The 57,055-nt window shown below is 72.3% G+C and carries 46 protein-coding genes (1 of these 46 only partly in view); 14 read left to right on the top strand and 32 right to left on the bottom strand.

The features are described from left to right. The 3 genes from WMF20_RS27710 to WMF20_RS27700 all read right to left on the bottom strand — a co-directional run. A protein-coding gene (locus WMF20_RS27710) for an OPT family oligopeptide transporter (protein WP_437604943.1) crosses the window boundary here: on the bottom strand, positions 1 to 428 show its beginning. It extends 1,627 nt beyond the left edge of the window; the window shows 428 of its 2,055 coding nt (coding positions 1-428); it begins with the start codon at positions 426 to 428; its stop codon lies beyond the left edge, outside the window. Positions 429 to 577: 149 nt separating this feature from the next. Then, on the bottom strand, positions 578 to 1,240 hold the full coding sequence (locus WMF20_RS27705) for a hypothetical protein (protein ID WP_129577271.1): 663 nt from the start codon (positions 1,238 to 1,240) through the stop codon (positions 578 to 580). A gap of 214 nt (positions 1,241 to 1,454) precedes the next feature. Continuing rightward, positions 1,455 to 1,877 carry a hypothetical protein gene (locus WMF20_RS27700; protein ID WP_437604942.1) on the bottom strand — a complete coding sequence of 141 codons (423 nt, stop codon included), beginning with the start codon at positions 1,875 to 1,877 and terminating at the stop codon, positions 1,455 to 1,457. Between the two features lie 182 nt (positions 1,878 to 2,059). Between WMF20_RS27700 and WMF20_RS27695 the strand changes: the two genes are divergently transcribed. Further along, on the top strand, positions 2,060 to 3,514 hold the full coding sequence (locus tag WMF20_RS27695; RefSeq protein WP_437604941.1) for a thioredoxin family protein: 1,455 nt from the start codon (positions 2,060 to 2,062) through the stop codon (positions 3,512 to 3,514). Between the two features lie 76 nt (positions 3,515 to 3,590). Here WMF20_RS27695 and WMF20_RS27690 read toward each other — a convergent pair whose 3' ends face one another. From WMF20_RS27690 to WMF20_RS27640, 11 genes are all read right to left on the bottom strand, one after another. After that, positions 3,591 to 4,109 (bottom strand): hypothetical protein, encoded by a 519-nt coding sequence (locus tag WMF20_RS27690; RefSeq protein ID WP_437604940.1) that lies wholly within the window; start codon positions 4,107 to 4,109, stop codon positions 3,591 to 3,593. A 95-nt stretch (positions 4,110 to 4,204) separates the two neighbouring features. Further along, positions 4,205 to 4,996: a hypothetical protein gene (locus WMF20_RS27685; protein ID WP_437604939.1), complete on the bottom strand. Its 792-nt coding sequence runs from the start codon at positions 4,994 to 4,996 to the stop codon at positions 4,205 to 4,207. 224 nt (positions 4,997 to 5,220) lie between these two features. Then, complete coding sequence (locus WMF20_RS27680) at positions 5,221 to 6,372, bottom strand: hypothetical protein (RefSeq protein WP_437604938.1); 1,152 nt, start codon at positions 6,370 to 6,372, stop codon at positions 5,221 to 5,223. A gap of 288 nt (positions 6,373 to 6,660) precedes the next feature. Beyond that, entirely contained in the window at positions 6,661 to 7,506 is an 846-nt protein-coding gene (locus WMF20_RS27675) for an aldo/keto reductase (RefSeq protein WP_129577231.1), read from the bottom strand. Between the two features lie 248 nt (positions 7,507 to 7,754). Continuing rightward, positions 7,755 to 8,687 (bottom strand): PP2C family protein-serine/threonine phosphatase, encoded by a 933-nt coding sequence (locus WMF20_RS27670; protein WP_437604937.1) that lies wholly within the window; start codon positions 8,685 to 8,687, stop codon positions 7,755 to 7,757. Between the two features lie 259 nt (positions 8,688 to 8,946). Next, entirely contained in the window at positions 8,947 to 9,591 is a 645-nt protein-coding gene (locus WMF20_RS27665; protein WP_437604935.1) for a hypothetical protein, read from the bottom strand. A gap of 312 nt (positions 9,592 to 9,903) precedes the next feature. Then, a complete protein-coding gene (locus WMF20_RS27660; protein WP_437604934.1) occupies positions 9,904 to 10,521 on the bottom strand; it encodes a glutathione S-transferase family protein in 618 nt (205 codons plus the stop codon). Between the two features lie 128 nt (positions 10,522 to 10,649). Further along, entirely contained in the window at positions 10,650 to 11,282 is a 633-nt protein-coding gene (locus WMF20_RS27655) for a YkgJ family cysteine cluster protein (protein ID WP_437604933.1), read from the bottom strand. A 258-nt stretch (positions 11,283 to 11,540) separates the two neighbouring features. Continuing rightward, entirely contained in the window at positions 11,541 to 12,224 is a 684-nt protein-coding gene (ung, locus tag WMF20_RS27650; protein ID WP_437604932.1) for a uracil-DNA glycosylase, read from the bottom strand. 5 nt (positions 12,225 to 12,229) lie between these two features. Continuing rightward, positions 12,230 to 12,862: an endonuclease III gene (nth, locus tag WMF20_RS27645; protein ID WP_437604931.1), complete on the bottom strand. Its 633-nt coding sequence runs from the start codon at positions 12,860 to 12,862 to the stop codon at positions 12,230 to 12,232. 38 nt (positions 12,863 to 12,900) lie between these two features. Continuing rightward, positions 12,901 to 14,043, bottom strand: coding sequence for a penicillin-binding transpeptidase domain-containing protein (locus tag WMF20_RS27640; RefSeq protein WP_437604930.1), 1,143 nt, complete (start codon positions 14,041 to 14,043; stop codon positions 12,901 to 12,903). Positions 14,044 to 14,964: 921 nt separating this feature from the next. Here WMF20_RS27640 and WMF20_RS27635 point away from each other — a divergent pair. Both WMF20_RS27635 and WMF20_RS27630 read left to right on the top strand, forming a co-directional pair. Beyond that, the gene (locus WMF20_RS27635) at positions 14,965 to 17,298 is read left to right on the top strand and encodes an SdrD B-like domain-containing protein (RefSeq protein WP_437604929.1); all 2,334 of its coding nucleotides are present in this window, start codon (positions 14,965 to 14,967) and stop codon (positions 17,296 to 17,298) included. A gap of 239 nt (positions 17,299 to 17,537) precedes the next feature. Further along, the gene (locus tag WMF20_RS27630; protein WP_437604928.1) at positions 17,538 to 18,248 is read left to right on the top strand and encodes a hypothetical protein; all 711 of its coding nucleotides are present in this window, start codon (positions 17,538 to 17,540) and stop codon (positions 18,246 to 18,248) included. A gap of 36 nt (positions 18,249 to 18,284) precedes the next feature. Here WMF20_RS27630 and WMF20_RS27625 read toward each other — a convergent pair whose 3' ends face one another. Beyond that, positions 18,285 to 18,818 (bottom strand): EF-hand domain-containing protein, encoded by a 534-nt coding sequence (locus tag WMF20_RS27625; protein ID WP_437604927.1) that lies wholly within the window; start codon positions 18,816 to 18,818, stop codon positions 18,285 to 18,287. Between the two features lie 105 nt (positions 18,819 to 18,923). Next, a complete protein-coding gene (locus WMF20_RS27620) occupies positions 18,924 to 19,886 on the bottom strand; it encodes an AraC family transcriptional regulator (protein ID WP_437604925.1) in 963 nt (320 codons plus the stop codon). A gap of 241 nt (positions 19,887 to 20,127) precedes the next feature. On the opposite strand from WMF20_RS27620, the gene WMF20_RS27615 reads away from it, so the two are divergent. Continuing rightward, entirely contained in the window at positions 20,128 to 20,862 is a 735-nt protein-coding gene (locus tag WMF20_RS27615) for an SDR family oxidoreductase (RefSeq protein ID WP_129577218.1), read from the top strand. A gap of 10 nt (positions 20,863 to 20,872) precedes the next feature. On the opposite strand, the gene WMF20_RS27610 is transcribed toward WMF20_RS27615, so the two are convergent. Genes WMF20_RS27610 through WMF20_RS27600 form a run of 3 tightly spaced genes read right to left on the bottom strand, consistent with a single transcriptional unit; the run spans position 20,873 to position 24,069 of the window. Then, entirely contained in the window at positions 20,873 to 21,466 is a 594-nt protein-coding gene (locus WMF20_RS27610) for a hypothetical protein (protein ID WP_165374232.1), read from the bottom strand. Between the two features lie 9 nt (positions 21,467 to 21,475). Next, complete coding sequence (locus WMF20_RS27605; RefSeq protein WP_437604924.1) at positions 21,476 to 23,611, bottom strand: molybdopterin cofactor-binding domain-containing protein; 2,136 nt, start codon at positions 23,609 to 23,611, stop codon at positions 21,476 to 21,478. Then, positions 23,608 to 24,069, bottom strand: a complete 462-nt coding sequence (locus tag WMF20_RS27600; protein WP_129577215.1) for a (2Fe-2S)-binding protein — start codon at positions 24,067 to 24,069, stop codon at positions 23,608 to 23,610. Before WMF20_RS27600 ends, WMF20_RS27605 begins: the two co-directional genes overlap by 4 nt. Positions 24,070 to 24,260: 191 nt before the next feature. Between WMF20_RS27600 and WMF20_RS27595 the strand changes: the two genes are divergently transcribed. Both WMF20_RS27595 and WMF20_RS27590 read left to right on the top strand, forming a co-directional pair. Further along, on the top strand, positions 24,261 to 25,931 hold the full coding sequence (locus WMF20_RS27595) for an NTP transferase domain-containing protein (RefSeq protein WP_437604923.1): 1,671 nt from the start codon (positions 24,261 to 24,263) through the stop codon (positions 25,929 to 25,931). A gap of 110 nt (positions 25,932 to 26,041) precedes the next feature. Continuing rightward, the gene (locus WMF20_RS27590; protein ID WP_437604922.1) at positions 26,042 to 27,025 is read left to right on the top strand and encodes an aldo/keto reductase; all 984 of its coding nucleotides are present in this window, start codon (positions 26,042 to 26,044) and stop codon (positions 27,023 to 27,025) included. Positions 27,026 to 27,128: 103 nt separating this feature from the next. Here the strand turns inward: WMF20_RS27590 and WMF20_RS27585 are convergent, their stop codons facing one another. Continuing rightward, entirely contained in the window at positions 27,129 to 27,872 is a 744-nt protein-coding gene (locus tag WMF20_RS27585) for a hypothetical protein (RefSeq protein WP_437604921.1), read from the bottom strand. Positions 27,873 to 28,046: 174 nt separating this feature from the next. Here WMF20_RS27585 and WMF20_RS27580 point away from each other — a divergent pair, with 174 nt between their 5' ends. Genes WMF20_RS27580 through WMF20_RS27570 form a run of 3 tightly spaced genes read left to right on the top strand, consistent with a single transcriptional unit; the run spans position 28,047 to position 29,867 of the window. Further along, positions 28,047 to 28,538, top strand: coding sequence for a hypothetical protein (locus tag WMF20_RS27580; protein ID WP_129577211.1), 492 nt, complete (start codon positions 28,047 to 28,049; stop codon positions 28,536 to 28,538). A 10-nt stretch (positions 28,539 to 28,548) separates the two neighbouring features. Then, complete coding sequence (locus WMF20_RS27575) at positions 28,549 to 29,433, top strand: DUF2391 family protein (protein WP_437604920.1); 885 nt, start codon at positions 28,549 to 28,551, stop codon at positions 29,431 to 29,433. Next, positions 29,430 to 29,867, top strand: coding sequence for a hypothetical protein (locus WMF20_RS27570; RefSeq protein WP_437604919.1), 438 nt, complete (start codon positions 29,430 to 29,432; stop codon positions 29,865 to 29,867). Before WMF20_RS27575 ends, WMF20_RS27570 begins: the two co-directional genes overlap by 4 nt. A 103-nt stretch (positions 29,868 to 29,970) precedes the next feature. Here the strand turns inward: WMF20_RS27570 and WMF20_RS27565 are convergent, their stop codons facing one another. Beyond that, positions 29,971 to 30,693: a dienelactone hydrolase family protein gene (locus WMF20_RS27565; protein WP_437604917.1), complete on the bottom strand. Its 723-nt coding sequence runs from the start codon at positions 30,691 to 30,693 to the stop codon at positions 29,971 to 29,973. 136 nt (positions 30,694 to 30,829) lie between these two features. Continuing rightward, complete coding sequence (locus tag WMF20_RS27560; RefSeq protein ID WP_165374231.1) at positions 30,830 to 31,561, bottom strand: class I SAM-dependent methyltransferase; 732 nt, start codon at positions 31,559 to 31,561, stop codon at positions 30,830 to 30,832. Between the two features lie 418 nt (positions 31,562 to 31,979). Here WMF20_RS27560 and WMF20_RS27555 point away from each other — a divergent pair, with 418 nt between their 5' ends. Then, positions 31,980 to 39,227, top strand: coding sequence for an SDR family NAD(P)-dependent oxidoreductase (locus WMF20_RS27555; protein ID WP_437604916.1), 7,248 nt, complete (start codon positions 31,980 to 31,982; stop codon positions 39,225 to 39,227). Between the two features lie 106 nt (positions 39,228 to 39,333). On the opposite strand, the gene WMF20_RS27550 is transcribed toward WMF20_RS27555, so the two are convergent. From WMF20_RS27550 to WMF20_RS27540, 3 genes are all read right to left on the bottom strand, one after another. Further along, positions 39,334 to 40,623, bottom strand: coding sequence for a glycosyltransferase (locus WMF20_RS27550; protein ID WP_129577205.1), 1,290 nt, complete (start codon positions 40,621 to 40,623; stop codon positions 39,334 to 39,336). 142 nt (positions 40,624 to 40,765) lie between these two features. Continuing rightward, positions 40,766 to 41,056, bottom strand: a complete 291-nt coding sequence (locus WMF20_RS27545) for a hypothetical protein (RefSeq protein WP_129577204.1) — start codon at positions 41,054 to 41,056, stop codon at positions 40,766 to 40,768. A gap of 1 nt (position 41,057) precedes the next feature. Beyond that, the gene (locus WMF20_RS27540) at positions 41,058 to 44,006 is read right to left on the bottom strand and encodes an acyltransferase domain-containing protein (protein WP_437604915.1); all 2,949 of its coding nucleotides are present in this window, start codon (positions 44,004 to 44,006) and stop codon (positions 41,058 to 41,060) included. 552 nt (positions 44,007 to 44,558) lie between these two features. Between WMF20_RS27540 and rfbB the strand changes: the two genes are divergently transcribed. The 4 genes from rfbB (at position 44,559) to WMF20_RS27520 (ending at position 48,113) form a co-directional block, all read left to right on the top strand. Next, positions 44,559 to 45,641, top strand: a complete 1,083-nt coding sequence (rfbB, locus tag WMF20_RS27535) for a dTDP-glucose 4,6-dehydratase (protein WP_437604914.1) — start codon at positions 44,559 to 44,561, stop codon at positions 45,639 to 45,641. Beyond that, positions 45,638 to 46,519 (top strand): glucose-1-phosphate thymidylyltransferase RfbA, encoded by an 882-nt coding sequence (gene rfbA, locus WMF20_RS27530; RefSeq protein ID WP_129577201.1) that lies wholly within the window; start codon positions 45,638 to 45,640, stop codon positions 46,517 to 46,519. The genes rfbB and rfbA overlap by 4 nt, the downstream gene beginning before the upstream one ends. Positions 46,520 to 46,663: 144 nt before the next feature. Next, positions 46,664 to 47,071, top strand: a complete 408-nt coding sequence (locus WMF20_RS27525; RefSeq protein WP_129577200.1) for a sugar 3,4-ketoisomerase — start codon at positions 46,664 to 46,666, stop codon at positions 47,069 to 47,071. Between the two features lie 88 nt (positions 47,072 to 47,159). Then, entirely contained in the window at positions 47,160 to 48,113 is a 954-nt protein-coding gene (locus WMF20_RS27520; RefSeq protein ID WP_437604913.1) for a Gfo/Idh/MocA family protein, read from the top strand. 124 nt (positions 48,114 to 48,237) lie between these two features. Here WMF20_RS27520 and WMF20_RS27515 read toward each other — a convergent pair whose 3' ends face one another. The 7 genes from WMF20_RS27515 to WMF20_RS27485 form a co-directional block, all read right to left on the bottom strand. Next, positions 48,238 to 49,587 (bottom strand): VWA-like domain-containing protein, encoded by a 1,350-nt coding sequence (locus tag WMF20_RS27515; protein WP_437604912.1) that lies wholly within the window; start codon positions 49,585 to 49,587, stop codon positions 48,238 to 48,240. Then, positions 49,584 to 50,942 carry an AAA family ATPase gene (locus WMF20_RS27510; RefSeq protein ID WP_437604911.1) on the bottom strand — a complete coding sequence of 453 codons (1,359 nt, stop codon included), beginning with the start codon at positions 50,940 to 50,942 and terminating at the stop codon, positions 49,584 to 49,586. Before WMF20_RS27510 ends, WMF20_RS27515 begins: the two co-directional genes overlap by 4 nt. 178 nt (positions 50,943 to 51,120) lie before the next feature. Next, complete coding sequence (locus WMF20_RS27505; RefSeq protein WP_437604909.1) at positions 51,121 to 51,708, bottom strand: hypothetical protein; 588 nt, start codon at positions 51,706 to 51,708, stop codon at positions 51,121 to 51,123. Positions 51,709 to 51,955: 247 nt separating this feature from the next. Beyond that, positions 51,956 to 52,951 (bottom strand): hypothetical protein, encoded by a 996-nt coding sequence (locus WMF20_RS27500; RefSeq protein ID WP_129577196.1) that lies wholly within the window; start codon positions 52,949 to 52,951, stop codon positions 51,956 to 51,958. Between the two features lie 149 nt (positions 52,952 to 53,100). Continuing rightward, the gene (locus WMF20_RS27495) at positions 53,101 to 54,147 is read right to left on the bottom strand and encodes a hypothetical protein (RefSeq protein WP_437604908.1); all 1,047 of its coding nucleotides are present in this window, start codon (positions 54,145 to 54,147) and stop codon (positions 53,101 to 53,103) included. Between the two features lie 470 nt (positions 54,148 to 54,617). Next, on the bottom strand, positions 54,618 to 55,334 hold the full coding sequence (locus tag WMF20_RS27490) for a hypothetical protein (RefSeq protein ID WP_437604907.1): 717 nt from the start codon (positions 55,332 to 55,334) through the stop codon (positions 54,618 to 54,620). Between the two features lie 4 nt (positions 55,335 to 55,338). Beyond that, positions 55,339 to 56,544 (bottom strand): epoxide hydrolase family protein, encoded by a 1,206-nt coding sequence (locus WMF20_RS27485; protein WP_437604905.1) that lies wholly within the window; start codon positions 56,542 to 56,544, stop codon positions 55,339 to 55,341. Positions 56,545 to 57,055 lie beyond the last annotated feature (511 nt).

Raw genomic sequence — 57,055 nt, 5'->3', positions numbered from 1 at the left:
AGGATGGCGAGGATGAACATCCAGATCATCGCCCGGCCCATGGGGATGATCGTGGTCGTGACCATCGAATAGGCCGCGAGGCTCGTGAAGAGCGGCGCGTTCATGTAGCCGGCCGAAGTCGCGATGGACTGCATCGCGTTGTTCTCGAGCACGGTCATGTCGCTCGCGAGGCCCAGCTTGGAGAGGACCTTGAAGAGCCCGAAGGCCAGGATCACGCTCGTGATGCCGACGCCGAGAGACCAGCCGGTGCGCGCGCCGATGTACAGGTTCGTGAGCGAGAGGAAGGCGCCGAGCAGCATGCCCGTGATCCCGGAACGCCACGTGAGCTGGGGCATGTCGCCGCGGTAGACGTTCTTCAGCCACCATGTGTCCTTCTCTTCGAGCGACATGGTGTGGACCTGCTCGGGCGTGAGCTGCTTGATGGCCATCCGGCGACCTCCGCGCACCTTGTACCATGGTGAGCGACGCGCCGTGCATGCCTTCGGCGAGCGCCGGCGGCGCCCGCGCGCCTGGCGTCGAGTCAGGGAAACCCCGAGAGCCGCGAAATAACTGGCCTCGTGTCGCGCGGCCCGCCGCTCTAGTCGCTGTCTCGGCCGCTGCCGGCGAATCCGTCTTCTCGGCGGGCGAAGAGCACGTTGAACGTGGTGAGCGTCCCGTAACAGCCGGTGATGTACGCCTGGAGCTGCACCTTCTCGGCGTCGCTCAGCCCCTCGTGCGCGTTGATCTTCTGCTCCAGCACGCGGAGCTTGTCGCGGAGCATGACGATCTTGTGGAAGAACACGTCGAGCGGGATGTGCTTCTCGGCCGTGCCCTCCTTGCCGGGCCGGAGGACGATCTCCCCGCCTTCCCAGCGGCCGCCCATCTCCGCGCGGCCGACGCCGAGCTCCTCGGAAAGCACCTCGCGCAGCACACGACGGAACTCGTCGATATCCATGTCGATGTCGATCTCCCTTGGCAGCGGCGGACGGAAGGGCTGCGGCGCGGCGCCGGCCCGGCGCTCCGGCGGCGGCGCCCCGGTCGGCCGGGACCTGCCGCCCGAGCCGCGCGGCTGGCCCGCGGCCCGCGGGGGTGGGGGCGGCGGCGGCGCGCCCTTGGCGCGGTAGCGGGCGCACGTCGCGGTCGCCTTGATCGGCGGCGGGTACACCTCGAGGGCGCACTCGCCGACGCGACCGCGCGCTGGATCCTCATGCACCCGGGTGTATGCCGCGCAGCTTCCGCACCGGCCCGCGTAATCGTTCACCGCGGCGCCACTCTACCAGCTTTGCCGGAACCCGGGGGGCGCATTGTCGGCGCGCGGCCGCATCGAGGCCGAAAGGGGCGGCGCGGCGACCCGGCCGGAGCGCGCGGGCCGTCCGGGCCGGCCGCCGCGCTCCCGCCGCGGGCCCACCTCGCGCGCCGCCCGCCGGCCCGCCGCGCCGCGCAGCCTCGTCGCCGCTCGGCCATGCCAGGCGAGCTCATCCACGCTCGCCGGCGAGCTGCTCCCGCCGGCGGGCCAGCCACGCGCGCGCCTCCGCCTCGTCCTCGACGAAGTGGACCGCGACGTCGGCCCCGGTCGCGAGCGCATAGCCCCGGATCACCAGCTCGGTCAGGACCCTGCCCGTGAAGGGCGTGCGGTAATAGACCAGCCCTCGGATGGGGGGCACCCTGCCCGATTCCCTCATGACCGTTTTCCGGGACTCGGCGGGCACCCGGCCGAGCTGGGACACGTCGCCAGTGATCAGCATGTAGCGCTGCCCGGCGAAATGGAGTGCCATGAAGTCGAAGAACCGCGCTGCCTCGTCCGGCGAGACGTCGCCCCGCATCGTCAACTCCAGGGTGTCCGCATGCTCGCCGATGCGGGCGGTATGCTCCCCTATCCTCAGCACGCGCTCGAACATGTGGACTCCCCCTGATGTGATGTTCCGGCACCCCGGGAAAGCTGCGCCGCCGCGTCGCGGGTGAGCGCGAAGCCAGCCCAGGATACGGTTCTACGCGCGGCACCGGCGGCGCGTCAACGTGGGGGGACGCCCGTCGCAGGGAGGGCGAGACCGCCGCCATCGGGCTGCTACCATGGTCGCCCGTGCGTCCCCCGGCCTCGCTCCCCGCCCTCGTCGCGCTCGTCTCCCTCGCCGCCTGCGCCGCCGATCCGTCCCCCCCCGCGTCGGCGCCCCCGCTCGCCGCGGCAGCGGCTGGCAGCCCCGCCGCGGCACCTCCGTCCGGCGCCACGGCGGCGCCCGAGGCGGCGCGGCCGCCGCTCGAGTTCATCCGCGACGACGTGCCGCGGGCGCGCGAGAAGGCCCGGGCCGAGGGCAAGGCGCTGTTCGTCGATGCGTGGGCGCCGTGGTGCCACACCTGCCTGAGCATGAAGCATCACGTGCTGACCGATCCGTCGCTGCGCCCGTTCGCGGATCGGGTGGTGTTCGCCGACATCGACACGGATCGACCGGAGAACGCGCCGTTCCTGGAGCGGCACGAGGTGACGGTGTGGCCGACGTTCTTCGTCCTCGAGCCGGCGGACGGCCAGGTGGTCGGGCTCTGGCGGGGCGCCGCCTCGGTGCAGGAGCTGCGCGAGCTGCTCCGCGAGGCGCTGCTCACCATGGATTCGAAGGCGGCCTCGGCGCTGCCTCCGGACGACCCGAACCGCCTGCTGGTCGAGGCGAAGCGGGCCCACAGCGCCGGCGACCACGGCGCGGCGGCGGTCGCGTATCAGCGCGCCCTGGCCCGGGGCGGCGAGGCGTGGCCGCGGCGCAGCGAGGCGCTGCTCGGCCTCGTCTCGGCGCTCCGCCGGAAGGACCCCGCGGGGTGCGCGGAGGCCGGCATGAGGCACGTCGCCGAGGTGAAGGGCGCGGCGCTGCCCGCCGATTTCGCGAGCGTCCTGCTCTCCTGCGCGGCCGCGCTCACCGACGGCAAGGCCCAGCGCGCCGCGCGCGAGGCGGCGGTCGGCCGGCTCCGGTCGATCGTCGCGAGCCCGCCCGCGGACTCGAGCGCGGACGACCGGGCCGACGCGTGGGGCCTGCTCGCCGAGGGGCTCCAGGCGCTCGGCGATGCGGCCGGGGCCCGCGCGGCGAACGAGTCGAAGCTCGCCGTGCTCGAGCGGGCCGCGAAGGAGGCGAAGGCGCCCGAGGCGGCCGCCGCGTACGACTACGGGCGGGCGATGGCGTACCTGGCGCTCTCGCGCGGCGACGAGGCCGTCGCGATGCTGAAGGAGCGCGAGGCGCAGATGCCGGGGTCGTACGAGCCGCCCGCGCGGCTCGCGCAGGTGCTCCACGCGATGGGCCGCGAGGCGGAGGCGCTCGCCGCGGTCGAGCGCGCCATCGGCCGCGCCTACGGCCCGCGGCGGCTGCGTTACCTGAAGCTCCGCGCGGAGATCCATCAGAAGCTCGGGCAGGGCGCGGAGCAGATCGCGACGCTGCGCGAGGAGGTGGCCGGCTACGAGGCGCTCCCGAAGGGCCACGCGAGCCAGGCGGCGCTGGACGACGCGCGTCGGCGGCTCGCCGAGGCCGAGAAGGCGCAGCGCGGGGCGAAGAAGCGCTGACGGGGGCCGCGGGGCAGGTCGCCGCGATAGGGCTTCATCCCCGGGATCTGCGGGGCTCCGCGGCGCCGTCGTCCCGTTACGGGCAGTCGCCGCCGATGCTCAGCCCGGTCGCGAAGAGGCGGTGGGCCTCGGGCTCTCCCCGCGCCGTCGCGGTGACGTCCACGCGGATGTTGCACAGGACGTAGTCGCTCGGACCGGCCTCCCACGAGAGGGTCCCGGTGGCGCCGGTCACGCTCACCTTGCGGCCTCTCGAGCTCCCCGCCGGGCCCTCGCAGTCGGCTGCCCGGTCGGTGATCAGCACGTGGGCGGCGCTCCAGCCCTCCGGGGCCTCGATGTCGAGGCCCGTCTGGACGAGGGGCGGCGTGATCGCGCTGAGCTGCACGCACCGGTCGAGCTCCCGATCGGCCTTGAGCACGAGCAGGTGGTCGGGCCCTGGATAGTACTGCACGCGGTACTCGGCGGCGGGCGGCGTCTCGCCCTGGCTGTCACCGCCGCCCGTATCGCCGCTCCCGGGCGCGGGCACGACGACGTTTCCGCAGGCGGCGAGGGCGAGCCCGAAGGAGAGCGCGAGGGAAAGGGGAGCAGCGCGGTGCATGAGCCGAGGCTGTCATACCCGGTTGCCGGCGAGGAGCGTCCAGCAGCATTCTGCGCGTGAGCCGGTGTGGGCACCCCTCATGTTCGGACACCCGTCTACAGACATCCGTTGTTCACGGCCACGCCTTTGGCGCGGAGGAGCGCGGTGGCGGGCTCCGTCGGGAAGGTGGCGGTGATGTCCACGTCGAGGGTGCACGGCATGGATGTCCCCCCCGAGAGATCCATCGACAGGCTCCCGATGGCGCCCATCGCGCGCACGGCCTCTCCAGCGGGCTTCGACTCCCCGGGCGCGCAGCCGGCCGCCCCGCTGGTCCTCTCGATGCGCGTCACGGCCCAGGTGTCCGGGGTGGCGACGTCGAAGCCCTCCGGCGCGCTCTCGGCCGGCGCGTCGGCGTAGAGCGTCACGCACTGGTCCGTCTCCGGCTCGGCCTTGTAGACGACGAGGTGATCGAGCCCGCCGGCCCAGTAGGTCGCGGCGTAGTCGCCGCCCACGGGCTTGAGGCAGGAGGTGGTCTCCGAGACGTCCACCCCGGCCTGCTGGGCGGAGCACGCATTGCAGTAGAACTGACCGTCGCAGCCGCAGACGCCCGGGCAATCCGCGGGACATACCTCGGGGCGGGCGGCGCAACGGCCCTCGGTGTCGAAGGTCCCGCACGAGTCGTCGGGGAAGTCGCAGAACTCCTCTGCGCTGCAGATCCCGCCGCTGCGCGCGCCGCAGGCGACCGACGCGCCGCCGCTGCCCGAGGTCGCGCTCGTGGCGGCGCCGTCTCCGCCCGCGCCGCCGTCGCCGCCGCCTGCGCCGCCGCTGCCGGGCGGAATGTCGACGGAGCCGCCGCAGGCGGCGAGGAGAGCGATGGAAAGGACCGAGCCCAGGAGCTTATGGTTCATGACCGGAGTATGCCACGGTCAGTCGCCCGCTCGCTCGACGCCCCGAACGCGTGCCGCAGGTGCGGGCCGATGCGCCGGGCGATCACGAGATCGACGAGGGGCGGGGCCTGCCGCAGCAGGCGCGGCGTGGGCCTTCGTCTTCGTCGCGACCAGCGCGGCCAGCGCGACGTCGGCGACCTTGTCCGGCGGCCGAGCGACGCGAAGGCGCGCGACGAGCGCGGAGGCTACGGACGGTCGAAGAAGTCGAAGACGTCGGGCAGCACGAGCGGAACCATTCCCGCATGGTCCGCGTCGACTTCCTTGTACGTGATCGCGTAGCCGCCAGCCATCATCCAGTCGCGCAGCTCCCGGCTGCCGGTCAGGGAAGGCGTGCCGCGGGTCCCCTCCGTCACGAAGATGGGCATGTCGCGCAGCCGGTCCCAAGGATAGCCCGACTCCTGGACGAAGGGTCCGGACATGGGCGCCAGCGCCGTCCAGTAGTCGGCGTATTTGGCGCCGATGTACCAGGTGCCGCCGCTCCCCATCGAGTGTCCGGTGAGGAACATCGCGCTGCGATCGATCGGGTACTCGTTCAGCACCAGCTCCAGGACGTTGATGACGTCCTTCTCGCTGAGCTCCTGATCGCGCACGCGCTCGGGCGTAACCATGGCCAGGAGCTTCTCCGCCTCCTCGGGTTGCCCGAACACGGCCGGCAGCCGCAGGAAGTTACCGTACGCGCCGTTGTAGCCGAGCGGCGAGACCAGCAGCACGCCATGCTGGTCGGCCAGCGTCACCATCTGCTTGTTGTTCTGGTCCAGATACGAGCTCTCGTCGTTCGAAGCGCCGTGCAAGAACATCACGAGGGGCAGCTCCGACGTGCCGTCCCAGCGATTCGGGACGCAGACGCGGTAAGGAACGTCGGCGCCGGCGGCTGGAAAGCGATAGGTCCTGCGCTGGTCGCCTTTGGCGCGCCACTGCGGTGAGCTGGGATCGGCGACGGACCTGGCGAGCGCGCGCGCCTCGAGCACCGTAGCGCGCGGATCGAGCTCGGTCCCGAACGAGATGGTCACCGGCTCGAATTCGTCTTGGCCGCCCGCCCCCGTCGCGCCCCCAGCGCCGGCCTCGCCGCCGGCCGACGTCGTTCCGCCGCTGGGCGCCCCGCCGCCCGTGGCGGCGCCTCCTTCACCTCCCGCGCTGGCCGAAGCGCCTCCCGTGGACGCGCCGGTCGCAGCGCTGCCGCCGCTGCCCGAGACGGCGGCCCCGCCCGTTCCGCCTTGAGGGGTGTTGCCCGACGCGCCCGCGCCGTGACCACCGTCACCACCGCAACCCGAGAGAGCGTAAGAGCCGACCAGCACCGCGAAAAGTGTGATCCGAGCGAACGTGGGTTGGTTGTTCATGTGAATCCCCAGGCGCGATTTCGCCCTCACCGGCAGCGTTCCACGAGGCGCGCCCTCTGCGTGAGGTCGTTTCGTTTTGATTTTCACCGCGCGCACCCGCGCGCGCTCCGCCGCTGGGTGCCGGCGCGCGATGCCGAGCAGGCCGCTCGATGGCCCGAAGATCCGGCGCCGACATGGCCTCGCCTCGCTGGATCTCCGCTCGCCGCGATCGCGGTGAGGTACACATTGTGAGCGTTCACATTTGCGATGTCAACTCTCGCGCGCAGCCGCCGGCGCGGCCTCGAGCCCTCAGAGCGTCGGCAGCACGCCGCGGTCGCGGCCGAGCGGGAACGCCGTCTCCAGGCGGGCGACGTCCTCGCTGGTGAGGCGCAGATCGCCCGCGGCCGCGTTGTCGAGCGCGTGCGCGGCGCTCGCCGCCTTCGGGATCACGAAGACCGGCTGGCGGCGCAGCAAGAAGCGCAGCGCGACCTGCCGCGGGGTCGCGCGGTGGGCGGCGGCGATCGACGCGAGCACCCGGCCCGCCGTGCTGTCCGGCGCCGGGAACCGGCCCGAGCCGAAGGGGCTGTAGGCGACGACCGCGATGCCGTGCCGCTCGCAGAGCGGCAGCACCCGGTGCTCGACCGCCCGCTCGAGCAGGTGATAGAGCACCTGATTGCACGCGATCTCGTTCACTCCGGCGATCGCGATGGCCTTCGAGAGCTCCGCCTGGTCGAAGTTGCTGACGCCGAAATACCGGATCTTGCCCTGGGCCCTCAGGTCCTTGAAGGCGCGGAAGGTCTCCTCGAGCGGGTGCGACCCGGGCCAGTGGAGGAGATAGAGATCGAGCCGGTCGGTGCGGAGCCGCTCCAGGCTGCGCTCGCACGCGGCGATGGTGCCGGAGTAGCTCGCGTTGTTCGGCAGTACCTTGGAGACGAGGAACACCTCGTCGCGGCGCCCCTCGATCGCCTTTCCCACGAGCTCCTCGACCGCGCCAGAGCCGTACATCTCGGCCGTGTCGATGTGCGTCATGCCCGCGTCGAGCCCCCGCCGGATGGCGTCGATGCAGCCCGCCTCGTCCCCCGTCTCCATCTGCCAGGTGCCCTGTCCGACGACCGGAATCTTGACGCCCGTAGAACCGAGTGTGCGCTGCTCCATAGAACGATGATCCTCCCCTCCGTCCCGAAAGACAGCACGCGGCTCCCCCCCTCTCCGAGGCGAGCCCCGTCCGAGTTGGATCGCTGAAATCACCGCGGAAGGCAAGCCCGAGCGCGGCCCGATCGGGCCGAGGTCGGCTGTCGGCGATGTCGCCCGCTGGCGCTCTGTCGTGCAAAATTCCTCGCTCGAGGACGACCCTGACAGGCGATGAGCGGCTGTGCCGATGGCCCGCCGCGCGCCCGTCGCGCTCACGTCCCGCCCGAGGTCGGCGGGCCGTCGTAGCGGCGGGTAGGTCCCTCGGAAAACCGAGCGATTTCAATAACTTCCAGGGAACCATCGCCGTCCGGCGGGGCGAGCCACGGGCCGTCGAACCGCGCGACCAGCGCGGTCACGTTGTCGCGTCCGCCGGCGGCGAGGGCGGCGCCGATCAGGGCGCCTGCGGCCGCTGCCGGATCGGGGTGGGCGTCGAGCGCGGCGGCGATGTGCGGATCGTCGATGAGGTCGCTCAGCCCATCGGTGCAGAGCAGCAGGGTGTCGCCGCGGCGGAGCTCCACGGCGGAGAGCGCGATGCTGAGGCGCTCGCGCAGCCCGAGGGCCTGGAGCATCACGCCGCGGTGCTCGAAGGTGGCGGCCTCCTCGGGGCGGAGCTTGCCGCTCTCGAGCAGCGACTGGACCAGGGTCTGGTCGCGGGTGACCTGCGTGAGGGCGCCGCGGCGGAGGAGGTAGGCGCGGCTGTCGCCGACCTGCGCGAGCAGCAGGCGCTCGTCGCAGAGCGCGGCGACGGTGGCCGTGGTGCCGCTGCTCCGGTGCTGCGGGCTCCTCCGGGCGTTGTCGCGGACGGCGCGCCCTGCCTCGCCGAGCGCCGCGAGCAGGTCGCGCTCGAGCGCGTCGCTCGAGCGCGGCGCGGCTCGGGCGAGGGCGGCGTGGACCGTGCGCGCGGCGAGCCGGCTCGCCGCGTCGGGGGACGACGCGCCGCCCGAGCCGTCGTAGACGCCGAGCGCCAGGGCGAGCGGCGGCTCGGCCGACGCCTGGGCCGCCGCGGGCCCGTGGGCGAGCCCGCGCGCGAGATCGCTGATCAGGAAGGTGTCCTCGTTGTGCTCGCGGCTGAGCCCCACGTCGGTCCGGGCCGCCGCGGCGACCGACGCGGCGTGCTCGATGGCGAACGAGCGGTACACGGGCATGCGCGTAGCGTACTCCGAGGGCGGCGTCCGAGGGAGGGCGCCGGCGCCCGTCGGGATGCTGCGCTGGCGTGGAGCGGCCGCCGGCGAGCCCGCGGCCGGGTTCTACAAACCGTTCGATGAGAGAGGTGAGCGGCGAAGCCGCCCGCGCATCGGGCCGCGATCGGTCCGAACGCGCTGCTCATGAGGGCTTGTATGACGCAACCAGGGCCGCGCGCTCGTCATCACGAGAGGGGGCGAGAGCCCGCCTGGCGCGGGAGGTTCATGGCGCGCCGATCCGGATACCGCCGTCGGGAACGAACAGATAGTGCACGAACTCATAATTTGTATTGGCGGTGCCGTAGTCGTGGTCGGTGCTGGCGAGGTCCGTGATCACCGTGAAGTTGCCGTAGTAATTGCGCACGCCGTGAGGACCCGGCTTGTGTGTCCATAGCCCGGTCTCCGGATCCTGGCGGTACCAGTGGTAGTCCGCGCCGTTCTTCGAGATGTACAGAGCCACGAGGTAATAACCAGGCCACGGCTGAGGTGGATCTCCCTCGTCGCTCCCGATGCCATTTTCCTCGAGATCCGTGGGACGCACCATACCGTCCGCGATGGCTGCAGCCAGCAGCTTGGCGCGGTCGTAGCGGCCGTCCTTCCTGGCGTCGGAGCCGCTCTTCTCACCCGGATCGGGCTTCTTGCTCCCATCCGGAGCCGCGCAATCCGCGGCCCACGCGTAGCAGTTGACGTTGTCTTTGTCGCCCCAGTTGATCTCACCGGCCCGACCCTGCGCGGACGACTGGAGCAGATCCCCGAGGGTGTGAGGAATCCGTGGAGGCGGAGCGTTCGACGGCGAAACGCTCGCAACATGGGTCGTGGGACGAGTTCGACGATTCTGCTTCCCGGAGCGGCTGAACCCTATCCCCATGCGCAGAACCCTCTCCTCTCGGCTCGGCAGCCGGCATCGTACGCCGTGCCGGGCGAGCGCGTCTACCGCCGGAAGCTCTCCTCGCCTGCGCTGTCGCGAGCGCGGCTGCCCGCTGCCGCTCGCTCTCCTGCGCGAAGGAGGGCGCCGACGACGGTCGGAAGGGTGGAGCGCGCAACCGGCCGCCGCGGGCAGCTTCGGGCCCGCTCCGGCGAGCAGCCCGCGCCGGCATTCCCGGCGCGGGCCCACCGCGGCGGGCCGCGCGGCGCGCCGGTGCGGACGGCGGCCCGCCCGTTCAGGGCAGGGCCGCGGCGATCAGGACGAGACCTTCACCCAGGCCGGACGCGTGCTGACGCGCTTCCACCAGGCCGCGACGTTCGGCCGGTCGTTGATGAGGTCCTCGACCTTCGTGATCGCGAGACACTGCATGTACGGCATCCACGAGATGTCGGCCAGCGAGTAGGTCGAGCCCGCGAGGTACTCCTGGCCGGCCAGCACCTTGTCGATGACGTCGAGCGCCCTCGCGAGCTCGGCCTTGGCCGACGCGACGAGGGACTCGTCGCCCTGCTGCCCGCGCATCGGGAGCAGGACGCGCTGGTAGAGGATCTTGATGGCGGGCCCGGATACATAGGACTGCTCCACGCTGAGCCACTGATCCATGAGCGCCTTCGCCCTGAGCTCGGTCGGCGTGAGCGAGGGGCCCGGGAGCTTCTGGTCGAGGTACCGGATGATCGCCCGCGACTCGTAGAGCTTGAAGTCCTCGTCCTCGAGCACCGGGATCACGCCGAAGGGATTGCGCGCGAGGTGCTCGGGCTGCTTCTGCTCGCCCTTCCCCAGGTCGATGACCACGACCTGCGCCTCGTGACCCTTCTCGGCGAGCACCGTCAGCACCTTGCGCGTACACGTGCTCATGGGATGTCCGTAGACCTTCATGGATCCTCCTTGTCCTGTGTCCTGTCGGGAGGCACCGGCGGGCGGCGGCCTCGCGGCGCGTCAGAGTAGACCGATTCCTGCGCCTGCCAACCGTCCTGATGGCGCCGGGGACGCCGCGGTCCGCGCGATCACGCCTCGCGCAGGCGGTCCGCCTGCCACTCGGCGTCGCGGGCCGCGGCGAAGACGGGCAGGCGCGCGAGCCACCGCTCGCCGGCGTTCGGGCGCTCGAGCGCGATGCGCAGCGCGGCGATGAGCTCCAGCGGCGCGGCGTCGAGGCCCTGCTCCCTCGCGGCCCAGCCCAGGCCGGCGAGCACGGCGTTCGCGACCTCGTAGCTCGGGCGGTGCATCGGCGCCGTGGCGACGGCCGCGGGCGCGGCGAAGTGGCGCTCGCACGCCGCGGCGTCGAGGGAGCTCCAGCCGGCGCACACGATCGGGCGCACGGCGTGGACCGAGCAGGCGCCGCGCTCGTCGAGGAGCGGGCAGGGGACCCGGGCCTCGGCGCGCTCGAGCCGGGAGAGCCCGCGCGTCGCGGCGTCGGCGGCGCGCACGCGCTCGGCGAGCGCGGCGAGCTCCGCCTCGGTCCGGGTGGCGCGCAGGTGGGCCGCGATGCGCAGCACCTCCGGCGCCAGCGCGAGCACCTTGCTGACGCAGCAGGTCGAGCAGCCGGCCCGGCAGGCGATGGGCCGGGCGGGCGGCTCGGCGGCCACCGCGGCCGCCTCCAGCGCCTCGGCGCGCGCGAGCGCCGAGGCCGCGGCCGCCACGGCGCCGGCCTCGGTGCGCTTCCCGAGCGAGAGCGCGAGCGCGGCGCGCTCGCCGTCGGCGATGCCCTCGAGGACGGCGGGGGTGGGTGGTGGGCCAATTTGCCCCGGAGTGATTCACATGAAGGCGGGAAGGCAGGAAGATCATTGATCTTTTCTTCCCGCCTTCCCGCCTTCATGTTCAAATCCGGCCACCACCCGGGGGTGTACCGCGTGCCCGCGGCGAGCGGCAGGGAGCGCTTCCGCCGGGGCATCGCGGCGCTACTCGAGCTCCGGGAGGCGCCAGTCGATCTCCCCGGCGCCGCGGGCGCGCAGGGCGGCGTTGATGGTCGAGAACGGCTTGCTGCCGAAGAAGCCGCTCCTCGCCGACAGCGGCGAGGGGTGGGCCGCCTTGATGACCGTGTGGCGGCGCGCGTCGATGAGCTTCGCCTTCTTCTGCGCGTGGCCGCCCCAGAGCACGAACACGACGCCATCGGGCCTGTCGTTGACCTTCCGGATCACGGCGTCGGTGAACGTCTCCCAGCCCTGGCTCTTGTGCGAGTTCGGCGTGTGCGCGCGGACGGTGAGCACGGTGTTCAGCAGCAGCACGCCCTGGCTCGCCCAGGCGGTGAGGCAGCCGTGGCTCGGGACCTCGAAGTCCGGCAGATCGGAGAGCGCCTCCTTGTACATGTTGGCGAGCGACGGCGGCGGCGGGACCCCCGGGCGCACGGAGAAGCAGAGCCCGTGGGCTTGCCCCTCGTCGTGGTACGGGTCCTGGCCGAGGAGCAGCACGCGCACGCGCTCGTACGGCGTGAGCTTGAACGCGGCGAAGACGTCCTCCTCGGCCGGAAAGACCCGGTGGGCCTTGCGCTCGGCCGAAAGGAAGCGCGTCAGCTGCTGGAAATAGGGCTTATCGAGCTCCTCCGCGAGCACGCTTTGCCACGAGCCGGGCAGATCGATCTTCATCGCGCTCAGACCCCTTCCTTCGGGCAGAGATCGCTCATGCGGCACTCCGCGCACTTGGGCTTCCTGGCCACGCACGTGTACCGGCCGTGCAGGACCATGGCAGGGCCGAAGAAGGTCCATTGATCCTTCGGCACGATCCGCATGAGGTCCTCCTCGATCTGCTCGGGCTTCTCGCGCTTCGAGAGGCCGATGCGGCCGCTGAGGCGGGCGACGTGGGTGTCGACGATGATCCCGGAGGGGAGGCCGAACGCCGTGTTGAGCACGACGTTCGCCGTCTTCCTGGCCACGCCCGGCAGCGAGGTGAGCTCGGCCATGGCGCTCGGCACCTCGCCGCCGAAGCGCGCGACGAGCGCCTGGCACGCGGCCTTCACCGTCTTCGTCTTCTGCCGGTAGAAGCCGGTCGGCTTGAGCTCCTCCTCGAGCACCTCGGTGGGGGCGTCGGCGTACGCCTGCGCCGTCGTGTACTTCTTGAAGAGGGTGGCGGTCACCCGGTTGACGCGCTCGTCCGTGCACTGCGCGGCCAGGATGGTCGCGACGAGCAGGTCGAGCGGCGTCTCCCAGTCGAGCTCGTAGCGCGCGTCGGGGTAGGCCTCGCGCAGGTGCTGGAGGAGGGGAGGGATGCGGTCTCGGGCGTTCATGCGGCTCGCCGCAGGGTAGCCCAGCCCGGCGCCGTCCGTCAGCGCCGTCGGGCGACGGGGCCCGGGCGCTTCCGGCCGAAGTAGATCTCGAGCAGCTCGCGGCCGACGAGGTTCGCCTTGGTGCGCCACGCGATGTCGTTGGCCAGCATCACGGAGACGGCGATCTCCGGGCGATCGGACGGCGCGAACGAGGCGAACCACGAGAACATCCGCGCGGGGCTGCCGCCGACCAGCGTGCCGGTCTTGGCGGCGACGGGCATGGTGCCGAGGGCGCGCGTGCCGTCCGGCTTGCGGAACGCCTTGGCGCAGGTGCCCCGCCGCGTGGTGACCTCGAGCATCGACCGGAGGGTGCGCGCGACCTCGGGCCGGAGGCCGCGGCCGTCGGTGCTCCGCGGCGCCGGCGCGGCCGCGTCGCCGCCGGCGTGCGCGCCCGGCGGCGCGAGCAGCGAGAGCCGGACGCGCTCGCCGTCGTTGGCGATGGTCTGCATCGCGAACAGGGCGCCGAGCGGGCTGAGGCGTCCGGTCCAGAAGCCCGCGCCGGCGCGGGCCAGGCCGAGCGCGTCGTCCGGGATCCGGGCGGCGCTCGGCGCGACCGGGACGTCGATGGGGACCTCGCCGTCGAAGCCGAGATCGCGGGCCTTGCGGCGCAGGTCGGCGGCCGTGAGGTGCTGGCCGGCGAGGCGGGCGAAGACGCCGTTGATGCTGCGGCCGAGCGCCTCGCCGAAGACGGTGCAGGTGGCGCCGCGGCCCTGGAGGTCGCGCTCGGTGATGGCGCTCATGCCGCCCGTGTAGCAGACGGGCGTCGCGACATTCACCTTGCCGGCCTCGAGGAGCGCCGCCGCGGTGACGATCTTGAAGAGGCTCGCGCTCGGGGCGAGCGGGGTGGCGACGTAGTCGCGCTTGCCGCGGCTGGCCCAGACGAGGATGCGGCCGGTGCGGACGTCGGAGGCGACGATGGCGCCCTCGGGCGCGCCGGAGCGGGCGAGGAGGCGCTCGGCGGCGCGCTGGAGATCGGGGTCGAGCGTGAGGCGCACCTGCTTGCTCGACGCGCCGACCGTCGCGTGGACAGCGCCGCCCGCGACGTGGAGCTTGTGAACGCCTGGCGGCGCCGGAGATGCCGTCGCCGGCGCGATCCACAGGGCGGCCGCGGCGGCGAGCGCGAGGTAGAGACGCGATCGCACCCGGAGCAGATGCCAGAGGGGGCGCGCGCGGGCCAAGTTCCGCGCGGCGCCGTCCCGTCAAGCCGCGCCCGAGGCGCCGCCGAACGCCCCAGCGCGCTCTCCGATGGCCGTTGCCGGCCCCTGAGGCCTTGGAATCAAGGCGGCCTCTCTCTCGGGTGTTGTTTCCGTTCAGAGTGATAAGGCACCGTGACAATCGACGGACGCCCGGTATCCCTGCGTGCGCGTCCTGGACCAACACGTGTCCACCGCTCGGCGGACGAACCGAACCCAGTGCCCCCGGGCGAAAGCCGGGCAAGAGAAAAACAAAGAAGAACGCTCGCCCGCAAAAAAAGATCTGGACAATCGAAAGCAGCATTTACTAATTTGAAAGATGGTCCTGTGCGCATTCAGCATCAAATCGGGACCAACATCGCTGTACTCGATCTGGTTCTGGTGAGCTCCGAGCGACGCAGAGCGCTGCCGCGCGGAGCGTTTGGTGCTGAATGCGCCGAGATTCCCCTCGGGCACGACGCTCCCGTTTGTGGAGCGTGATGGCCTGAGGCGAGGTGCCCAAAAACGTCACCGCACGGCCGCGCATCGTGCGAATCGTGCGAATCGTGCGAATCGTGCGAATCGTGCGAATCGTCAACCGCGCGATGTTCTTTTTTTTTTTTTTTTTTTTTTGGGGGGGAGTGTCCCTCGCAAATGTCTGGACAGTTTGACGATCGTATTGCTAACTTGAACACTGGACCTGTGCGCATCCGCTCTCCGATTTCACGCTGACGCCTCGCGCACCTGATCTGATCGTGATCAGCCCGCGGGGCGCGGTCTGACCGGAGCCCACGAAACCGACTTTCGCCTGACCCGTGTGTCATGGCGCATGCGGCTCGGATGACGCTCCATCGTGGTTCGATCCTCGCAAGGACCTCAAAGGAGCTACCCATGAAGCAGATATCCATCGCCTCCTCCGCAGCGCTCGCCACGCTGCTCATCACCGCCTCGAGCCTCGCCAGCACCGCCGCGCCGACGCCCACGTGCACCGTGATCCAGCGGGGCGTCCTGGGAGACGTCTACAACGCCGAGATCTGGAGCCTCGCCCCGAGCTATCACGTCCCGACCCCCTTCGAGGTGAACACGGGGTACTCCAGCACCGTCGGCGAGAAACGAGCCCTGTTCGGCTTCGAGCTCGGCGCCATACCCGCGAGCTCGCTCGTCACGTCGGCCAAGTTCTACGTCCTGACCTACAGCAGCACGGCCCAGACCGTCCGCGCTCACCGGGTGCTCGCCCCCTGGAGCGAGGCGGACGTCACCTGGAACAGCCTCGGCGGCATCGATCCGACGTTCTTCACCTCGTTCGAGTCCGGCGGCTCGGCCTGGCGCGAGCTCGATCTCACGGAGCTGGTCCAGGAGTGGGTGAGCGGCGTCTCGCCCAATCACGGGATCCTCCTCGAGGAGGACGAGAACGGCAAGACCTCGTACAGGGGCAGCGCGCACACGGACTCGTCCCAGCGCCCGTTCCTCGAGATCTGCTACACGACGCCGAAGGGATCGATCGGCGATAAAGTGTGGTTCGACGCGAACGCCGACGGCCTCGAGGACGCCTCGGAGCTCGGCATCTCCGGCGTCGTCGTCGACCTCTTCGCCGACGCGAGCTGCGACGGATCCGCCGACGGCGCCCCCCTCCAGACGACCGCGACCGACGCGAACGGCGTCTACCGCTTCGGCGAGCTCGACGCAGGCTGCTACGTCGTCAGCGTCGACGACGCGACGCTCCCGCTCGGGCACCAGCTGACCACCGACGACGAGCCGCTCGCCGTGTCGCTCGACGCGGGAGAGAACGTGTCCGACGCCGACTTCGGCTACGTGACGTATTCATCGATCGGCGACACGGTCTGGCTCGACAGCGACGCCGACGGGCTCTACGAGCCGGACGTCGGCGAGCTCGGCGTCAACGGCGTCCGCGTCGAGCTGTTCCAGGGCGACCAGCTGATCGACTTCACCATCACCGGCAACAGCCCCTACACCGGCCAGCCCGGCTTCTACCTCTTCGACACGCTCCCGGCGGGCACCTACTCGGTGGTCGTCACCGCCGACAACTTCATGACCAGCGGCCCGCTCGCCGGGCAGGAGCCGACGGCCGACCCGGACGGCGGGCTCGACAACGTGGGCACGGTCTCGCTCGGCTGGGCGCAGGACCTGCTCGACGCGGACTTCGGCTACCAGCTCTCCTGCGGCAACGGCGTCTGCGGCGGCGACGAGAGCTGTTCCACCTGCGCCGTCGACTGCGGCATCTGCCCGCCCACCTGCGGCAACGGCGCCTGCGAGGTCGGCGAGGACTGCGGCAGCTGCAGCGCCGACTGCGATGTCTGCCCGCCCGCTTGCGGCGACGGCACCTGCGACGCCAGCGAGACCTGCAGCAGCTGCAGCGCCGACTGCGGCGCCTGCCCGCCCGTCTGCGGCAACGGCACCTGCGAGGCCGGCGAGGACTGCGGCACCTGCTCCGACGACTGCGGCGCCTGCCCCGCGGTCTGCGGCAATAACGTCTGCGAGAACGGCGAGGACTGCGCGAACTGCGCTGGCGACTGCGGCGCTTGCCCCGCGGTCTGCGGCAACGACCGCTGCGAGGCCGGCGAGAACTGCCTCGAGTGCCCCAGCGACTGCGGCATCTGTCCGCCGGTCTGCGGCAGCGGTGTCTGCGAGTTCGGCGAGACTTGCTCGAGCTGCGCGGCCGACTGCGGGGCATGCGCGCCGGTCTGCGGCGATGGCGTCTGCAAGGCGGGCGTCGAGGACTGCTCGAGCTGCGCGGCCGACTGCGGCGCCTGCCAGTGCGCGTCGCCCGGCACCGGCACCCCCGGTTACTGGAAGAGCCACCCGAACGCCTGGAAGGTCTCGAAGCTGACCATCGGCGGCAAGACGTACACGAAGGCCCAGCTCCTCGACATCATCAGCCGTCCGACCAAGGGCGACGTCACGTACATCCTCGCGAAGCACCTCATCGTCGCCAAGCTCAACGTCGGCATCGGCAACCAGTCGAGCTGCATCGAGCGCACCATCGCTGCGGCGGATCAGTGGCTCAAGAAGTACCGTCTCGGCAGCAACGTCAAGGATCGGGGCTGCAACTCGCCTTGGGAGAGCGGCGAGCCGCTCGCCGACAAGCTCGACGCGTACAACGACGGTCGCCTCTGCGCGCCCCACCGCGACGACGTCGATTGTGACGGGCACGGCCACGACCGAGACCACGACCACCACCACGGCCACGGCTGCCGCGGTCGGTAAGAGGCGCGACAGGCGAGCTGGCCTTGGGACGGGCGCGGTGCGCGCCGGGATTTCAAGGCCATGCCGCCCCGGCGACCCTCGTGAGAGGGCCGGGTGAGGGCAGCGGCCCGGGCCGCCCTGCCTCCCCGCGGGCCCGCCGGCCTTTCGCCCGCGCCGGGCGGACACGTTCGACGTCCGCGCTGCTCCGGCGCGCGCTATGGTGTCGGCACCCGGCCGGGGCCGGGGGTTCCTCGCCGACCATGCCGCCGACCCGCCTGCTCCGCAGCACCGAGATCCCCCAGGCCGACAACCTCGCCAACGTGCGGCGCGTGCTCGAGGCGCTCGCAGGAGGGGCGTCCGCGAAGGACGAGATCGCGCAGCAGACGGGCATCTCCGTGCGCCACGTCGGCTATGCGCTCGCCGCCGCCCGCGTCCTCGGGTGGCTGGGCGACGACGACGTCTCGATCACGCCCGCTGGACGCGGGCTGCTCGCCGTCCCGCCGGGCACCGCCGACGAGCGGGCTCAGCTGCGGCGCGCGATCTTCGCGTGCGACGTCGTGAAGGAGGTCGCGCCCGATCTCTTCGAGCCGGCGGCGCCCACCGTGGTTGCGCTGGCGCGCCGCCTGTACCGCTCCACCGCCGGCATCGCGAAGGAGACGGCGCGCCGGCGCGCGCAGACGCTGCTCGCCTGGCGGAGCCAGGTGCTGGAGCAGCAGCTCCCGCTCTTCCCCAGGCGTCCGCGGAAGCGCCGCGCCGCCGCCACGGCGGGTGCTTCCGCGGAGGCGGCGCCTTTCGCTGGCGACGCGGCAGCTCCTGCCGCCGCCGCGGAGGCGGCGCCTTTCGCTGGCGACGAGGGTGCGCCTGCCCCCGGCGAGGCGACCTCGTTGCCCGTCGCGCCCGGCGAGAGCGACGCGCCGGCCGCCGACCGCCCCGCGCAGGCGAGGCGGGCGCCGGGGCGCTCTCGGCGGTGAGCGGCGAGGTCCGGGGGAGGGGATCGCGGGGACGCGCTACCGCGCCGCCGGCTGCTTGCGTGCGAGGCGCGCCGCGCGCAGCTCGTCGGCGGTCAGCTTGTTGTCGCGGTTCGCGTCCGCCGCCTTCATCCGCTCCCAGCGCTTGTCGCCCACCTCGTCCCTGGTGAGGAAGCCGTCGCCGTTCTTGTCGCTCCGGGCGAAGCGCGCCTGCTGCTTGGCCGCGCGCGCCTTCTTGTGCTGCTCGGCGTGCGCCTTGAGCTCCTCGGCGGAGAGCGTCCCGTCCTTGTTCGTGTCCGCCTTGCCCAGCCGCTTCTGCGCCTTCTCCGGGAGCTCGGCGACGGTCAGCTTGCCGTCGCCATTCTTGTCCAGGCGCTTGATGAGGCTCGCCGGATCCTTCGGGCGGTGCTCGCGCCGGGCGTCCTTGCCCTGCCGCGGCGCCTGCGTGTCCGCCGCGCCGCTCGCCGCGTACGCCGCTCCGCTGCCGGCGAGCACGGCCGTCGCGAGGAAGCTGCCGAGGACGAAGCGATGGATCGCGCTGCGGGCCGTGTTCGAGAACTTGGAGAGGGTCATGGTGGTCGTGCTCCTTGGTGCAAGGGCCAGCCTGTTCTTGCCGGCTTCTGCTCCTGGGACGCTCCCCGGCCGACCCTCCCTACGCGCGCTCCGAATTTTTTTGGGCTACCCCATCGCCGATTTCGAGCCCATCATGCTCCGGAGCCGCGCGACATCGCGCGACGGCGGCGCCCCGAACAGCCGGCTGTACTCGCGGCTGAACTGCGACGGGCTCTCGTAGCCGACGCGGTAGCCGGCGGTCGCCGCGTCCACGACCTCGCCGAGCATCAGGCGGCGCGCCTCCTGGAGCCGGAGCTGCTTCTGGTACTGGAGCGGGCTCATGGCCGTGACGGCCTTGAACTGATGGTGCAGCGCCGAGGGGCTCATGTGCACCTCGCGCGCGATGGCCTCGATGCGCAGCGGTCGGGCGTAGTTGCTCTTCACGATGCTGATCGCCTTGGCGATCCGCTGCGCCTGACTGCCGGCCAGGGCGATCCGCTGGAGCCGCGCTCCCTGCTCGCCCATCAGCAGGCGATAGTGGATCTCGCGCACGGCGAGCGGCGCGAGGATGGGAATGTCCTGGGGGGTCTCGAGCAGGCGGATGAGCCGCAGCGCCGCGTCCATCAACGGGAGGTCCGTCCGGCTGACGAACAGGCCGCGCTCCTCGCGCTCGCCGCCGGGCGCGGCGCTCGGCCTGGGGAGACGGGGCTCGGTGAGGAGCGCGCCGACGTCGCTGGGCTCCAGGTCGAGGGCGAGGCACAGGTAGGGGCGCTCCCTCGACGCCACGAGCACCTGGCCGACGAGCGGCAGATCGACCGTGACGACCAGGTAGCGCGCGGGGTCGTAGACGACCACCTCGTCCGCCAGCATCACCTGCTTGCGGCCCTGGGCGATGAGGCACACCATCGGCTTGTAGACGGTGTGCAACGGCTCGGAGGGGCGCGAGGCGCGGATCAAGCTCATGCCCTTCACGGCCGTCGCGTGCATGCCGTCCTCGGCGGTGAACCGCTCGATCAGGGCTGCCAGCTCCGCGAGCCGCCACTCGATCTCGCGATCCAGCTCCTCTGCCGCCGGGGCGCCTGCGTGCATGGGTCCAGGCTACCTCATCGAGCCCGCTCCGCCCAACCGGCGGGCCCGCGAGGGCGCTCCGGCCTCGCCTGGCCGCCCTGCCGCGCGCGGGGGAGCCGCCGGTCGCGCTGGATGCACGCCGTGCAGGATCGGGCAAGAGCCGTCCAGGAACGGACTACCGCGCGCTCGCGGTCGAGGCCTAGGTTCTTCTCGTGACCGGCGCAATCCCGCGCTGGAGAGCGAGTGAATCGAGGAGTCTCTCATGCCTGGTATCGAGGGTAAGGTCGTCGTGATCACCGGCGCGAGCAGCGGTATCGGCGAGGCCGCCGCGCGCCTCCTGGCCCGGCGCGGCGCCCGGGTCGTGGTGGGCGCCAGGCGCACGGACCGGCTGGAGAAGCTCGCGTCCGCCATCCGCGCGGAGGGCGGCACCGTGGAGCTTCGAGCCCTGGACGTCACCAAGCGGCAGGACGTGGCCAGTTTCGTCGATTTCGCGCGGGCGACGTTCGGCCGCGTCGACGTGATCGTCAACAACGCCGGCGTCATGCCGCTCTCGCCCCTTTCGTCGCTGAAGATCGAGGAGTGGGATCGCATGATCGACGTGAACATCCGCGGCGTCCTGCACGGGATCGCCGCCGGGCTGCCGATCATGAAGGCGCAGGGGCACGGGCACTTCGTCAACGTCTCGTCGATCGGCGGACACATGGTGGTCCCGACGGCCGCCGTGTACTGCGCGACGAAATTCGCGGTCTGGGCCATCTCCGACGGCCTCCGGCAGGAGTCCACCGACCTCCGGGTGACCGTGATCTCCCCCGGCGTCACGGAGTCCGAGCTGGCCGACACCATCACGGACGACAGCGCGCGTCAGGCCATGAGAGAGTTCCGGAAGATCGCGATCTCTGCGGATGCCGTGGCCCGCGCGATCGCGTTCGCGATCGAGCAGCCGGACGACGTCGACGTGAATGAGATCGTCGTCCGCCCCACGGCGAGCCCGCATTGATAGGAAGAGATCACCCGCCCGGGCAGGGCGCGCCCGCGCGGGCCCACGTCTCCCACGCAGCCACGAACTCGGCATAAGGCGTCGGGACGGGCGTGCGGCCAGCGCCCGGGTTCCAGCCCCAGGTCACGAGCGGATCCTCCAGGTGGACGCGCAGCGCCGCCATGTCCTTGCCGCCGTTGCGCGCCGGATCCTTGATCTGCTCGCACAGCGCGCCCGGGGCGACGCCGACGAACACCATCGGCATCTCGGGCGGCGGCATGTGCCAGCCCTTCGCCACGCCGGGCGGCACGTGCGCGCCGTAGCTGCTCGGCGGGTTCGCCGGCCCGTGACACGTCGTGCACTCGGCCCCGGCCATGCCGTTGCCCGTGGGACCGCGGAGCACGAACTGGTTGTGAGGACGGCCCTCGTCGCCCTGCAGCGGCACGTCGCCCGCGGGGTGACAGTTCTGGCAACGAGGATGCTGGAGCACGCTGCGCACGGTCTCGAACGCGGCGAGGCCGGCCGCGCGGTCGACCGGCGCCGGCGCCGGGGCCTGCGAGGCCCCGGACGTCTGTCCCCCGCACGCGGCGAGGAGAAAGGCGAGAACAAGAGAGGAACGGATCATGATCGGCACCTAGGCGAGGCGGAACGGGAGGGAGCGCAACCGCTGCTTCGTCAACGCGAACACCGCGTTCGCCACGGCAGGCGCGATCGGCGCGGTCGCCGGCTCCCCGATGCCGCCCATCGTGGCCTTGCTCGGGATGATGTGGACGGCGATGCGCGGCATATCGGCCATCCGGAGCATGGGATAGTCGTGGAAGTTGCTCTCCTGGACCTGCCCCTCGACGATGTTGAGCTTGCCATAGAGCGCCGCCGTGAGGCCGAACGCGACGCTGCCCTGGACCTGCGCCTCAATGCCGAGCGGGTTCACCGCGGTGCCGCAATCCACGCTGCAGGTGACCGAGTGAACGCGGATGCGCCCCTTCTCGATCGAGATCTCGGCGACCTCGGCGACGATGGAGCCGAACGACTCGTGCATCGCCAGCCCGCGCGCCCGCCCCGGCGGCGGCGCCGTGCCCCAGCCGGCCTTCTCGGCGGCGACCTTCAGCGCGTTGGCGTGCCGCGGCTTGTTCTTCAGCAGCTCGAGGCGGTACGCGAGCGGATCCTGCCCGGCGGCGTGCGCCAGCTCGTCGATGATGCTCTCCATCGCGAAGGCGGTATGCGTGTTGCCGACCGAGCGCCACCACAGCACGGTCACCGGCGTCCTCGGCGAGTGCAGCGACACGCGGAGCGCGGGGACCCCCGCGAGGTACGGCGACTCGCCGAGCCCCTCCACCGAGGTGTGATCGATGCCGTTCTTGACGATGAGCGACTCGAGCGGCGTGCCGGCGACGATCGACTGGCCCACGACCATGTGATCCCACGCCATCGGCATGCCCCGCGCGTCGACGCCGACCTGGACCCGATGCACGTACGCGGGGCGGTAATAGCCGCCGCGCATGTCGTCCTCGCGCGTCCACACGACCTTGACCGGCACGCCGGCGGCCTTCGCGACCATCACGGCCTCCCCCACGAAATCCGCCACGGGGCTGGCGCGCCGGCCGAAGCCGCCGCCGAGGAACGTCGTGTGGATCTGGACCTTCTCGGGAGCCGTCCCGAGGATCTTCGCGGCCGCCATCTGGTCGCCGGTCTGGAACTGGGTGCCGGTCCAGATCTCGCAGCGATCGCCCTCGATCTTGACGGTGCAGTTCAGCGGCTCCATCGGCGCGTGCGCGAGATAGGGCACGTCGTACTCCGCCTCGATCCGCGACTTGGCCGCGGCCAGGCCGTCCTCGACCTTGCCGACCTGGGCGGCGACCGAGCCCGGCTTGCGCGCCTGCGCGCGGAACTCGTCGATCAGCCTGGCGCTGTCGGCCCCACCCCCCTCGGGCTTCGTCCACTCGGCGCGGAGCGCGTCGCGCCCGAGTTTCGCCGCCCAGAAATGCGCGGCGACCACGGCGACGCCGTTCGCCGTGGGGACGACCTTCTCGACGCCGGGCACCTTGAGGGCGTCGGCCGCGTCGTACTTCGCGAGCTTCGCGCCGAACGCCGGCGGGCGGAGCACCACCGCGGTGCGGAGCCCGGGGAACTGCACGTCGATCCCGAACTGCGCCTTGCCGGTGATCTTCTCCGGCGTATCGATGCGGCGCACCAGGGTGCCGATCAGCTTCCAGTCCTTGGGATCCTTCAGCTTCACCTTCGCCGGCGGGGTCAGCTTCATCGCCTCCTCGGCGAGCTGGCCGTAGGTCAGCTGATCCTTGCCGTGGGTGATGATCCCCTTCGCGGCGACGCACGCCGCGGGCGCGACCTTCCACCGGGCGGCCGCCGCGCGCACCAGCATGTCCTTCGCCATCGCGCCGACGGTGCGATATCGATCGAACTCGCCGTTCGTGCTCGTCGACCCGCCGGTCATCTGGAAGTGCATCACCGGATGGCCGTACACCGGCGCGGCCGGCGCGTGCTCCGACCGCACCTTCGACCAGTCGCACTCGAGCTCCTCGGCGATCAGCATCGCGAGCCCGGTCCAGATGCCCTGGCCCATCTCGGAGTGCGCGAGCACCACGGTCACGGACTCGTCCGTTCCGATGCGCACGAACGCGTTCGGCGACAGCGGCTGCGGCTGCGCCGCCTTCGGCGCCGCGCGGACCCCCTGCGGCACGTAGAAGCTGAGCAGGAGCCCCGCCGCAGAGCCCGCGGCCACCTGCAAGAAGTCGCGCCGGGAGACGCTCATTTGGCACCTCGCTTGAGCCGCGACGCGAGGATCACCGCCTCGCGCACACGCACATACGTCCCGCACCGACACACGTTTCCGGACAGCGCGGCATCGATATCGGCGTCGGTCGGTTCGGGTTTCTGCTCGAGCAACGCGGCCGCGGTCATGATTTGCCCGGACTGGCAGTACCCGCACTGGACGACATCGGCCTGCGCCCACGCCTGTTGCACGACGTGCGACCCGTCGGCCGACAGGCCCTCGATCGTCGTCACCTTGCGCGCCCCGACGCTCGACACCGGCAGGACGCAGGAGCGCGCGGGCTTGCCGTCGACGTGGACCGTGCACGCGCCGCACTGGGCCATGCCACAGCCATACTTGGTGCCGGTCAATCCCAGCAGATCCCGGAGCACCCAGAGCAGAGGCATCTCCGGAGCGGCCTCGACCTCGCGAACAACGCCGTTGATATGGAGTTTCATGGCCGCTTTCGCCATACTTTTGCGTTGGTGCGGCGTCAAGCGAGCGCCCTCGGTTCATCACTTCTTCACGGTGGCCGGCGGCTCGCCGTGGCCCCGCGGCGTCCCAGGAGGACCGGTTGCGTACGGCGTCGCGTTCGGCGGCGAGGAACGCCCTGGCGGGAGCATCGCGAAAGGATGAAGATGCCAGGCGCATGAACGAGCTTGAGCGGATCGTGCGGGAAGCGACGAAGTTGGTGGCGGACCGATCCCCGTTTCTGCTCGCGACCGTCGTGCGGGTGTCGGGGTCGTCGTACCGGCGCCCCGGCGCGCGGATGCTGGTCGCCGGCGATCGCTGGCTGTCGGGGTGCGTGAGCGGCGGTTGCCTGGAGGGCGACGTCATGCTCCGCGGAGAGCACCGGTGCCGCGATGGCGCCGTGGTGGTCACGTACGACTCGACCACCGAAGACGGAGAGCCGTGGGGCGTTGGGCTCGGCTGCAACGGCGTCGTCGATGTCCTGCTCGAGCGCGTCGAGGCCGGGGCGACCCACGACGCGCTCGCGTTCGCCGGCGCCTGCTTCGCCGAGGAGACCACCGGCACGCTGGTCACGGTGATCCGCTCGACGGCCTCCGCGGTCCGGGTCGGCGCGCGCCTCGCCTTCGGCCCGCCGTGCGCGCTCGCGCACCCGGTGACCGATCCCGCCGCGCGCGCCGCGATCGAGCGCGCCGCGCGGGGGCCGGCCGGCGTCGTCGAGCTGGACGGGCTGGGGATCACCGCGCTCGTCGAGAAGATCGCGCCGTCGCCGCAGCTCTTCGTGCTCGGGGGTGGCCACGACGCGGCGCCCATCGTCGCGCTCGCGACGTCGGTCGGGTTCCGGGTCACGGTCGCGGTCCCCGTCCTTCGCCAGGGCTCCCGGTTCGCCGCGGCGGATCGCGTCGTCGCGACCGGCGGCGCCATGGATCGCCTCCGCGCGCTCATCGACGCGGCCGCCGAGGCGTACGTCGTCATCATGCACCACCAGCGCACGCCGGATCGCGACGCGCTCGCGGCCGCCCTCGCGTCGCGCGCCCGCTACATCGGCGTGCTCGGGCCCGCGCGCCGCACGCGCGAGCTCCTCGCGGAGATCGGCCAGAGCCCCGGCGACGATCCGCGGATCCACGCGCCCATCGGGCTCGATCTCGGCGCCGAGACGCCCGAGCAGATCGCGCTCTCGGTCGTGGGCGAGCTCCAGGCCGTCGCGCGGAGGGCGCAGGGGGGCAAGCTCCGCGACCGCGTCCGCCCGCTGCACGCCGGCCTGGCGCTGGCCGTGCTCGCCGCGGGCGGCTCACGTCGCCTCGGGCGCCCCAAGCAGCTCGTCGAGCTCGACGGGGCGCCGCTCGTCCGGCGCGTGGCGGCGGCGTGCGTCGAGGCGCGATCCGGGCCGGTCGGCGTCGTGCTCGGCGCCCACGCCGGCGCGGTCGCGCGTGCGCTCGGCGATCTGGACGTCGCGCGCATCGCGAACGACGGCTGGGAAGAGGGCATCGCCTCCTCGATCCGCGCCGCGGTCCGGTGGGCGGAGGCCTCGAAGGTCGACGCGCTCCTGATCGCGCTCGCGGATCAGCCGCTGATCACGGTCGATCACCTCACCGCCCTGCGGGACGCCTGGCTGGCGGGCGCTCCGGTCGCCGCGTCGCGCTTCAGCGGCGTCGTGGGCGCGCCGGCGGTGTTCGACCGATCTCGCTGGGACGTCCTCGCGCGCCTCGAGGGCGACCAGGGCGCCGGCCGGCTGCTGCGCGCCGAGGGCGTCGTGGCGATCGACTGGGCGGGCGGTGCGATCGACGTCGATACGGCCGACGACGTGCGCGCGATCGGCGGCCACGCGCCGGCGAACCCGCCGGGCTGCTGATCGCCGGAGCGGCTGTCCGGCCGCCCTTGACGTCGAGCGTACTCTAACTCTTACCGTGACCTGCGTAGAAGCGCCGCGGCCCATCCCCGCGGCCCACAAGGAGCCCAACCATGCACACGCGCAAGCTCGGTCCTCTCCAGGTCTCCGCCCTCGGCCTCGGCTGCATGGGCATGAGCGATTTCTACAGCAACCGCGACGACGCCGAGTCGATCGCCACCATCCATCGCGCCATCGAGCTAGGCGTCACGCTGCTCGACACCGCGGACATGTACGGGCCTTTCACGAACGAGGAGCTCGTCGGCCGGGCGATCGAGGGCCGGCGCGATCGGATCGTCCTCGCGACAAAGTGCGGCATCGTCCGCGATCCCAACGACGCCACGGTCCGGGGCGTCAACGGCGCGCCGGAGTACATCCGGGCGGCCTGCGACGCGAGCCTGCGGCGCCTCCGCGTCGACGTCATCGATCTCTACCAGCTGCACCGCGTCGATCCGAAGACGCCGATCGAGGACAGCGTGGGCGCGATGGCGGACCTCGTGAAGGCCGGCAAGGTGCGCGCGATCGGACTCTCGGAGGCGAGCTCGTCGACGCTCCGGCGCGCCCACGCGGTGCACCCGCTCGCGTCGGTGCAGACCGAGTACTCGCTCTGGACGCGGGATCCCGAGGACGACGTGCTCGCCACGTGCCGCGAGCTCGGCATCGGCTTCCTCGCCTACAGCCCCCTCGGCCGCGGCTTCCTCACGGGGCAGATCAAGCGCTTCGAGGACCTCGCGCCGGACGACTACCGCCGCATGTCGCCGCGCTTCCAGGGGGAGAACTTCCAGCGGAACCTGGATCTCGTCGCGAAGGTGGAGGACATCGCGCGCGAGAAGGGCGTGAAGGCGTCGCAGCTCGCGCTCGCCTGGGTCCTCGCGCAGGGGGATTTCATCGTCCCGATCCCCGGCACGAAGCGCCGCAGCTACCTCGAGGAGAACGTCGCCGCGGAGGGGATCAAGCTCACCGAGGGCGATCTGCGCCGCCTCGACGCGGTGGCGCCGAAGGGCGCGGCGGCCGGTTCGCGCTATCCGGAGGTCGGCATGACGCTCGTGAACCAGTGAGCGGCGCGGCCGGCAGACCGCGCCTCGGCGCGGCGCGCTCCGGGAAGGCCGGCGCGCCGCGCTTCGGGAAGGCCGGCGCGGCGCGCTCCACGCGGCGCGGCGATCACGCCGGTTCCGGTACCCCGGGCTGCCGGAGCACGCGCAGAGGGCCCTCGGACGACACCAGCCCGGCGAGCGCCGGGTCGGTCATCACCTCGAAGAGGTCGCGCTCCGCGCCGTCGACCGTGCACCGCCGCCGCACGAGCCGGACGACCTGCGAGTAGTCCACGTGATCCAGGTCGTGCGCGAGCCCGAGCGGCTGCCACAGGGTGTGCCGGCCGTGCCGGTGGGCGGCGCCCGGGTCGTACCAGCCGTAGTTGGCGGCGCGATCGCGGCGCCCGGCGAGGCGGTTGGTGAGCACCCAGTGCTTGCCGACGTTCTCGATGAGCCCGGTCCGCCCCGCGACCCGCTCCTCGACGCGGCGGTGGTGCTCCAGCATGCGCGACGTGTTCGCCATCGTGGGATCCGGCGCGCCGATGCACGGCTGGATCCGCACCGTGGCCTGCTCCCAGACGAGGTCGCAGAGGCGGGTCGTCAGCATCGCGCACTCGATCAGGTCCGCGATGCGCTGCGTCGTCCTGGCGGACGCGTTGATCCGCACGGAGTCCTGCGCGTCGCCGACGCGGAGCGCGTCGGCGCTCACGAGGAAGGTCGCGCGGAGCTCGCCGTGCTCGCTGTGCACCGGGACCCAGTCGATGGGCGCCAGGTGGCCGTCCTGCACGGCCTCCAGGAGGGCCTCCTCGCGCGCGGCGCAGGCGCGTTCGGGAAGGCGTGCGACGAAATCGGTGCCTCGCAGGACGTCGGTCATGGCTCCCCCCTCGAGCGAGCGCGGGCCTCGCTGCGGCCGCGCGGCGCCGCCCGTCCGGGCCGTCGAGCGCTGGCCGGCTCGCTCGCTCGATTGTGCGGAGCGCGCGAGATCCGCGCAAGCGCGCTCAGGTCCCGTGCTTTGCGCTGCTTGCCCGCTCGCCCTAAGCTCCGCCCCATGTCGCCCCCGGTGAGCCGTCCGTCCCTGCGTCCCTCCGGAGCGTTCCGCGCTTCCCGCCTCCTCCTCGTCGCCTGCGCCGCCGTGCTCGCCGCGCAGTCCGCCGGCTGCGGCTCCAGCGCGTCCCAGGGCCCCGACCCGGCCGCCGCCATCGCGTCGATCGACGCGCGCCTGCGCGGCGGCTTCCGGCTCGTCCGGTTCGAGCCCGAGGTCCCGCTCGAGCCGATGCTCGCGTCGATGCTCGAGTTCCAGTACGCGCACTTGATCGTCCGCTTCGACGGCAAGCGCATCCTCGCGGATTCGCCGGGTCTCCACGTCGACCGCGCGTACGAGATCCGCGATCCCGCGTGGGACCGGTTCAAGCTGATCTCCTACGACGAGGCGGGGATCGGCTACGAGGCGCTGTGCGAGTTCTCGGAGCAGGGAGAGCTCATCGTGCACGCCCAGACGCCGCCCTGGAAGGGCGTCGCCACGCTCCGTCGCGCGCAGTAGATGGCGTCCCATGGCCGAACCGAGAGCGCAGCAGAGCGACGACCCGCGCGGGTGGCGAAAGGAGGCGAGGGATCTGTCGGCGGCGGTCGCCGGCGGCGCGATCGTGGGGATGCCCCTTCTGTACACGATGGAGATGTGGTTCCGCGGGACCATGCTCTCGGAGTGGCACCTCGGGGCGATCCTGGCGCTGACGCTGGTCGTGAGCTTCCTGTCCTCGCTGGAGTCCGGCTTCCGGAGCGACGACACCCTCGCGGGCACCGCCATGGAAGCGGTGACGTCGGTCGGGATCGGGATCGTCCTCTCGGCGGCCATCCTGGCGCTGATCGGCGAGATCTCCCTCGACAGCGCACCCGGCGGGGTCGTCGGCAAGGTCCTCCTCCAGGCGGCCGCCGTGAGCATCGGGGCGGCGTTCGCGAACGCGCAGGTCCGGGGCAAATCCCGCACGGGGGATGAGCCGCAGGACGGCGAGAAGGCGCCGGAGGGAGATCCGGAGGCGCTGCAGCTCAGGGCGGACCTGCGGGACTTCTCCGCGGCGATGGCCGGCTCGCTGCTCTTCACGATGAACATCGCGTCGACGGAGGAGATCGTGATGATCGCGTCGCGGCTCTCGCCATGGCGGCAGCTCGCGATGGTCGGGGTGAGCGTCGCGCTGTGCTACATCATCCTGTTCGCGTCCGGGTTCGAGCGGCACGACGTGTACGTCAAGAGCTTGTTCCAGAGCCGGGCGTTCGAGACCTTGATGACGTGCGCCGTGTCGCTCCTGATGGCGCTGGTGCTGCTTTGCCTGATCGGAGAGCGCGAGGCGACGAGCGATCCGTCGACGCTGGTGGCCAGCGTGGTGACGCTCGGCCTGCCGGCGATCGTCGGCGGCGCGGCGGGGAGGCTCGTGGTGTGAGCGGGCGGGAGCGGGAGGAGCGCCCCGGCGGGCGCGGGAAGGGCAGGCGGGTACGGCGCCAGCTGGCCGAGTGGGTCTCGCTCGGGGTCAGCACGGCGTTGATCCTCGCCCTGATCGTGTTCCTGGTGCACGCGGGCCTGACGAGCGCCCGCGGCTCGGTCGTGCCGGAGGTCGAGGCGCTGCCCGACCGGGCCGAGCAGCACGGCGGCGCGTGGCTCTTGCCGGTCCGGGTGAAGAACGGGGGCAGGCAGATGCTCGGCGATCTCGGGGTGGAGCTCCGGTACACGCCGCCGGGAGCGCCGGGGCCGGAGCGGGTCGAGGCGACGATCGACTACCTCGGCAAGCACTCCGAGCAAGAGCTGTACTTCTATCTACCGAGCGACCCGAGGGGCATGGTGGTCGAGGCGAGGCCGCTGCATTACCAGGTGAAGTGAAGAGCCCACCCATCGATTGTCTCGAGACCGCGTCCCGCCGGGCTGCCTGGAGCTCCGGCGCGAGCACCGGCCGCGGCGAGCGTGTCCTCGAGGCGATCGACCTTCAAAGGGCGTTCATCGGGAAGTGAGCCGGCGCGCTCGAGCGAGCTTCCGTGCCGAGGTGCTTCCGGAGAAAGTCGATGGTCCGCTCCCACGCGAGCCTGGCCGCGGCCGGATGGTGGACCTCGGGCCGCGTGTCGTTCATGAAGGCGTGGTCCGCCTCGTAGACGTGGAGCTCCATCGGCTGCCCGCGCGCGGTGAGCTCCCTCTGGAGCGCCATGGCGAGGGCTGGCTTCGCCCAGGTGTCCCGCGCCGCGAAGTGGGCGAGGAGCGGCGCCTTCACCCTGGTGTAGTCGGTGGCTCTGCTCGGAATGCCATAGAAGGGCACCGCCGCCGCCAGCCTGGGGATGGTGGCGGCGGCGGAGAAGCAGAGGGCGCCGCCCATGGAGAAGCCGACCGCGCCGACGTTGCCGTTGACGCGCTCGTGATCGGCCAGGAAGTAGACGGCGCCGGAGATCTCGAGGAGGGCGCGCTCCCAGTCGAGCGCGTTCATCATCTGGCTCGCCTCCGTCGGCTCGCGCGTGCTCTTGCCGTGGTAGAGGTCGGGCGCGAGCGCGACGAAGCCAGCGCCGGCGAGCCGGTCGAGGACCGAGCGAAGGTGGTCGGTGAGCCCCCACCACTCGTGGATGAGGACGACGGCCGGCGCCCGGTCCTCCTGCCCCGGCAGCGCGATCTGTCCGCTTGCCGGCGCCCCGTCAATCGCAGGAAACGAGATCTGCTGCGCCATGGTCCTCCTAGCGTGGTGCTCACAGGTTCGATCCTGGCTCCGTGGTTCCTGCTCTCATGAGACCAGAAACGAGCTTGAACGACGCGATACTAGCTCGTGATCGAATGCGCGCACACCCGCGGGGCCGCGAAGGCGGTCACGTCCGGGTCGCCTCCACGTAGAGCGTCTCGTCGCGGTGGATGATGAGATCGATGTCGGCCACCTTCGGGTCCCTGCCCTTGCGGAAGGAGCTCCGCTCGATCGATCTCTCGTCGAACCCCGCCTCCCGCAGGACGTACACCATCTCCTCGAAATCGTAGATCCACTGGTGTCCCCAGTGATTGAAGATCTGGTTGACCATCCACGCCGGCCGGTGCTGCACCTCCGGGAACGGCTCGTCCGCGTCGGGGAACATCCTGCTGATCTGCTCGAGTATGCTCGCGTGCTTGGTGAAGAACTTCCGCGACGGGTCCCGGTAGCCGTCGATGTAGAGCGCGAGGTCCGGCGTGGAGATGCGGAGCAGGCCGCCGGGCTTCAGGACGCGGTGCGCCTCCTTCAGGAACCGCACCGCTCCCGCCTGCGGGACGTGCTCGATGAGGTGCTCCGTGTGGAGCCAGTCAAACGACGCGTCAGGCAGAGGCAACGGCGTCGTGACGTCGTACTCCAGGTAATGGAACTTGCCGTCGAGGAGCGCCAGCCGGCCGTACTCGGTGCTCTGCCCGCCGGGCAACTCCAGCTTCGAGAGGTCGATGTTCAGGCTGCCGGGGCGGAGGTTCCAGAAAGAGCACCCGACGTTGAGGCCGGCGAGCCCCTGCTCCGCGAAGTAGGCCGCCGGGAACGGCGGCTCACGACGCAACACCTCGATCGATTGAATGCGTTGAACGAGCATGGATGTCGACCTCGTGGACTGTCCGGGGCAATGCGCTGCATCGAGCGGCGCGACCCGGCCTGGCCCGCGCATTGCCCGGCGCCGCCGGCAGGCGGCGGTCAATCGCTCCCTGGCATACCGCCGCGGTGACCCTCTGCGAAGGGGGACCGCGAATGATTTACGTTTCTTCACACGATTGCTTCGCCGCGGCGTCACGTCCGCTTTACGTTTCTTAATGAGCCCGCTACGTGGCGGATCCGCGCGATAACTGAAGCCAATTGGAGGTGGCCAGACACGCCGGCCGGGCTAGAGTTGCGGCGCAACAGGGCCCAGCGTCCCTCGAAGGCGGACGCCCGGGAAGGCTGGGCAGCGGAGCTGCCGCATTCGCTATCGCGTGTCGATAGCCACTGGTGGGCGTCGTATGATCGATTTTTATTGCGTGTCGCTGTCGCCAATCCATTGGCCCCACCCCGGCGTCGCGGTGGCCACGGCGCGCGCCGGCGGCGTCGCGGTGCTGGACCGCGAGCTGTGCGGCGAGCCGGACCTCCGGCTCGGGCGGGACAACCTCCTCCGCCTGCTCGACCTCGCGCCGAGGGACTGCCCCGTCGGGCTCCGCCTTCGCGCGGACCAGATCGCCGCGAGCGCGGAGCTCCTCGCGGCGCTGGAGCCGCGGTCGCACTGGCTCGTGATCTGCGGCTGGCAGGGCCCCGCCGAGCGCGCGGCGCTCGCCGCCCTGACGCCGCGCCGAGAGCGCAAGCTGTGGCTCGAGATCCGCGACGCCGAGGGGCTCGACGCCGCGGAGGGCGAGCTCTCGTTCGACGGCTGGCTCGCGAAGGGGCGCGAGAGCGGCGGGTTCGTCGGCAAGGAGTCGGCCTTCCTGCTCGCGCAGCGGCTGTCGCGGCAGCAGCGCCCCTTCCTGATCCAGGGCGGGATCGGCCTGCACAGCGCCGCGGCCTGCCGCGCCGCCGGCGCCGCCGGCGTCGTCGTCGACGATCAGCTCCTCGCCATGCGCGAGGCGCCGCTGCCGGAGCACGCCCGCGCGGCGCTGTCGCGCCTGGGCAGCGCCGATACCGTCGTCGTGGGCGAGCGCCTGGGCGCGCCGCTCCGCATCGCGGCGCGCCCCGACTTGCCGGGCAGCCAGGAAGTGGTGCGGCTCGCGGAGGAGCTTGAGCGGGAGGAGCTCGACCCGGCGGCGAGGCGCAGCGAGGCGAGGCGCAGCGACTGGATCGCCCGGGCGGCCGCGCTCCTCGGCTGGGATCGGGCGGGCCGCGGCGCCCTGCCGGTCGGACAGGCCGCCGGTCGAGCGGCGGAGTACGCCCGCAAGTACGCGACCGTGGGGCGCTTCCTCCGCGCGCTGCGCGACGCCGCGTCCGGGCACGTCGAGCTCGCACGAAAGCACGACGTGCTGGCGCCCGGCAGCGCGCTCGCCCGCTCGCACGGGACCCATTACCCCATCGTGCAAGGCCCCATGACGCGGGTCAGCGACCGGGCCGAGTTCGCCGCGGCGGTCGCGGACGGCGGCGCGCTCCCGCTCCTCGCGCTGGCGCTGATGCGCCGCCCCCAGGTCGACGAGCTGCTCCGGGCGACGGAGGAGCGCCTCGGCGACCGGCCGTGGGGCGTCGGGATCCTCGGCTTCGTCCCGCCGGAGATCCGACAGGAGCAGCTCGCCGCCTGCGCGTCGATCCGGCCCCGCTACGCGCTCATCGCGGGGGGCAGGCCGGACCAGGCCGCCGAGCTCGAAGCGCAGGGCATCCCCACCTACCTCCATGTCCCGACGCCCGCCCTGCTGCGCGCCTTCCTCGAGGGCGGGGCGCGGCGCTTCGTGTTCGAGGGCTCCGAGTGCGGCGGTCACGTCGGCCCGCTGACCAGCTTCTCCCTGTGGGACGCGATGATCGACGCGCTGCTCGACGGCAAGGTCCCCGACGCGGCGGCCGTCCACGCGCTGTTCGCGGGCGGCATCCACGACGCGCGCTCGGCCGCGATGGTGGCGGCGATGGCCGCTCCCCTCGCGGCCGCCGGGCTCCGCGTCGGCGTGCTCATGGGCACCGCCTATCTGTTCACCGCGGAGGCGGTCGCGAGCGGCGCGATCGCGCCGGGGTTCCAGCGACAGGCGCTCGCGTGCGACGGCACCGTCATGATCGAGACGGGGCCGGGGCACGTCATCCGCTGCGCGTCCACGCCCTTCGTGGGCGAGGTCCACGCCGCCCGCGACCGGATGCGGCGCGAGGGGCAGCCCGCGGCCGCGATCAGCGCGGCGCTCGAGGAGATGACGCTCGGCCGGCTGAGGATCGCGTCGAAGGGCGTCGACCGCGGCGCGCAAGGGCAGCTCGCCGCGGTCGACGACGAGCGCCAGGCGGCCCGCGGCCTGTATATGATGGGCGACGTCGCGGCCTTGCGCGCGGGCGTCGTCGACGTCGCGTCGCTGCACGAGGACGTGTCCGCGGGCAGCCGGCGCGCGCTCGACGGCCTCGTCCAGGCCTCGGTGGAGCACGTGCCGCGCCGCCCGGCCGCGCCGGCGCGCATCGCCGTGATCGGCGCGGCGTGCCTGCTGCCGAAGGCGCACGCGCCGGAGGAGCTCTGGAGGAACCTCCTCGACAAGGTCGAGGCCATCCGCGAGATCCCGCGAGAGCGCTGGGATTACCGCCTGTACTACGACCCCGATCCGCGGGCCGAGGACCGGATCACCTCGAAATGGGGCGGCTTCATCGAGGAGCTCCCCTTCGATCCGCTGCGCTACGGGATCCCACCCGCGTCGCTGCGCTCGATCAGCGTCTCGCAGCTCTTGGCGCTGGAGGTCACCCGGCGCGCGCTCGCGGACGCGGGGTACGCCTCGGGGGGCTTCGATCGCGAGAACACCGCCGTGATCTTCGCGGCCAACGGCACGGCCGACCTGGAGCAGGCGTACGTGGCGCGCGGCCTGCTCCCGCTGGCCGTGGGCGGCCCTCCGCCGGCGAGCCTGGAGCGCCTGCCGAGGTGGTCGGAGGAGAGCTACGCCGGCATCCTCGCGAACGTCATCGCCGGGCGGGTGGCCAACCAGTTCGATCTGCGGGGCCCCAACCTGGTCGTCGACGCGGCGTGCGGCTCGTCCCTCGCGGCGCTCGACCTCGCCGTCGAGGAGCTCGTCTCCGGCCGGTCCAACGTCGCGATCGTCGGCGCCGTCGAGCTCGAGCAGACCCCGCACGGCTACCTCGCCTTCAGCAAGACCCGGGCCTTCTCGCCTCGAGGCCGCGCGAGCGTGTTCGACCGGAAGGCCGACGGCATCGTGATCAGCGAGGGGGTCGCCGTGGTGGTGCTGAAGCGGCTCGCGGACGCGGAGCGCGACGGCGATCGCATCGATGCCGTCATCCAGTCCGTCGCCGGATCGAGCGACGGCAAGGGGATGGGGCTCACCGCGCCCAAGCCCGCCGGCCAGCGCATCGCGCTCGAGCGGGCCTACGCGCGGGCGGGCATCGATCCGGCCTCGCTCGGGATGTACGAGGCGCACGGCACCGGCACGGCTGTCGGCGATCGCGCCGAGCTCGAGACGATCGCCGGCGTCCTCCGCGCCGCCGGGGCGCCGCCGCAGCGCTGCGCCATCGGCTCGGCGAAGTCGCTGCTGGGCCACGCCAGAAACGCGGCCGGGTTGGTCGGGCTGCTCAAGGCGCTCCACGCGCTGAAGCACCGCGTCCTGCCGCCCCACGCGGGCGTGGACACGCCGGTCGAGCCGCTCGCGGCCGACGACGCGCCGATGTACCTGATCGACGAGCCCCAGCCCTGGCTGGCCGGGCCCGAACCCCGGCGCGCCGGCGTGAGCGCGTTCGGCTTCGGCGGCACGAACTTCCACGCGGTCCTGGAGGAGTACCAGGGCGACTTCGCGGCGCCCGTGCTCGGCGCCGTCGAGCGGCCCCACGAGCTGGTCGTCGTCGAGGCCGAAGGCGCGTCGGCGCTCGTCGCCGAGCTCGAGCAGCTCTCGCGCGCGCTCCGCCAGGGGCCCGACGCCGTGCGCCTCGGCGACATCGCCTTCACGTGCGCGCTCGCGGCGCAGCAAAGCCGCGAGCGCCGCGCCGCGGGCCCCGCCGGCGCGGCCGTGTGCATCGTCGCGGACGGCCGCGAGCACCTCCTCGGCGCGGTCGACCGCGTGCTCTCGCACCTCCGGGGCGCCACGTCGGACCCGCTGCCCGCCCACGTCCACCTCCGGACCGCGCCTTGCGCGGAGCCGGGCAAGGTCGCGTTCCTCTTCCCCGGGCAGGGCTCGCAGTACCCGTCGATGGGCCGCGAGGTCGCCCTGTACTTCGCCGAGCTGCGGGACGCCTTCGAGCTCGGCGACCGAGCGCTCGGCGGCGTCCTGCCCGGCCGCCTGAGCCGCTTCATCCTGCCGCCGGCCGCGTTCTCCGAGGCCGCGAAGGAGCGGCAGCGCCGCGAGCTCACGGCCACGCGGATCGCGCAGCCGGCCATCGGGGTGATCAGCGACGGGATGCTCCAGCTCGCGCTGCGCGTCGGCCTGCGCCCCGAGGTGCTCGCCGGCCACAGCTACGGCGAGCTGACCGCCCTGCGCGCGGCGGGCGCCCTGTCGCGCGAGGACTGGCTCGCGCTGTCCGAGACGCGCGGGCGGCTCATGCACGAGGTCCCCTCGGCGCCGGGCATGATGGCGGCCGTGAGGGTCGCCCGGGCCGAGCTCGAGCCCTTGCTCGCGGCGTTCCCGGCGGTCTGCATCGCCAACCACAACGCGCCCGACCAGTGCGTCGTCTCCGGCGAGCTCGACGCGATGCGCGTCGCGCTCGACGCGCTGTCGGCGAAGGGGATCCGCGCGCACGAGCTCCCGGTCTCGACCGCGTTCCACTCGCCCCTGATGCGCCCGGTCCGGGCCCCGTTCGCCGCCGCCCTCGAGCGCACGGCGATCGCGCCGCCGCAGATCGACGTCTACGCGAACGCGACCGGCAGCCCCTATCCGCGCGATCCCTCGGGCGTGCGCGCCCTGCTCGCGGCGCAGCTCGAGGCCCCCGTCGATTTCGTGGCGCAGATCCGGCGCATGTTCGACGACGGCGCGAGGACCTTCGTCGAGCTCGGGCCGAAGGCCACGCTGACCAGCCTCGTCCGGCGGATCCTCGACGGAGAGCCGCACCTGGCCGTCAGCTTCGACGGCGCCGGGGGCGGCTTGAAGGGCCTCCTGCAGGCGCTCGCGGCGCTGCTCGTCGCCGGCGTCCGGCTCGATCTGCCGGCGCTGTTCGACGACCGCCCCTGCCAGCGGCTCGACCTCCGCGCGCTCGCGGAGGACCGCGCCGGGGCCTCGCCGCCCGGGTGGCGCATCGATGGGGGGCGCATCCGCCGGGCCGAAGAGCCCGTCGGCCTGCTCGGCGAGCGCCCGTTCGTCGAGCACGGCGCCGCCCCCGAGATCGACGAGGCGCTCCCCGGCGCCGGCGCGCTGGATCCTCCGCTCCTCGCCTACCGCGAGCACCAGGAGACGATGCGCCGGTTCCTGTCGATGCAGGAGCGGGTCACCACCGAGTTCCTCCTCCGGTTCGGCGGCGGGGATCCGGCCGCGCTCGCTCCGGCCGCGGCCTCGCCGCGCGGCGGCCCGGCCGCTCCGCCCGCGGCGCTCGGCGCGCCGCAACCTCCGCCGCCGCCCGCGGCGCTCGAGGCGTCGAGCGCGGAGGCGCGCGACGCGGCGCCCGCGCGGCTCGAGCCGGCGGCGCTGCGGCGGACGCTCGCGACCCTGGTCAGCCGCCGAACCGGCTACCCGGAGGACATGCTCGGCCTCGACCAGGACATGGAGGGGGAGCTCGGCATCGACTCCATCAAGCGGATCGAGATCCTGGAGACCCTGCTGCGCGAGCTGCCGCCGGAGGTGGCGGCGCGGCTCCGGTCGTCGATGGACCGGCTCTCCCGGATCCGGTCGATGAACGGCCTCGTCGACGTCGTGTCCAGCGAGGCGCTGGCGCTGCGCGCCGCGGAGACGACCGAGCGCGCTCCGGCCCTGCCGCCCGGCGGCGCCGGGGCTCCCGTGGCGCGCCCCGGCCCGGCGGCGCAGGCCGGCGAGGGCGGGGTGGGTGAGGCCGGCGCGGGCCCCGCGGGCGGCGAGCCCGCGTCGGGCTCCGCCGCGCCGGAGGGCGCGCAGGCAGGGGCGTGCCCTCGCTTCGTCCTGCGCGCCGAGCGCAAGGCGCTCCGCGACGAGCCGCCGGTGCACCCGCAGGGGCTCTTCCTCGTGACCGAGGACGAGCTGGGCCTCGCCGGGCGCGTGTGCGCCCTGCTCGCGCAGCGCGGGGCCCGGCCGGTCGTGATCCCGCGCGACGCGCTCGAGGCGCCCGACCGGATCGCGCGCGATGTCGCCGCCGCGCGCCGCGAGCACGGCGTCGTGCGCGGGATCGTGCACCTCGCGTCGCTCCACCGCGGCGTCGTCGACGGGCTGGCCGCGTTCCGGCGCGGCAACCGGGTGCAGGTGAAGAGCCTGTTCTACGCGGTGCAGGCCTGCCCCGGCGAGCTGGCCGAGGCCGGGGGCGAGCCCCTGCGGATCGTCGCCGCCACGCTGCTCGGGGGCAGCCGCGGGCAGGGCGGCCTCGACGGGTCGGCCTCGGGCGCCGGCTGCCACGGCATCCTGCGGTGCGTGGCGCGCGAGCACCCTCGCACGATCGCCAAGGCGCTCGGGCTCGACGATGCGCTGCCGCACGACGCGATGGCGGACCGCATCGTCGACGAGCTGCTCCGCGCGCCGGACGACGTCGAGGTGCGCTACCGGAACGGACAGCGGACGGTCGTGTCCGTCGCGCCCGCGCCGCTCGACGCTGCGGAAGAGCGCCGCGACTGGGAGCCGGGCCCCGGCTGGGTCGTCCTGGTCACGGGGGGCGCGCGCGGCGTCACGGCGGAGGTCGCGCAGCGGCTCGCGCGCTCGGGCGTCCGGCTGGTCCTCGTCGGGCGCGCCGAGATCCTCGAGGGGGACGCCGAGCACGAGGGCGGCGACGTCGAGGCGCTGCGCCGGCGCGTCATCGCCGAGATGCGGGGCGCGGGGAGGGACCTCTTGCCCGCCGCGATCGAGGCCGAGATCAGGCGCCGGCTGCAGGCGAGGCAGCGCCGCGAAACGCTCGATGCCCTGCGCCGGCGCGGCGCCGCCGTGGAGTACCACGCGATCGACGTGCGCGACGCGGAGCGCCTCGGCGACCTGATCTCCGGCGTTTACCGCCGCCTCGGCCGGATCGACGCGGTCGTCCACGGCGCCGGCGTCATCGAGGATCAGCTCCTCGCCGACAAGCGCCCCGACTCCTTCGATCGGGTCTTCGACACCAAGGCCGACAGCACCTTCTTCCTCGGGCGCGCGCTGCGCCCGGAGGGCCTGAAGTGGTGTGTGCTGTTCAGCTCGATCTCCGCGCGGTTCGGGAACCGCGGGCAGTCTGATTACGCGGCGGCCAACGAGGTCATGAACCACCTCGCGGCTCAGCTCGACGCGCGCTGGCCCGCGACGCGCGTGGTCTCGATCGGGTGGGGGCCCTGGCGCGACGTCGGGATGGCCGGCGAGGGCGTGCTCCGGCGGCTCGCGGCGCAGGGGATCGCGCCCATCGACGTGGAGGCGGGCTGCCGGTTCTTCGTCGACGAGCTCTCGCGGGGGCCCGAGGGCGACGCCGTGGTCATCGCCGGCGAGGGGCCGTGGAGCAGCAGCGCCGACGCGGCGGGCGCCGCGCCCCTTGCGGGACAGGGCGCCGCTCAGGCGGCCGAGTAAGGGCAGGGCGCCCCGGCCCCGCCTCGCCGCGGGGCCTGCCGCTTCGACCCGGCGCGCACGGGCGGCCGCCGGCGCGCCCCACGACGGCTCCGGTCGCGGTGAAGTGCTAGCGACCGTTCGCCGGCGCGCCCTTGCGGGCCCTGGCGACCGTCTGTTCCAGCGCCGCCACGGCGCGCGAGACGCCGTCCTCGGCGCGGAGCTTCTCGCCGAGCCGCTGCGCCCGCTCGCGCATCGCGCCGTCGCGCGCGAGGCGGGAGATCGCCCTGGCGAGGCGGTCGGCGGTGAGCTTCTTGATGGGCAGCGGCTCGACGCCCACGCCGAGGTCGGCGATCCGCTGCCCCCAGAGCGGTTGATCGTAGCCGAACGGCACGGCCATCGACGGGATCCCCGCGCGCATCGCGGCCGCCGAGGACCCGGAGCCGCCGTGGTGCACCATCGCGGCCACCCGCGGGAGGATCCAGTCGTAGGGCACCGTCTTTACCTTGAAGATCGTCTTCGGCAGCTGGATGTCCTTGAGCCCGCCCCACCCCGTGATCAGGAGGCCGCGCTGCTCGGCGCGCTCCAGGGCTGCGACGACCGTCTGGGTCAGGCGCTTCGGATTGCGCCCGACGATGCTGCCAAAGCCGATGGCGACCGGCGGATCACCCGCCGCGAGGAACTCCTTCAGATCCTCGGGAGGCTCGTAGTCCTCCGCCTCATCGAAGATCCAGTAGCCCGTGACGTGCATCCAGTCCGCCCAGTCCCGCGGCTTGGGGAGGACCGTGGGGCTATACCCGAACAGGTGCGAGGTGCGCCGGATCGTCCGCAGCTCGTCCCGCCAGTGCCTCGGGGGTAGATCGAGCGCCTCCTGCCGCCACCGGTTGATCTGGTCCGAGCCCGTGCGCGACACCGGCTCGGCGAGCAGCCAGGTCAGGCGGTTGTAGAGCGGCCCCAGCTTCCACACCGGCGCATGGAAGGGGTTCGGGAAGCCCCACGTGGGGATGTGCGGGACCGGGTTCGGGCTGACGACGACATAGGGGATCCCCAGCTTCTCGGCGATCGACGGGCCGACCTGCAGCCAGGGCCAGCACAGGAACACGTCCGTGCCCTTGACCGCGTTCCAGCAATCGCGCAGGTGGTTGACCACATAGGAATGCAGGTTCTCGCCCAGAAACTTGCTGAACTCGCCCGCATGGCCGGACTGCTCGCGCAGGGTGACGGCGAGGCGGCTCGCGTAGAAAGCCTCCGCGCTGCCGCCGAGCGGGAAATACTCCAGCCCGCACTTGCGGACGAACGGCTCGAAGTCCGCCTGCGTCGCGAACCGCACCTCATGCCCGGCGGCCTTGATGCCGGCTGCGAGCGCGACCAGCGGCTGAACGTCACCTCGTGAGCCGCTTGCGACTACCGTATAGTGCATTGCAATTCTCCTCGACTCCCCCGCTGCGCGGCCCCTCGCACGGCATGCCCCGGCGGAGCGCGGCGTCTCGACGCCCCGCTCTCCGCCGGGAAAGGACCATGGCACGCGAGGGACGCGCCGGATCGGTCCTGCACGCTACACGCTACGCTGTGATTCGCAGCCCCCTGCAGACCAGGTCCGAGAGCTGCGCGAGCGACAGATCCGCCGGAGGCTCCTGCCCGTCTCCGAAGACATCCTTGTAGGTGAGCGACCGGCCGATGCGATCCTTGAGCAGGAGCACGAGGTGGATCACGTCCATCGACTTGATCCCCAGATCGCCCATCAACGTGATCTCGGGGGTGAGGTCGCCGGGATCCTGGTCGAGGTCTGCCATGAGCTCCTCGACCGACTCGACGACACAACGCCACACGTCCGCCTTCGTACGTACCTTCATCCTAGCTCCTCTGCTGACGACCCGAGCTCGGGTCGTTCATGTTCGGGGGTTCGGCGGAGGGCTGCGCGCGTGGAGCGCGGGCGTCCCTTGCCGCCACGTGGGACAGCAGGCTGGCGACGCGGCGGTCGCCGTCGCTGTCGTGACGATACCAGTCGTCGAGCTCGCGCCCGGGGAGCACCACGTGCGCGAGCGCCCGCGCCCAGATGCCCCAGCTCGCGTTCAGGAAGGACCCGTCGACCGCATCGACGGCGCGGTCCGCCGCCGTGCCCCCCGCCTCGGGCGCCTCCGGCGGCGCGCCGCGCTCCGCTGCCGCGCCGCCGAACAGCAGGCGATGGATGGCCTCGGGGAAGCGCACGAACCGCTGCTCCAGCCCCTCGATGACGGCCGCCGTCGCCCCGCTGCTGTCGACGATCTCGAACGTGGCGTACGTGGCGCCCGAGCGCTCGAGGCGGACATGGCCGCTGCACCGCATGCGTCCGCCCGGCGTAAGGGACCGCCGGTACCAGGCGACGCGCCGGGCCTGGAACGGAAATACCCCGAAATGGCGCTCGCCCCGCTCGAGCAGCCAGAAGGCGACCAGCTGGCCCGTGCAGTCGAGGAGCGCCGGGTGGATCCGGAGCGCTCGAGCATCGAGCCCGGGCAGATAGGTGATCGCCAGATCGGCCTCGATGCTGTGCTCTCCGACCGCGAGGACGCGCTCGATGCCGCGGTAGGAAGGCCCGTGAAAGGCGAAGCTCGAGTAGAATCGCTGCGCCGACCACGCGCGGGGCGGCCGCGCGCCCGGTTCGGAGAGGAGCGCCGGGCGCGGCGCCAGCGAGGGATCGTCGGCCACGTGCACCGTGCCCTCGAAGGCGGGGTATCGCCGCGGGCCGTCGACCTCGTGGAGCCTCACCCGCACCCGGCCATCGAGCCCGTCCCCGGGCAGGCGCTCCGCGTGGATCGCAACGGTGAGCCTGCCCCGGTCGAGCGCGAGCCATCGCCCCGCGCGGATGTCCGAGAACGCGACGGGCCGCAGGCCGGTGAGCCGCCCGGCTGCCTCCGCGAGGATCTCCAGGCTGAGCGTGAAGGGGAGGACGGGCAGGTGCGGCCCGCCCGCCCGGCGCTGCGGCGAGGGCGGCCCGAGGCTGTGGTCGAGCACGAACGGGTCGCGCCGCCAGTCGAAGCGCCGCTCGGCGTGCAGCTCGCGGCCGTCGAGCCGCACGACGTCGCCGAGCAGCGGGCAGTCCATCGGCGCCGCTGCCGCTGCCGGCCCTGGCTGTCGCGCGGCGGACGGCGGCGCCGGGGCGGCGCCGGGCTGCCGCGTCAGGCGCTGGACCGCGCGGAGGACGCGCGCCTGGCTCTCCTCGGCGTCGGCCAGCAGCGCGGCGTGCAGCGCGCGGATCGAGCGCGCGCGTGGCGCCGGATCTCGGGCCGGCCCGGCGCCCCGGCCGCGCTGCGCCGCGCCGGCGCCGTGGCCGCTGGCCAGCGCACCTGCGCGGGCCTCGTCCTGCGCGGGGCCGCCCCGCAGCACGGCGTCGCAGAGCAGATCGAGCGGCTCGACCTGGACGGCGAGGCCGTGGGCGTACAGCTCGCCGACGACGTGTTTCAGCTGCTGGATATCGCTGCGGTGCTGCGATGAGGCGGCGACGGCCAGGTGCGGTCTCCCGCGCAGGGTGTCCTCCACGAACGCGGTGAGGCGGTTGTTCGGGCCCGCCTCGATGAACGTCCGCGTCCCGTCGTCGTACAGGGCCTCGATCATCTGACGAAACCGCACCGGCGAGGACCACTGCGCGGCCAGGAGATCCCAGGCTCGCGACGGCTCCTCCGGCACCGGGCCCAGGGTCGCGCAGCAGCGCACCCGCGCGTGGGCCGCGCCGGGCACGAAGCGATCGTAATGCGCGCGCAGCGTGCGCTGCCACGCGTCGAACAGCGGGGTGTGGTAGGCGCGCTCGAACGGCAGCCGCAGGCAGACGGCGCCGGCGCCGCCCAGGGCCTCCGCGGCCGCCTCCACCGCCGGCTGGGTCCCCGCGATCACGACCTGGTTGGGGCAGTTGTCCATCGCGATGAACAGCTGGCCGCCGTGGCGCTCGAGCAGCGCATCGAGCTGGGCCCGGTCGAAGGCGTTGACCGCGACCATGCGCTCGGGGACCCGCGGCGCCGGCAAGGCCCGGCCGCTCAGGCCGATCTGCGCGATGATGTCGCAGAGCGCGCGCCGGCTCGGCGCCGCGATGGCGCCGGCGGCGATGAGCGCGGCGTGCTCGCCGTTGCTGTTGCCCACCATGATGTCGGCGCGGACGCCGAGCGCCGAGAGCATTTCGTACGAGGCCAGGCTGGCGATCAGGCCCACCTGCGCCCCGCGCTCCATGTCGACGAGCCGACGCTCCCGGGAGAGCCGCTCCTCCTCGCTCGTGGCGGGCGCGCGCGGAAACACGATCTCGCTCGGCGGCGCCTCCCCCGCGCTCGCATACGACGCGTCGAGGGCGTCGAACCAGGCGCGGGAGGGCGGCCAGTGGCGATGGAGCTGCTCCAGCATGCCCTCGTACTGGGAGCCTTGCCCCGGGAAGAGCAGCGCGGTCCCGCCCGGCGGAGCGCCGCTTCCATAATAGACGCCGCTCGGCACGCGCAGGTGCCGCTGCTCCGCGCGCGCGAGCGTGGTCCTGGCGCGCTTGAGCTTCTTCGTGAGATCGCGGTGATCGAGCGCGACCACCGCGAGGCGGTGCTCGCCGCCCGGCCCTCGCGCGCGCTCGCGCGAAAGCCGGCGCAGGGAGATCGCGGAGCCCGCCTCCGCGACGGCGACGAGGTCGTCGATCGCGGCCGCCATGCCCGCGCGATCGGAGGACGACAGGAGGAAGAGCTCCCCTGCGTCGCGCGCGCTCGCGCTCGTCGCCGACGGAGATTCATGGAGCTCGGCGGTGCGCGCCTCCGGCGTGTCGCCCGCCGGGATCTGCGGCTTCTCTGCGATGGACGCCATTCGTGCGAACAGGCTCCCTTGCCTCGCTGCGCCTGGGCCGCGAAAAGGCCCCATGGCTCAATGAGCGCGGAGTCTCCCCGAAAACGATCTCCATAGCAAGGCGAGATGCGCTCCAAGGCAAATTAAGTCTCGCGGGCCGAGGCGTATCGATCGAGATCATTTGTGCAAGTATCTGTAATCATTGGTAAGTGCTGCGTGTTTCGCCGGCGTTTCGCGCCGGGCTTTGCAATACTTTACAGTGAATTAGCGTGTTCTTAATCCGGGTCGGGGTTCTTTACAATACTTCACATGAGATGGGCCGAGGGCTCATGGTCGATCACGGCGCCATTCCGGGGTTCGTGGCCCGTGGCGACCGCAGTAAATCGCGCGCCTCGTGCGTGTCGTCGGCGGCGCCGATCGAATCGATGCAATCGAGGTTGACAGGTCTGGTGTCCGCATCACAATCCTTGCGCCTGGCCGGAGGGCCGCCATCGCTCGTCAGCGGCCGGGCGGTGCGGGCCCTTGGTGGACGCCGGGCGTCGTGGGAGGCGCTCGCGCGCGTCAGGTGCAGATATGAAGAGGATCCTTGTCACGGGGGGAGCGGGCTTCATCGGCTCGAACTTCGTCCGGCATGTGCTGGCGGAGCGGCCCGGGGTGCAGATCGTCAACCTCGACGCGTTGACCTATGCCGGGAGGCTCGAGAGCCTGCGCGGGCTGCCGGGCGAGGGCCGGCACGCCTTCGTGCACGGCGATATTCGCGACCGGGAGCTCGTCGAGCGCCTCCTCTCCGAGTGGCAGATCGACACGATCGTCCACTTCGCCGCCGAGTCCCATGTCGACCGGTCGATCGCGGGGCCGGATGCGTTCATCGAGACCAACGTCGTCGGCACGCTGCGCCTCCTGGAAGCCGCGCGCGCCGTGTGGCTCGGCCGCGGCGGAGCGGCCGAGGGCAAGCGGTTCCATCACATCTCCACCGACGAGGTGTTCGGCTCCCTCGGGCCGGCGGACCCCGCGTTCCAAGAGGGCACGCCCTACGCGCCGAGCTCGCCATATGCCGCCTCGAAGGCCGCGAGCGACCACCTGGTCGGCGCGTACGTCCATACCTACGGTCTGCCGGCGACGATCACGCACTGCTCCAACAACTACGGCCCGCGGCAGTTCCCCGAGAAGCTCATCCCGCTGATGATCCTGAACGCGCTCACGGGCAAGCCGCTGCCCGTCTATGGCGACGGCGCCCAGATCCGCGACTGGCTCTACGTCGTCGACAGCTGCGAGGCCATCCTGCGCGTCGTCGAGCGGGGGCGCGCCGGGGAGAGCTACAACGTCGGAGGCGGCAATCAGCCGACCAACCTCGAGATCGTCCAGCAGATATGCGCGGTCCTCGACGCGCGCTTCCCCGACTCTCCTTACCGGCCGTACAGCAAGCTCCTCCAGTTCGTCCCGGACCGGCCAGGGCACGATCGGCGGTACGCGGTCGACTTCCGGAAGATCGAGCGCGACCTCGGCTGGCGGCCGCGCTTCTCCCTGGATGAGGGCCTGCGCGCGACCATCGAGTGGTACCTGACGAACCCGGAGTGGCTGTCCGCGATCGGGCGGCGCGACGACTATCACGGCTGGATCGAGCGGAACTACACGCAACGAGGAGCGAACCAGTGAAAGGGATCATTCTCGCCGGCGGCCGCGGCACGCGCCTCCATCCCGTGACCCGGGGCGTGAGCAAGCAGCTCCTGCCGGTCTACAACAAGCCGATGGTCTACTACCCGCTCTCGATACTGATGTTCGCGGGCATCCGGGAGATCCTCGTCATCAGCACCCCGGAGGACCTGCCGCTGTACCAGCGGCTCCTCGGCGACGGCCGGCAGTGGGGCCTCCGCCTCGACTATGCCGTGCAGGACGAGCCGCGCGGGCTCGCCGACGCGTTCCGCATCGGCCGCGGGTTCGTGGCCGGCGAGCCCGTCGCGCTCGTGCTCGGAGACAACATCTTCTATGGCACCGGGCTCCCGGAGACGCTCCGCCGCGCGGCGAAGCTCGACGTGGGCGCGATCGCCTTCGCGTATCCGGTGAGCGACCCCCACCGGCACGGGATCGTCGAGCTCGACGCGTCCGGGCGCGTGATCAGCCTGGTGGAGAAGCCGAGCGAGCCGCGCAGCCACCTCGCCGTGCCGGGGATGTACTTCTACGACGGCAAGGTGTGCGACATCGCGGCGTCGCTGAAGCCTTCGGCCCGCGGCGAGTACGAGATCACCGACCTCAACTGCGTGTACCTCGCGCGGGGCGAGCTCAGGATCGAGCTGCTCGGCCGGGGCGTCGCGTGGCTCGACGCGGGCACGCACGAGTCGCTGCTCCAGGCCTCGAATTTCGTGCAGACCGTCGAGCTGCGGCAGGGGCTGATGATCGCCTGCCCCGAGGAGGTCGCCTACCGGATGGGGTTCATCGACGGGGACGCGCTGGCGGCGCTCGCGGACGAGCTGCCGGGTGAATATACGGATTACTTGCGCAATGTCCTGAGGGATCACCCGGTGCGTCGCTCGTAGATTGTCGACCAAGGTCGGTTCCGGGGGCGCGGGAGGATGGCCGGCCGCCCGGCCCGAGGAGGGCGAGCTCGTCGCGGAACCAGCCACGAGAAGCAAGCCTGTCTGCCGCGCGCCTCGTGGGCCGGTCGGAAGCGGAGGTTCTGGATGAGTCGGCTCGATATCGTGCGATGGATCGATTTTCGCTCCGTGGTGGACGAGCGCGGGGCGCTGACCTTCGTCGAGGGGAACGAGGACATCCCGTTCGACATCAAGCGCGCTTACTACCTGTACGACGTCCGACGGGATCGGGGAGGGCACGCCCACCGCGACACGCAGCAGGTCATCATCGCGCTCCAGGGCCGCTTCGTCCTCGAGCTCTCGGATGGCGTCGAGAAACGGCGGTTCGCGCTCGACTCCCCCACGCGGGGAGTGCTCGTCGTGCCCATGCTCTTCATCCGGCTGCTCGACTTCGCGCCTGGCACCGTCGTCCTCGTCCTGGCGAGCACCCATTACGACTCGTCCCGATCCATCCGGTCCTGGGAGGACTACCTGCGGGAGGTGAAGGGGACGTGACGACGCGCACGACCACGCCGCCGGGCGTCGCTCCTGGCCTCCCCTGGCGCGGTGGGGTCGGGCGTCGCTCCGGCGAGGGAGGGCCCGGGTGAAGGTCCTGCTCCTCGGATACTCGAGCCTCGCTCGGAGGCGCGTGCTGCCGGCGCTCGCGCGCCTCGGCGTGCGCGAGATCGATGTCGCGTCGGCCTCCCGGGGCGCCGACATCGCCTTGCCGCCTGGCGTGACGGGGCGGCGCTACGATGACTACCGCGCGGCGCTCGCCCGCAGCGACGCGGCCCTCGTGTACGTGTCGACGGCCAACTCCACGCACGCGGAGCTCGCCGAGCGCGCCCTCGAGCAGGGTTTTCACGTCGTGGTCGACAAGCCGGCCTGCCTCTCGGTCGAGGCGTCCCGGCGCCTCGTCCTGCTCGCCCGAGAGCGGGGGCGCTGCCTCGCAGAGGCCACGGTCTACGCCCATCACCCGCTCTACCGCGAGGTCCGCCGGATCTTCAGCGACGCCGGCCGCGCGCCCACGCGGCTCGCGGCGACGTTCAGCTTTCCCCCGCTGCCGGCGGACAACTACCGGTACCGCGCCGCGCTCGGCGGCGGATCGCTGCTCGATCTCGGGCCCTACGCGGTCACCCTCGGGCGCGTGCTCCTCGCCGCCGCGGAGCCGGAGTCGATCGCTTGCCGCGTCGTCGAGCGCGCCGATGAGGTCGAGACGGCCTTCAGCGTGCTCATGATCTTCCCGGGCGGCCGCTCGCTGGTCGGGCACTATGGAATGACCACCGGATACCAGAACCGCCTGGAGGTCCTTGGCCCCGACGTTGTCGTGACCATCGACCGAGCGTTCTCGCCCCCCGCCGATCTCCCGATCCAGCTCGGCGTCGCCGAGCGCGACCGTCGCCGGACGGTCGAGGTCCCCGCGGCGGACAGCTTCGCGGAGTTCTTCCGGAGCGTTTTCGAGGCCATCGCCCGCGGCGAGCACGGCGAGCTTGCGAGGACGCTGCTCGCTGACGCGGCTCTCCTGGACGCGCTGCGCCGCGCAGCCGCGGCCCCTTGACGTCGAGCCCGCTCTAGCTCTCACCGTGGCGTGCATCGAAGGGCCGCGGCCCATCCCCGCGGCCCCAAGGAGCCCACCCATGCACACCGGTCGGCTCGATCGCGGTCGGTTCGACCCCCGACGCTCAGCCCCGCCTCGGCTTCCGCTCCAGCCAGGCCCGCTGCCCCCACGGGCACGCGAACTCGAGCGGCTTCGTCAGGATCCACAGCACCGGCAGCGGCGGCGGCGCCGGCGGCGTGGGCCCGGCGCCGTCCGTGAAATAGATGACGCCGGAGACCCGCCGGGCCGCCAGGAACTCCGGCGCGAACACCGGCCGCAGATCGGTCCCGCCGCGGCCGCCCACGTCGCCGAGCCGCCCGTCGAAGGCGTACACGCGCCCGATCTCCGTGTCGCACTCGGCCACGGTGATGCGCGCGACCTCGCTCATCGCCTGCAGCTGCCGGGCGATCTCCTCGAGCTCGTCGCGCCGCATGCTCATCGACGTGTCGATCGCCACGAGCACCGACGGCTTCGCGATGGCCCGGGGCGCGTACGTCCTGCCGGGCACCTCGCCGACGCGGCCCGGGAAGCGCCGGTTCGGCCGCGCGTACGTGTGCACCGGGGCGCGCTCCCGCGCCACGAACATCCGCAGCGCGGTCTTCCAGTCGAGCGGGGTCGCGCGCGGGCCGAGCACGTCGGTGAGCTCCTCGATGAGCCGGCCGGGCGTCTTGCCCGCGAGCGTCAGGCCGGGCAGATCCGCCGGGTCGCCGTCGTCCGCGAGGGCGCCCGCCTCCTCGGCGGCGCGCAGCAGGAGCTGCCGCGTCTGCTCCACCGCGCCCGGCTCCCGCGAGGGGCGGCGCAGCACGCGGTGGTCGTCGACGGCCTCGCCGCCCCGCTGCGGGAGCTTGCCCTCGCGCGCCGCGCGCACCAGCAGCTCGTAGCGCTCGAGCGTGCTCTGGCCGCCGCGCAGCCCGACCGGGGCGTAGGGCTGCCACCGGATCGGGTCGGGCAGCGGCTCCTCGATGTACTCGTTGGCCGACATCTCCAGGGCGAGATCCATGAGCTCGGGCTCGTCCGCGCCCGCGAACTTGGGGTGGCAGAGGTGCCCGAGCGCCACGTGGTGCACCTCGTGCAGGAGCACGCCGCGCAGGAACACGGGCTCGTTCATGAACGACTCCACGTTGACGTGGAGGAAGAAGCGGCCCTCGAACATCGAGACCGCCATGCGCCTGACCGAGGGGTCCGCGACCGGCGCGAGCCGCCCGAGGATCGCCGCGTAGCAGGGATATCGCTCCAGAAACCCCGGATCGCGCACGAAGGCGTCGAGCCACGCCGCGAGCTCGTCCTCGGGCACCTCGCGGCGCGCCGCGCGCTCGGTCTCCGGCATCGCCGCCTCGGGCGCCTGCTTCGCCGCCTCGGGCGCCTGCTTCGCCGCCTCGGGCGCCTGCTTCGCCGCCTCGGGCGCCTGCTTCGTCGCCTCGTTGCCCCGCCTCATTGCGGCCGGATGGGCGTGACGCCGTGCTTCTTCAGCGCCCCCGCCAGTCGGAGGGCCCAGCGCTCCGGCAGCTGCGCGAGCAGCTGGCCCAGGCACGCCCGCGCGACGTTGCTCCGCCGCACCTCCACGAGCTTCGCCTGCTGCGACAGGTGCGCCGACAGCGCGGTCACGACGAGCCCCACCCGGTGCTGCCGCAGCGCATCGGCGCGCCACGCCAGCACCTTCTGCTCGGCGGCGCTGCCCGGGTAGTTCTGGAGCAGCTCCTCGGGGCGGACGTCGATGAGCTGCGTCGCGGTCGCGTTGCCGCCGAGCGCGTCCTGGAGGCGCTCGCGGTGGTCGCCGGGCAGGTCGGCGAGCAGCGCCTCGAACGCCGCGAGCGACAGCTTCCGCTGCGCCGCGAGCACGCCGACCTCCGGCCCCTCGAGCAGCGGCGCGAGCCGCGTCGTCACCTCGTCGAAGCGGTCGGTCTCCCCGCGCTCGCGCGCGGCGCGCAGCGCCTTGCCCGCGGGCGAGGTCGGCCCGTAGTCGGCCAGCAGCGCGCGCAGGTCGAACGGCAGCCGCGTCGACCACGAGTCCTTCGACGCGAGCAGGAGCTCCACCCAGCTCGGCGGCAGGTACCCGCCGAGCGTGTCGCGCAGCAGCACGCCGTCCGCGAGCTCCTCGGGGCGGAGCGCGCTCAGCACCTGCGACGCGTACGTCCAGGTGCGCGGCGGGACGTCGTCCAGGATGCGCTCGTGCGCCTGCGCCAGCGCGATCACGCCCGGGTGGATCCCGTTCACCTGCGCCCAGGCGAGCCAGGACGCCCGGTCCGCGCGGACGTTCAGGTTGAGGAACCGCGCCCGGAGCGCGCGATCGAGCGGGGTCACCTGGTAGTCGGCCGACTCGGGGTTCACGGCGGCGAAGCACACCCAGCCCGCGGGCAGCTCGTACTCGTGCAGCCGCCGGGCGCTGAGCAGCTGGAGCGCCGGCTGCTGGATGTACCGCTCCGCCCGGTTGAGCTCCTCGAGCATCAGGATGCCGGCGCCTTCCTGAGGCAGCACCGACGGCGCCGCGTAGGCGGTCCGGTTGTCCCGGATGACCGGCAGGCCCACGAGGTCGGGCGGCTCGAGGAGGCTCAGGTCGAGCACGACCGTGGCGATGCCGAGCCGCTCGGCGAGCTGCCGGACGAGCTCGCTCTTGCCGATCCCCGTCGGGCCCTCGAGCAGCACCGCGCGCCGCGCGCGGTACGCGAGCTCGAGCACGGCCTCGAGCCGCGGTCCGACCGGGATCGGCGCGGAGCGCCCCTCGAGGAGGCTGGGGGGCGTCGCCGCGGCCGGCCTGCCCGGCGCGTTTCCATCGGATCTGGGCTTCGTCACGGAGATAGAGGAGGGTACGGCGCGCGCGGAGCGAAGAAAGAACCTCCGAGGCCTGGGGCCCAGGATGCTCGGCCTTTCCGTGCCCGGCGGGCTCTCGGCTCTCGTCCTGCCAGGTGGACCCGAGCTCTAGCAGCCGCTGCGCGGCCTGTCATTCGCCACGCGACGGCCGGCGGCGCGCTCAGGCGCCGAGGAGCAGCCCCAGCGTGGTCGCGAGCGCGGCGTCGTTCCACGAGGACAGCGCGCGGGGCAAGAGGACGGTCACGCGGTGAGGCTGGCCTCCGCAGCTGCGCGCACCCTCGTAGGTGCGTCCCGTCCGGGTGAGCTCGTAGCTGCATCGCCCGATCCGGCCGGTGAGCTGCCGGTCGTCCAGCCGGTAGTCGGAGAGGGCGCCGGCCACGAGGCCGCGCGCGCGGAGCCCTGCCTCCGCCCGGGTCACCGAGAGCTGAAGCGGCATGGCGCCGACGATGCCGGTCGCGGCCTGCTCGGTCGCGGTGACGCTCACGGGCTGGTTGAAGGCGACGCCCCGGACCGCCTGCCCGTCGCGCCCGCCGTCCGCCGCGTACACGCCCAGGCTCACGTCCGGCCCGACGACGCGCCCCGGCTCGATGTCGGCGCTCACGAGCTCGCCCCGGGCGGTGAGCAGGATGAACTCGCTCGGCCCCGCGGCATCGAAGATGTCGTCGCGCGCCGGGTGATCGGCGCCCGGCGCCGCCCCGCACGCTGCGGTGAGCGGCAGGGCGAGCGCGAGCACAGGGAGCAGCCTCATCCGCATCACAGCACCTCCACGCCTGGTCCGGCACACCGAACGTGAGGCCGGCGGCGCCGGAGCGGTAGACGTCTGTACCGCGAGGATCGGATTCACCAGGGCCGCATCCGTTCCCGATGGCCTCGGGGGGCATCGGGGAGCCCCCGAGGGGCAACCCCTGCACGTGCCGCCCGATGCGGGCTGCGATGCGCTGTCGTCCACCGATGCGCGAAGGCGTGCCAGCGCGCCATCGCGCGCCGGCGGCCCCTCAGCGCGGCACCTCGAGCGGGGCGCAGGTCGAGACGCCGGCGCCGACGATGCGGAAGCCGATGTTCGTCATGTAGTCGGGATCGATCGAGCCGTCCGAGGGCCGGTAGCGGCTCACGTTGGTGGTCCGCGACGACTGGAACTCATCCGGCGCGGTGTAGAAATAGAAGTCGCCACCCCAGAACGAGAACGCCCACGCGCTGGGGGTCTCGATGCCCGGCAGATCCGTGGCCTCGACGATGTCGCCGGTCTCCTTGTCGATCTCGGCGAGCTGGACCGGCGTGGTGGTGAAGAAGCCGAAGAGGCGCCCGTCGCCCGTGCCGGTGAGCTCCGCCGAGGCGCCGCGCAGCGAGCCGCTGAACTCCCCGACCGGCGTCACCGACGAGCCGTCGATCCTCCCGAGCCCGATGCCCGGCCTGCCGGTCGCGCCCGCCACGAACAGCTGCTCCGCGTCCGGGCGGGAGAGGTCGCTCGAGAAGCCCATCCCCAGCCGGGACCACCCCGCCGAGAGCGACATGTCCGTGGGCTCGCAGCTCGCGTCCTCGGTGCTGACCTTGAACAGCGTGCCTTCGCTGTCGTCGCCGTACACATAGTTGACCCACGCCACCGCGTCGCGATCGACCGCCATCGAGTTTGGATGCATGCTGGTTTGGCAACCCAGGACACCAATCTTCGTGAACTCCTTGCGATCGGGCCTGAAGCTGTAGAGCTCGTTGTCCTGCGAGAGCACGTACACGAGGGCCGCCCGCTCGATGCACCGGCTGTCGGTGTCCTCACTCCCGCCGCCCTCATCGCCGCCGCCGGTCCCGGCGCCGGCGCCGAACGTCTCGTCCTGGCCGCCCGCGCCGCTGCCGTGGCCTTCGCCGCTTCCGTCGCCGCCGCTGCTATCGCCGGCCCCTGTGGTTTGGCTGGTGTCTGCCGGGGACGTACCGTCGCCGGACGCGCTGCAGCCGCTCGCCGCGAGCGCCATCCAGAAGCACCATCGTGCGATTCGCATATCCGCTCTCCCTTCCGCGTGATTCGCTTCTATAGCCGCGAAGCGCGCGCCCGGGTACACGAAGTGGCGTCCCGAATGCAAAGGACATCTGCGCTCCGCGGGGGACAGAGGCGTCCGTGCCGAGCGGGCCTGAGGGGCGAGCGAGGTCATCAGGGGATGGCGACGACCTCGTCGGACTGGCAGCAAAAATACGTAGCTCCCTCGGGTGTCACTTCTCCAGCGGCGACTCCGCCGGTCGGGGCGCATGTGCCCGGCTCGTTCGTGACCCACTGCGCATCCATGCTCTCGAGGTGCAGGTCCGGCCCTGCGAGGCACTTCGGCCCGGCCAGCGTCACGGTCGCGGCGCCGAGCAGCCGGTGGCAGCTGCCGTCGTCGTAGGCCGACACGATCGCGGAGCACGCGCTGCCCTCGGGCGGCTCGCACCCGCACGGCGAGCAGCTGCGCGCATCGTCGAAGCCCGTGTAGAGCGCTTGCAGCTCGGGGTAGTGCTCCGGGCATTTCGGCTCGCCCTCGCGGAGGTAGCGGATGCATATCGCGAAGCCCTCCGGTCGCTGCGCGGGGGAAGCGACGCACATCTTCCAGGGATCGGCGCATGCGTGCTTGTCGGCCGAGCCCGCGCAGCCGCGCGCCCGCACGCTGAACGGGGCAGGCAGCTCGGGCGGCGGCCCTCCCGGATCGATCGTCGGCGCGCAGGGGCTCACCGTCGGCGCCGGGATGACCAGCGAGCCGAGCTCGCTCGAGGCGGTCGTGGCGCACGCGCCGTTCCACCCGTCGGGGGCGTCGAACGACGTGGACGCCGCCCCGTCGCACGTGGCGGAGGCGCTCCCCTGGAGGCTCGGCGGCAGCTCGCAGGCGGGCTGCATGCAGCGGCATGTCGGGCAGCTGTGCGCGTCGGCGAAGCCGCCGTAGCCGTCGAACACGACCTCCGGCGTCTCCGCCGGGCACTCCGGCGCAGACGCCCCGTCGACCGGGTCGCCCCTCCAGAGCAGGATGGGATCGCCGAACCCGAGGTATGGCAGCTCCACGCAGGCGCCCTGGCACACGGCGCACGGCTTGTCGCATTCGTGGGCGTCCAGGCCGTAGCACGGTTCGTCGCACGAAAACATCTGGACGGGGCCGCTGTTCCAGCAGCCCGCGAAGCTCCCGGCAGTAGCGAGCGCGAGCGCGAGCGCGAGCGGGTACTTCCTTGTCGTCATCGTCGTGGCCCTTTTCTGGCGTGTTTCGGTCCGGCCGTCGGACAGGGATCACTGCGCCGCGCTGATCTCTTGGCGCCGCCGCTCCAACCGCTCTCGAGCTCACGCCGGTTCACGCCGGCGGGCCCGCGCGGCCGGGGCGCGTGGCGCAAGCGTCCATCCAGAGAGGGGAGATCGCGCACGCCGAATCCATACTTGGGTCGGTGAGGACAGGAAAGCCCAATCTGCTGTGAAGCCTCAATGAGTCGATGTCATTCCGGTCTGGCTCACGAAATTATCAGCGCTCGCGCATCATGCGTCTCGTGCGAGAATATCGCTCCGGATGGCGGAAGGCATGGCGCTGGGAGAGCGCTCCCGGACCGCAACGGAACGTGCTGGACGTGAAGGGTAACGGCGGGAGGAAGGAACGTAGGCCCCTCACGAAGGGAGGGGGCGGGCGGCTCGGCAGCAGCCCCGCACAACCGGCAACGCGCCTAGCGCTGCGATCGCTCGAGCACGTCCACCGCATCCAGCAGGGGTCTTATCTGCGCGCGCTCCTCCTCGGAGAGCGGCGCCTCGTCGAGCTCGGCGCGCAGCGCGCGCGCCCGCGCCTCCTCGCCCAGGGCGACCGCGAGCTCGAGCCGCGCCGCGAGGGCGCGCGCTCGCTCGAGCGGGGCGTCCGCCTCCTCCTTCCGGGCGAGCGCCACGTCGAGCACCTTGGCGGCGGCGGCGTCGTCGTTCTTGAAATCACGCAGCCGCGCCGCCGCGCGCAGCGCCCGGCCCAGCCTCGAGTCCGAGCGCGACCCGGCGGTCGCGTCGTCATCTTCATCCGGCGCGTCCCGCCGGATGAAGATGACCGAGTTGCCCGCGACATCGACCACCGTGAAGCGACTCTGCCCCTTCTTCATGCGCGAGATCCGGGGAAAGCCGGAGACAGGAACCTTGCCATACGCCCGCCGCAGGCCCTCCGAGAAGGTCTCGTGGAGGCGCTCGACCTCGGGGACGAGCACAAGGCACGTGCTGTACGCCTCCCTGGGATCCAGCCTCTTGAGGCCCATGAAGTGCAGGTGGACGTCGCCGCGGCGCGTGGCCGCGTACACGTTCGGCCTCGTCTGCTGGTGGGTGACCTCGAAGCCCAGGGCGCCGTAGAACGCCAGGGTCTCGGGCATCGACACGCACGGAAGCACGGGAATCGTCGTCACGTCGCTCATGAGATCACCCCTTCGCGCCGGTCGCGCCCCCGCGGAAGCGGCGGAAGAAGGCGCGCACGTCGCCGGTGAACAGGTCGGGCTCCTCCATGGCCGCGAAGGTGCCGCCGCGGTCGAACTCGGACCAGTGCACGATGTTCGTGTTGTCGCGGGCGGCGAACCTGCGGATCGGAGCGATGATGTCGCGCGGGAACACCGCGACGCCGGTGGGCAGGGTCGAGGGCTTCACCTCGGAGAGATCCGCGTCGTCCGGCGTGTCCGGGGTCTCCACGAACGAGCGGGCCGACGAGGCGGCCGTGTTGGTGAGCCAGTACAGCATCACGTTCGTGAGGATGCGATCGCGATCGATGGCGTCCTCGGGGGTGTCCTTGCAATCGGTCCACTCCTTGAGCACACCGACGATCCAGGCGAGCTGGCCGACCGGCGAATCCGAGAGGGCGTAGGCCAGCGTCTGAGGTCGGGTCGACTGGATCTTCTTGTAGCCGTACAGCTCCCGCAGGTAGGTTTCGGCCGCCTTGAGCCGGGATTGCTCGGCGTCCGTCAGGCCCATGAGCTCCTCGGGATCTCCGGATGGCCACGAGACGAGGCCGTTCGTGTGCACGCCGATCGCGTGGTCGGGATCGACGAGGCCGACCTCGCGGGAGATCCACGTGCCCCAGTCGCCGCCCTGGGCGCCGTAACGCGGGTAATCGAGCCTTCGCATGAGCTCGGCCCAGGCGCAGGCGATCCGGCGCGCGCCCCACCCGGCCTCGCGGGTCGGCCCGGAGAGCCCGTATCCGGGGAGCGAGGGGATGATCAGGTGGAACGCGTCCGCCGGATCGCCGCCGTGGGCGCGGGGATCGGTCAGCGGACCGATGACGTCGAGGTACTCCACGACCGAGCTCGGCCAGCCGTGCGTCACGATCAGCGGCAGCGCGCCGGGCTCGCGCGAGCGCACGTGGAGGAAGTGGATCCGCTGGCCGTCGATCGTCGTCGTGAACTGCGGGTGCTCGTTCAGCCGCGCTTCGTGCCTGCGCCAGTCGTAGGTGGTGCGCCAGTACGCGGCGAGCTCCTTCAAGTAGCCGAGCGGGACGCCGTACGACCAGCCCGCGGAGGGCAGCTCGTCGGGCCAGCGGGTGCGGGCGAGGCGATCGCGCAGATCGTCGAGCGCGGCCTGCGGGATGTCGATGCGGAAAGGTCGGATGTCGCTGTCCACGGGCAAGGGAGAGCTCATGCGTACGACGTAACGTACGATGTACGGTTCGTCAACCCGGGAGCGCTCGGTCGGTCGCCCTCGGACATGGCGGAGCTGCCGAGGCGATCCGGGCGCAGCTGCCGGCATGCCAGGACTGAAAGCAGCCGTCGCAGGATCGAAAGCGATCGGGGGCATCCTTAGGGGTAACCCCGTGAAGTCGTCGGGGCCGAACCCTGGCCCACATCCTGCTAATCACGGAGGACAGAGCGCCCGTGACGGCTTCCCCCCCCCGCCGTCGAATGGGCGCTCTGTTTTTTTGTGCTTCCGGTCCGGCCGGCGCAGCGCTCACCGAGACGCCGCAACCCCAACCCGGGTGAGCGCCCCGGTGAGCGCCCCTGCGGCGCAGACCCAACCCCGGTGAGCGCTCGCGGTGGCGCAGACCCAACCCCGGTGAGCGCTCCCGCCTCCGGGGGCCAGTCGCCGCAACCGAGCACTCCCCGGTCCCGGCGGCGAGCTGCCAGATCTGCAAGCGACGATCTCAGGATCGAAA

Origin of the sequence: Sorangium sp. So ce834 (genome assembly GCF_051521425.1) — a bacterium.
GTDB classification, from domain to species: Bacteria; Myxococcota_A; Polyangia; order Polyangiales; family Polyangiaceae; genus Sorangium; species Sorangium cellulosum_D.
Note: the sequence above shows the minus strand (reverse complement) of the source record. Positions and strands in the feature narration are given on the sequence as shown.

What these genes read in the sequence shown, in the direction of transcription:
- WMF20_RS27500 (WP_129577196.1), bottom strand. Translation starts at nt 52,951, where the DNA reads ATGCGAATCGCACGATGGTGCTTCTGGATGGCGCTCGCGGCGAGCGGC.
- WMF20_RS27685 (WP_437604939.1), bottom strand. Translation starts at nt 4,996, where the DNA reads ATGAACCATAAGCTCCTGGGCTCGGTCCTTTCCATCGCTCTCCTCGCC.
- WMF20_RS27575 (WP_437604920.1), top strand. Translation starts at nt 28,549, where the DNA reads ATGGCCGAACCGAGAGCGCAGCAGAGCGACGACCCGCGCGGGTGGCGA.
- WMF20_RS27600 (WP_129577215.1), bottom strand. Translation starts at nt 24,069, where the DNA reads ATGAAACTCCATATCAACGGCGTTGTTCGCGAGGTCGAGGCCGCTCCG.
- WMF20_RS27700 (WP_437604942.1), bottom strand. Translation starts at nt 1,877, where the DNA reads ATGTTCGAGCGCGTGCTGAGGATAGGGGAGCATACCGCCCGCATCGGC.
- nth (WP_437604931.1), bottom strand. Translation starts at nt 12,862, where the DNA reads ATGAACGCCCGAGACCGCATCCCTCCCCTCCTCCAGCACCTGCGCGAG.
- WMF20_RS27490 (WP_437604907.1), bottom strand. Translation starts at nt 55,334, where the DNA reads ATGAGCGACGTGACGACGATTCCCGTGCTTCCGTGCGTGTCGATGCCC.
- WMF20_RS27515 (WP_437604912.1), bottom strand. Translation starts at nt 49,587, where the DNA reads ATGAGGCGGGGCAACGAGGCGACGAAGCAGGCGCCCGAGGCGGCGAAG.
- WMF20_RS27610 (WP_165374232.1), bottom strand. Translation starts at nt 21,466, where the DNA reads ATGATCCGTTCCTCTCTTGTTCTCGCCTTTCTCCTCGCCGCGTGCGGG.
- WMF20_RS27505 (WP_437604909.1), bottom strand. Translation starts at nt 51,708, where the DNA reads ATGAGGCTGCTCCCTGTGCTCGCGCTCGCCCTGCCGCTCACCGCAGCG.
- WMF20_RS27605 (WP_437604924.1), bottom strand. Translation starts at nt 23,611, where the DNA reads ATGAGCGTCTCCCGGCGCGACTTCTTGCAGGTGGCCGCGGGCTCTGCG.
- rfbB (WP_437604914.1), top strand. Translation starts at nt 44,559, where the DNA reads ATGAAGAGGATCCTTGTCACGGGGGGAGCGGGCTTCATCGGCTCGAAC.
- WMF20_RS27585 (WP_437604921.1), bottom strand. Translation starts at nt 27,872, where the DNA reads ATGACCGACGTCCTGCGAGGCACCGATTTCGTCGCACGCCTTCCCGAA.
- ung (WP_437604932.1), bottom strand. Translation starts at nt 12,224, where the DNA reads ATGAAGATCGATCTGCCCGGCTCGTGGCAAAGCGTGCTCGCGGAGGAG.
- WMF20_RS27660 (WP_437604934.1), bottom strand. Translation starts at nt 10,521, where the DNA reads ATGAAGGTCTACGGACATCCCATGAGCACGTGTACGCGCAAGGTGCTG.
- WMF20_RS27565 (WP_437604917.1), bottom strand. Translation starts at nt 30,693, where the DNA reads ATGGCGCAGCAGATCTCGTTTCCTGCGATTGACGGGGCGCCGGCAAGC.
- WMF20_RS27595 (WP_437604923.1), top strand. Translation starts at nt 24,261, where the DNA reads ATGAACGAGCTTGAGCGGATCGTGCGGGAAGCGACGAAGTTGGTGGCG.
- WMF20_RS27545 (WP_129577204.1), bottom strand. Translation starts at nt 41,056, where the DNA reads ATGAAGGTACGTACGAAGGCGGACGTGTGGCGTTGTGTCGTCGAGTCG.
- WMF20_RS27680 (WP_437604938.1), bottom strand. Translation starts at nt 6,372, where the DNA reads ATGAACAACCAACCCACGTTCGCTCGGATCACACTTTTCGCGGTGCTG.
- WMF20_RS27630 (WP_437604928.1), top strand. Translation starts at nt 17,538, where the DNA reads ATGCCGCCGACCCGCCTGCTCCGCAGCACCGAGATCCCCCAGGCCGAC.
- WMF20_RS27540 (WP_437604915.1), bottom strand. Translation starts at nt 44,006, where the DNA reads ATGGCGTCCATCGCAGAGAAGCCGCAGATCCCGGCGGGCGACACGCCG.
- WMF20_RS27560 (WP_165374231.1), bottom strand. Translation starts at nt 31,561, where the DNA reads ATGCTCGTTCAACGCATTCAATCGATCGAGGTGTTGCGTCGTGAGCCG.
- WMF20_RS27580 (WP_129577211.1), top strand. Translation starts at nt 28,047, where the DNA reads ATGTCGCCCCCGGTGAGCCGTCCGTCCCTGCGTCCCTCCGGAGCGTTC.
- WMF20_RS27495 (WP_437604908.1), bottom strand. Translation starts at nt 54,147, where the DNA reads ATGACGACAAGGAAGTACCCGCTCGCGCTCGCGCTCGCGCTCGCTACT.
- WMF20_RS27675 (WP_129577231.1), bottom strand. Translation starts at nt 7,506, where the DNA reads ATGGAGCAGCGCACACTCGGTTCTACGGGCGTCAAGATTCCGGTCGTC.
- WMF20_RS27625 (WP_437604927.1), bottom strand. Translation starts at nt 18,818, where the DNA reads ATGACCCTCTCCAAGTTCTCGAACACGGCCCGCAGCGCGATCCATCGC.
- WMF20_RS27670 (WP_437604937.1), bottom strand. Translation starts at nt 8,687, where the DNA reads ATGCCCGTGTACCGCTCGTTCGCCATCGAGCACGCCGCGTCGGTCGCC.
- WMF20_RS27690 (WP_437604940.1), bottom strand. Translation starts at nt 4,109, where the DNA reads ATGCACCGCGCTGCTCCCCTTTCCCTCGCGCTCTCCTTCGGGCTCGCC.
- WMF20_RS27485 (WP_437604905.1), bottom strand. Translation starts at nt 56,544, where the DNA reads ATGAGCTCTCCCTTGCCCGTGGACAGCGACATCCGACCTTTCCGCATC.
- WMF20_RS27525 (WP_129577200.1), top strand. Translation starts at nt 46,664, where the DNA reads ATGAGTCGGCTCGATATCGTGCGATGGATCGATTTTCGCTCCGTGGTG.
- WMF20_RS27635 (WP_437604929.1), top strand. Translation starts at nt 14,965, where the DNA reads ATGAAGCAGATATCCATCGCCTCCTCCGCAGCGCTCGCCACGCTGCTC.
- WMF20_RS27590 (WP_437604922.1), top strand. Translation starts at nt 26,042, where the DNA reads ATGCACACGCGCAAGCTCGGTCCTCTCCAGGTCTCCGCCCTCGGCCTC.
- WMF20_RS27620 (WP_437604925.1), bottom strand. Translation starts at nt 19,886, where the DNA reads ATGCACGCAGGCGCCCCGGCGGCAGAGGAGCTGGATCGCGAGATCGAG.
- WMF20_RS27550 (WP_129577205.1), bottom strand. Translation starts at nt 40,623, where the DNA reads ATGCACTATACGGTAGTCGCAAGCGGCTCACGAGGTGACGTTCAGCCG.
- WMF20_RS27665 (WP_437604935.1), bottom strand. Translation starts at nt 9,591, where the DNA reads ATGGGGATAGGGTTCAGCCGCTCCGGGAAGCAGAATCGTCGAACTCGT.
- WMF20_RS27615 (WP_129577218.1), top strand. Translation starts at nt 20,128, where the DNA reads ATGCCTGGTATCGAGGGTAAGGTCGTCGTGATCACCGGCGCGAGCAGC.